General features: G+C 59.6%; 45 protein-coding genes and 1 tRNA gene (1 of these 46 running past the window's edge). 12 read left to right on the top strand and 34 right to left on the bottom strand.

Features of this window, described 5'->3' with window-relative positions; translation table 11 throughout:
* The 5 genes from ACCC96_RS22680 to ACCC96_RS22660 form a co-directional block, all read right to left on the bottom strand.
* On the bottom strand, window positions 1-434 hold the 5' portion of the coding sequence (locus ACCC96_RS22680) for an Lrp/AsnC family transcriptional regulator (protein WP_018925939.1). Its footprint begins 4 nt before the window's first position; 434 of the gene's 438 nt are visible here — the first part of the coding sequence; its start codon is at window positions 432-434; its stop codon lies off the left edge, out of view.
* A complete protein-coding gene (gene thrC / locus ACCC96_RS22675) occupies window positions 431-1,819 on the bottom strand; it encodes a threonine synthase (protein WP_413696961.1) in 1,389 nt (462 codons plus the stop codon). The genes ACCC96_RS22680 and thrC overlap by 4 nt, the downstream gene beginning before the upstream one ends.
* 18 nt (window positions 1,820-1,837) lie before the next feature.
* Window positions 1,838-2,728: a LysR substrate-binding domain-containing protein gene (locus tag ACCC96_RS22670; protein WP_413696960.1), complete on the bottom strand. Its 891-nt coding sequence runs from the start codon at window positions 2,726-2,728 to the stop codon at window positions 1,838-1,840.
* 51 nt (window positions 2,729-2,779) lie between these two features.
* Window positions 2,780-4,216 (bottom strand): amino acid permease, encoded by a 1,437-nt coding sequence (locus tag ACCC96_RS22665; RefSeq protein WP_413696959.1) that lies wholly within the window; start codon window positions 4,214-4,216, stop codon window positions 2,780-2,782.
* A gap of 136 nt (window positions 4,217-4,352) precedes the next feature.
* Window positions 4,353-5,621 (bottom strand): cystathionine gamma-synthase family protein, encoded by a 1,269-nt coding sequence (locus ACCC96_RS22660; RefSeq protein ID WP_413696958.1) that lies wholly within the window; start codon window positions 5,619-5,621, stop codon window positions 4,353-4,355.
* A 456-nt stretch (window positions 5,622-6,077) separates the two neighbouring features.
* Here ACCC96_RS22660 and wrbA point away from each other — a divergent pair, with 456 nt between their 5' ends.
* The 5 genes from wrbA (at window position 6,078) to ACCC96_RS22635 (ending at window position 15,556) form a co-directional block, all read left to right on the top strand.
* The gene (gene wrbA, locus ACCC96_RS22655; RefSeq protein ID WP_007938311.1) at window positions 6,078-6,680 is read left to right on the top strand and encodes an NAD(P)H:quinone oxidoreductase; all 603 of its coding nucleotides are present in this window, start codon (window positions 6,078-6,080) and stop codon (window positions 6,678-6,680) included.
* A gap of 119 nt (window positions 6,681-6,799) precedes the next feature.
* Entirely contained in the window at window positions 6,800-7,891 is a 1,092-nt protein-coding gene (locus ACCC96_RS22650) for a patatin-like phospholipase family protein (protein ID WP_413696957.1), read from the top strand.
* A 69-nt stretch (window positions 7,892-7,960) separates the two neighbouring features.
* A complete protein-coding gene (locus tag ACCC96_RS22645) occupies window positions 7,961-9,310 on the top strand; it encodes a hypothetical protein (RefSeq protein ID WP_413696956.1) in 1,350 nt (449 codons plus the stop codon).
* A 379-nt stretch (window positions 9,311-9,689) separates the two neighbouring features.
* The gene (locus ACCC96_RS22640) at window positions 9,690-14,504 is read left to right on the top strand and encodes a M10 family metallopeptidase C-terminal domain-containing protein (protein ID WP_413696955.1); all 4,815 of its coding nucleotides are present in this window, start codon (window positions 9,690-9,692) and stop codon (window positions 14,502-14,504) included.
* A gap of 401 nt (window positions 14,505-14,905) precedes the next feature.
* Window positions 14,906-15,556: an MliC family protein gene (locus tag ACCC96_RS22635; RefSeq protein ID WP_413696954.1), complete on the top strand. Its 651-nt coding sequence runs from the start codon at window positions 14,906-14,908 to the stop codon at window positions 15,554-15,556.
* A gap of 150 nt (window positions 15,557-15,706) precedes the next feature.
* Here ACCC96_RS22635 and ACCC96_RS22630 read toward each other — a convergent pair whose 3' ends face one another.
* The 4 genes from ACCC96_RS22630 to ACCC96_RS22615 all read right to left on the bottom strand — a co-directional run bounded on the left by ACCC96_RS22630 (window position 15,707) and on the right by ACCC96_RS22615 (window position 19,434).
* A complete protein-coding gene (locus tag ACCC96_RS22630; RefSeq protein WP_026345901.1) occupies window positions 15,707-16,048 on the bottom strand; it encodes a hypothetical protein in 342 nt (113 codons plus the stop codon).
* Window positions 16,049-16,133: 85 nt separating this feature from the next.
* Window positions 16,134-16,778 (bottom strand): ATPase, encoded by a 645-nt coding sequence (locus ACCC96_RS22625; RefSeq protein WP_413696953.1) that lies wholly within the window; start codon window positions 16,776-16,778, stop codon window positions 16,134-16,136.
* Between the two features lie 153 nt (window positions 16,779-16,931).
* The gene (locus tag ACCC96_RS22620; RefSeq protein WP_413696952.1) at window positions 16,932-18,434 is read right to left on the bottom strand and encodes a diguanylate cyclase; all 1,503 of its coding nucleotides are present in this window, start codon (window positions 18,432-18,434) and stop codon (window positions 16,932-16,934) included.
* Window positions 18,435-18,522: 88 nt separating this feature from the next.
* The gene (locus ACCC96_RS22615) at window positions 18,523-19,434 is read right to left on the bottom strand and encodes a LysR family transcriptional regulator (protein ID WP_138867557.1); all 912 of its coding nucleotides are present in this window, start codon (window positions 19,432-19,434) and stop codon (window positions 18,523-18,525) included.
* Between the two features lie 141 nt (window positions 19,435-19,575).
* Here ACCC96_RS22615 and ACCC96_RS22610 point away from each other — a divergent pair, with 141 nt between their 5' ends.
* The 3 genes from ACCC96_RS22610 (at window position 19,576) to ACCC96_RS22600 (ending at window position 21,389) form a co-directional block, all read left to right on the top strand.
* Entirely contained in the window at window positions 19,576-19,959 is a 384-nt protein-coding gene (locus ACCC96_RS22610; RefSeq protein ID WP_258674105.1) for a DoxX family protein, read from the top strand.
* A gap of 42 nt (window positions 19,960-20,001) precedes the next feature.
* Window positions 20,002-20,841, top strand: a complete 840-nt coding sequence (locus ACCC96_RS22605) for a pirin family protein (protein WP_413696951.1) — start codon at window positions 20,002-20,004, stop codon at window positions 20,839-20,841.
* A 116-nt stretch (window positions 20,842-20,957) separates the two neighbouring features.
* Window positions 20,958-21,389 carry a nuclear transport factor 2 family protein gene (locus ACCC96_RS22600; RefSeq protein ID WP_253423330.1) on the top strand — a complete coding sequence of 144 codons (432 nt, stop codon included), beginning with the start codon at window positions 20,958-20,960 and terminating at the stop codon, window positions 21,387-21,389.
* A gap of 386 nt (window positions 21,390-21,775) precedes the next feature.
* Here ACCC96_RS22600 and ACCC96_RS22595 read toward each other — a convergent pair whose 3' ends face one another.
* Genes ACCC96_RS22595 through ACCC96_RS22585 form a run of 3 tightly spaced genes read right to left on the bottom strand, consistent with a single transcriptional unit; the run spans window position 21,776 to window position 24,767 of the window.
* The gene (locus ACCC96_RS22595) at window positions 21,776-23,284 is read right to left on the bottom strand and encodes a tripartite tricarboxylate transporter permease (RefSeq protein WP_111453353.1); all 1,509 of its coding nucleotides are present in this window, start codon (window positions 23,282-23,284) and stop codon (window positions 21,776-21,778) included.
* A 24-nt stretch (window positions 23,285-23,308) separates the two neighbouring features.
* Window positions 23,309-23,800 carry a tripartite tricarboxylate transporter TctB family protein gene (locus ACCC96_RS22590; protein ID WP_413696950.1) on the bottom strand — a complete coding sequence of 164 codons (492 nt, stop codon included), beginning with the start codon at window positions 23,798-23,800 and terminating at the stop codon, window positions 23,309-23,311.
* A 1-nt stretch (window position 23,801) separates the two neighbouring features.
* Window positions 23,802-24,767, bottom strand: a complete 966-nt coding sequence (locus ACCC96_RS22585) for a tripartite tricarboxylate transporter substrate binding protein (RefSeq protein WP_019649846.1) — start codon at window positions 24,765-24,767, stop codon at window positions 23,802-23,804.
* Between the two features lie 224 nt (window positions 24,768-24,991).
* Here ACCC96_RS22585 and ACCC96_RS22580 point away from each other — a divergent pair, with 224 nt between their 5' ends.
* Together ACCC96_RS22580 and ACCC96_RS22575 are read left to right on the top strand one after the other, a co-directional pair.
* Window positions 24,992-25,645 (top strand): hydrolase, encoded by a 654-nt coding sequence (locus ACCC96_RS22580; RefSeq protein WP_019649847.1) that lies wholly within the window; start codon window positions 24,992-24,994, stop codon window positions 25,643-25,645.
* A 49-nt stretch (window positions 25,646-25,694) separates the two neighbouring features.
* On the top strand, window positions 25,695-27,047 hold the full coding sequence (locus ACCC96_RS22575; RefSeq protein ID WP_026345903.1) for an OprD family porin: 1,353 nt from the start codon (window positions 25,695-25,697) through the stop codon (window positions 27,045-27,047).
* An 18-nt stretch (window positions 27,048-27,065) separates the two neighbouring features.
* Here ACCC96_RS22575 and ACCC96_RS22570 read toward each other — a convergent pair.
* From ACCC96_RS22570 to fdnG, 7 genes are all read right to left on the bottom strand, one after another.
* Window positions 27,066-27,161 (bottom strand) — tRNA-Sec (locus ACCC96_RS22570).
* A gap of 6 nt (window positions 27,162-27,167) precedes the next feature.
* The gene (selB, locus tag ACCC96_RS22565) at window positions 27,168-29,087 is read right to left on the bottom strand and encodes a selenocysteine-specific translation elongation factor (protein ID WP_413696949.1); all 1,920 of its coding nucleotides are present in this window, start codon (window positions 29,085-29,087) and stop codon (window positions 27,168-27,170) included.
* Window positions 29,084-30,514: an L-seryl-tRNA(Sec) selenium transferase gene (selA, locus tag ACCC96_RS22560; protein ID WP_413696948.1), complete on the bottom strand. Its 1,431-nt coding sequence runs from the start codon at window positions 30,512-30,514 to the stop codon at window positions 29,084-29,086. Before selA ends, selB begins: the two co-directional genes overlap by 4 nt.
* A 60-nt stretch (window positions 30,515-30,574) precedes the next feature.
* The gene (fdhE, locus tag ACCC96_RS22555) at window positions 30,575-31,501 is read right to left on the bottom strand and encodes a formate dehydrogenase accessory protein FdhE (RefSeq protein WP_413696947.1); all 927 of its coding nucleotides are present in this window, start codon (window positions 31,499-31,501) and stop codon (window positions 30,575-30,577) included.
* A gap of 4 nt (window positions 31,502-31,505) precedes the next feature.
* Entirely contained in the window at window positions 31,506-32,159 is a 654-nt protein-coding gene (locus ACCC96_RS22550) for a formate dehydrogenase subunit gamma (protein ID WP_019649852.1), read from the bottom strand.
* Window positions 32,156-33,100: a formate dehydrogenase subunit beta gene (gene fdxH, locus ACCC96_RS22545; protein ID WP_413696946.1), complete on the bottom strand. Its 945-nt coding sequence runs from the start codon at window positions 33,098-33,100 to the stop codon at window positions 32,156-32,158. The genes ACCC96_RS22550 and fdxH overlap by 4 nt, the downstream gene beginning before the upstream one ends.
* Entirely contained in the window at window positions 33,101-36,166 is a 3,066-nt protein-coding gene (gene fdnG / locus ACCC96_RS22540) for a formate dehydrogenase-N subunit alpha (protein WP_413696945.1), read from the bottom strand.
* 235 nt (window positions 36,167-36,401) lie between these two features.
* Between fdnG and ACCC96_RS22535 the strand changes: the two genes are divergently transcribed.
* Window positions 36,402-37,550 carry a MalY/PatB family protein gene (locus tag ACCC96_RS22535; protein ID WP_413696944.1) on the top strand — a complete coding sequence of 383 codons (1,149 nt, stop codon included), beginning with the start codon at window positions 36,402-36,404 and terminating at the stop codon, window positions 37,548-37,550.
* 51 nt (window positions 37,551-37,601) lie between these two features.
* On the opposite strand, the gene ACCC96_RS22530 is transcribed toward ACCC96_RS22535, so the two are convergent.
* The 3 genes from ACCC96_RS22530 to ACCC96_RS22520 all read right to left on the bottom strand — a co-directional run bounded on the left by ACCC96_RS22530 (window position 37,602) and on the right by ACCC96_RS22520 (window position 42,582).
* Complete coding sequence (locus tag ACCC96_RS22530) at window positions 37,602-38,510, bottom strand: zeta toxin family protein (protein ID WP_413696943.1); 909 nt, start codon at window positions 38,508-38,510, stop codon at window positions 37,602-37,604.
* Between the two features lie 128 nt (window positions 38,511-38,638).
* Window positions 38,639-40,918 (bottom strand): ATP-dependent DNA helicase, encoded by a 2,280-nt coding sequence (locus ACCC96_RS22525; RefSeq protein ID WP_413696942.1) that lies wholly within the window; start codon window positions 40,916-40,918, stop codon window positions 38,639-38,641.
* Complete coding sequence (locus tag ACCC96_RS22520; protein WP_413696941.1) at window positions 40,915-42,582, bottom strand: VRR-NUC domain-containing protein; 1,668 nt, start codon at window positions 42,580-42,582, stop codon at window positions 40,915-40,917. Before ACCC96_RS22520 ends, ACCC96_RS22525 begins: the two co-directional genes overlap by 4 nt.
* 207 nt (window positions 42,583-42,789) lie before the next feature.
* Between ACCC96_RS22520 and ACCC96_RS22515 the strand changes: the two genes are divergently transcribed.
* On the top strand, window positions 42,790-43,014 hold the full coding sequence (locus ACCC96_RS22515) for a YgdI/YgdR family lipoprotein (protein ID WP_258674117.1): 225 nt from the start codon (window positions 42,790-42,792) through the stop codon (window positions 43,012-43,014).
* Between the two features lie 179 nt (window positions 43,015-43,193).
* Here the strand turns inward: ACCC96_RS22515 and ACCC96_RS22510 are convergent, their stop codons facing one another.
* From ACCC96_RS22510 to ACCC96_RS22455, 12 genes are all read right to left on the bottom strand, one after another.
* A complete protein-coding gene (locus ACCC96_RS22510) occupies window positions 43,194-44,273 on the bottom strand; it encodes a tartrate dehydrogenase (RefSeq protein ID WP_413696940.1) in 1,080 nt (359 codons plus the stop codon).
* A gap of 40 nt (window positions 44,274-44,313) precedes the next feature.
* Window positions 44,314-45,771, bottom strand: coding sequence for an NAD-dependent succinate-semialdehyde dehydrogenase (locus ACCC96_RS22505; RefSeq protein ID WP_413696939.1), 1,458 nt, complete (start codon window positions 45,769-45,771; stop codon window positions 44,314-44,316).
* A gap of 149 nt (window positions 45,772-45,920) precedes the next feature.
* Window positions 45,921-47,078, bottom strand: a complete 1,158-nt coding sequence (gene argE / locus ACCC96_RS22500; protein WP_019578987.1) for an acetylornithine deacetylase — start codon at window positions 47,076-47,078, stop codon at window positions 45,921-45,923.
* On the bottom strand, window positions 47,075-48,244 hold the full coding sequence (locus ACCC96_RS22495; RefSeq protein ID WP_204123543.1) for an NAD(P)/FAD-dependent oxidoreductase: 1,170 nt from the start codon (window positions 48,242-48,244) through the stop codon (window positions 47,075-47,077). The genes argE and ACCC96_RS22495 overlap by 4 nt, the downstream gene beginning before the upstream one ends.
* Window positions 48,241-49,632 carry an FAD-dependent oxidoreductase gene (locus ACCC96_RS22490; protein ID WP_413696938.1) on the bottom strand — a complete coding sequence of 464 codons (1,392 nt, stop codon included), beginning with the start codon at window positions 49,630-49,632 and terminating at the stop codon, window positions 48,241-48,243. Before ACCC96_RS22490 ends, ACCC96_RS22495 begins: the two co-directional genes overlap by 4 nt.
* Window positions 49,614-49,922 carry a (2Fe-2S)-binding protein gene (locus ACCC96_RS22485; RefSeq protein WP_018925981.1) on the bottom strand — a complete coding sequence of 103 codons (309 nt, stop codon included), beginning with the start codon at window positions 49,920-49,922 and terminating at the stop codon, window positions 49,614-49,616. The genes ACCC96_RS22490 and ACCC96_RS22485 overlap by 19 nt, the downstream gene beginning before the upstream one ends.
* On the bottom strand, window positions 49,919-51,760 hold the full coding sequence (locus ACCC96_RS22480) for an ABC transporter ATP-binding protein (protein ID WP_413696937.1): 1,842 nt from the start codon (window positions 51,758-51,760) through the stop codon (window positions 49,919-49,921). Before ACCC96_RS22480 ends, ACCC96_RS22485 begins: the two co-directional genes overlap by 4 nt.
* Window position 51,761: 1 nt before the next feature.
* Complete coding sequence (locus tag ACCC96_RS22475) at window positions 51,762-52,637, bottom strand: ABC transporter permease (RefSeq protein ID WP_018925983.1); 876 nt, start codon at window positions 52,635-52,637, stop codon at window positions 51,762-51,764.
* A complete protein-coding gene (locus tag ACCC96_RS22470) occupies window positions 52,634-53,590 on the bottom strand; it encodes an ABC transporter permease (RefSeq protein WP_258674124.1) in 957 nt (318 codons plus the stop codon). The genes ACCC96_RS22475 and ACCC96_RS22470 overlap by 4 nt, the downstream gene beginning before the upstream one ends.
* Window positions 53,591-53,637: 47 nt before the next feature.
* The gene (locus tag ACCC96_RS22465; RefSeq protein WP_111453369.1) at window positions 53,638-55,275 is read right to left on the bottom strand and encodes an ABC transporter substrate-binding protein; all 1,638 of its coding nucleotides are present in this window, start codon (window positions 55,273-55,275) and stop codon (window positions 53,638-53,640) included.
* Window positions 55,276-55,369: 94 nt separating this feature from the next.
* Complete coding sequence (locus ACCC96_RS22460; RefSeq protein WP_413696936.1) at window positions 55,370-56,644, bottom strand: NAD(P)/FAD-dependent oxidoreductase; 1,275 nt, start codon at window positions 56,642-56,644, stop codon at window positions 55,370-55,372.
* Window positions 56,645-56,686: 42 nt separating this feature from the next.
* Window positions 56,687-57,355, bottom strand: a complete 669-nt coding sequence (locus ACCC96_RS22455) for a haloacid dehalogenase type II (protein WP_019578995.1) — start codon at window positions 57,353-57,355, stop codon at window positions 56,687-56,689.
* Window positions 57,356-57,671: the final 316 nt, after the last annotated feature.

Raw genomic sequence — 57,671 nt, 5'->3', positions numbered from 1 at the left:
AACACCGCAGAAAGGACGAACGATGTCACGGTGTTTTCCACCCCTGGCATGGCCGCGATTTCCTTCCACACGAGATGGACACGTTCAGGTGTGGCAGCATTCACACGCAGCATTAAATCGAACTCACCACTGAGTACTTCACATTGCACCACTTCGGGAATGGAGCGCAGCGCAGTCAGGACTTCTTCGCCACGCATGCGGTCGTAGCGGTAGACAAAGATCACCGCGCTGATAAGTGACGTAGGCCGCCGCGACTCACCGAGCAGTACCGTATAGCCCTGGATCGCACCGTCGCGCTCAAGGCGCTCGATGCGTTGGCGCACTGCATTGCGTGACAAGTTGATCTTGGCGCCCAGTTCGATATGGGCTATTCGCGCATTGGCGGTAAGTTCGGCCAGTATGCGTTCGTCCAACGGATCCAGAATGCGCTTCATGCAGACCTCTGCTGCGCCAGACGAAGAGCCTGGCACAGACCGTCCAGATCGCCCTTGGCCAGGTACGGTGGTTGCGCGCGCACCTCGACAGTGCTCGGAACGCTTGCTTGCCAGACGCCCAGTTCGGCCAACAGCGCCGCTGACTTGGCCGGCGCAATTTGCCCGAAGGTAACCATCGGCGCGCCCAGGCTGCGTCGATGAAGCCTGCCGGCCAGTACACCGACAGCGGTGTGAGGATCGATGGCCGAGCCTGTCTCTCGGAACAGTTCGACTACTTCATCACGCACCTGGGATTCGTGTACGGCATAGGAATCGAAGAGTACTCGAGCACGTAGCCATTGCTGGTTGCCGATGCTCATTTCTCCGCAACTTTCAAAATGCTCCATCAGTGCTTTTGTTGAGCAGCCATCGTGTTCGTAAACCTCCCAGATAAACCGCTCCAGGTTGGAAAACAACGAGAAGTCCATCGCCGGCGACACGGTTCGATTAGTCATCCGGGTGGAGTAGCGATTGCAATGAAAAAACTGGTGCAGGGCATCATTGCTGTTGGTGGAAATGATCACCTGATTGATCGGTAATCCCATTTTCTGCGCAATGTAACCAGCGTAGATTTCGGCCGAGCTGGCAGCTGGAACGCTAAAGCCAACGGGACGCGAGCCACCGCCCAGTTGCAAGGCCGCATGGAAGTAAAAAACGATCTGGGCCAGGACGCCGATCCAATTGGTCGAGTTGAAACAGACCGGCAACACTCCGTCCAACGGCCACTCACGCAAGAGTCGGGAGACCAGCGTCTGGCAATCATCGAAATTACCGTCAACCGGAAACAGCTGAACCCGCTGCGGGTCGGCTGCCTGCAAAGCACTGAGTTGCTCAGGCGCAAGCCCGTCGCGCGGATACAGTATCGCCATGCGGGCGGCCGGACAGTTAGCAAAGGCTTCAAGCGCCGCGACGCCGGTATCACCGTTAGTTGCACCGACTACCAACGCTTCTTTACCGACCTCTTCCAGAAAATGCTCAACCAGGCGCGACTGCAATTGCGCGGCGAAATCCTTGGAAGAACCGGTCGGGCCATGAAACAGCTGGAGTATCCACTCGTTATGCCCGATCTGCTCAAGCGGCGTAATAGCGCGGTGTTTGAATTGTTGATAGCTGTCACTGAGCAAGGCACGCAGGGTGCTTTCGTCTATGGAGGAGCCAACAAAAGGCGAAATCACTCGCCAAACCAACTCATCAAACGGCAGCCACGACCAGCTGGCAATTTGTTTCTCGGTGAAGACAGGCAAACTGGCTGGGACATAGAGACCACCATTTTCGGCGAGCCCAGACAGAACCACACTGCGAAAATCAGCACGCATGTCGCCGCCGCGAGTGCTTACATAATCCATGGCAACTCCAAATCAGTTTTACAAAAGGCGATGGGCTTGAGCCACCAGCCAGGTAGAAAAATGTGCGGCATCAGGCGAGAGCACTTCGCTCTGTTCGTGCACCAGATAAAAGGATTCGCTTGCCTCGATTCGGTGATTGAATGGCGCAACCAATTGCCCGTTCTTAAGCAAATCCTCGACCACGGAAGACCGTGCCAGCGCAACGCCCTGCCCCAATTCGGCCATGCGGATCGTGGAAATCAGCGTGTCAAACTGAAGGCCACGGGAGTAGTCGACGTCGTCTGCACCAACTCGTTTTAACCAGTAGCCCCAACCTTCTTCGTACCCCAACACATGAAGCAGAGAATGGTTCATCAAGTCGCGAGGCTCATGTATGGGTGAACTGGCCATGAGCTTTGGAGAGCAAACAGGCTGAAGGATGTCCCAAGTCAATCGCTGAGCGTGCAAGCCCGACCACTCACCGCATCCCCAGCGAATCTCCAGGTCATCCTCGCCGTCCGGTTCTTTCACCCAAATATTGCTGATGTATCGAATATCAATCTGGGGATACTCCCGACAAAAATCTGCGAGTCGGGGGGCCAACCAATAGTGAAGAAAGGAAAGGCTGCCACGCACCTTCAAATGTCTTCGATTGCGCTGGCCGAAAATCTCGTTTGTGCCGACTGCAAGGCGACTGATCGCGTCTTGTACGACAGGCAGATACGACTGCCCTTCCTCGGTCAAGCCAAGTCCTCGAGGTAAGCGCTTGAACAGCGCCACACCGAGGTGACTTTCTAACTGACGGATCTGCTGACTCACAGCCCCTTGAGTCAAATGGAGTTCTTGCGCCGCGTGGGTAAAGTTTAAACAACGCGCCGATACTTCGAATGCCCTCAACCAGTTCAAGGGTGGTAGTGACTTTTGACTCATCGGCGCAACCTCATCAGGGCTTTATCTATGCTCGATCATTGCCTGAAAAACTCACGCGGTGCCAGAGGAATGAACTGCTGCGGCTAAGGCCAACCGCTCTGCTCTCTTGTTTCGAGTGATCCAGTAAACGAAGTAACACCACGCGATAAAGGGCAGGCCGAAGTAAAGCGCCACTCGCTGCTCAGGATCAAAAGCGATACCCACACAGGCCAGCAGACAACACAACAGTGCACCGATAGGCACCCATGGATAGCCGCGTACACGGAAATGCAGGTCTTCAACTCGTCCGCCATTAGCAACGTATTGACGACGGAACGCGATCTGGCTGGCAGCAATGCTCATCCACACGACCACGACCGCCAGACCGGAGATGGACACCAAGGCCAAGTAAACCGTATCAGGGGCAAACACACTGCTGAGCAGAGAAGCCACTGCACCCGCCATACTAAGCACGATGGCGTTCACCGGTGTGCCACGACTGGAGAGCCTGGCGTAGCGCTTAGGCATATGTCCTTGATCGCTCAATGTCCACAGCATGCGCGATGCTGCATACAGCCCCGAGTTAGCGGCTGAAATCAGTGCCGTGAGAATGACGAAGTTCATAATGTCGGCAGAGTATGGGATGCCAATCAGCTCAAACACCATCACGAACGGACTTTCTACGAGCCCCGCTTGCTCTCGTGGCAGTAACGTCGCAAGGACGAAAATGGTCCCCACGAAGAACAGCGCCAAACGTACCACTGTCGTGCGGATTGCCTTGGGCACGCTAGTTTGTGGATCTTGCGCTTCACCTGCCGCAATCCCGATCAGCTCAGTTCCGGAAAATGCGAATGAAACAGCCAGGAGGGTCATTGCAATGGGTAAAAACCCAGTAGGAAAAAGCCCCTCACGTGTGAAGTTGGAAAGTCCCGCACCCTGCAAACTCTGTACTTGAATAAGACCGAAAATTGCCGCTCCGCCGATCACAATGAATGTGATAACGGTCAGCACCTTAATCAGCGAAAGCCAAAATTCAGTCTCCGCAAACCACCGAACAGAAACAACGTTGCTTAAGAAAACGGCGATGGCAAACAGCGCACTCCAAATCCAGACCGGTGTATCAGGAAACCACCGAACCATCAGTATGCCCGCAGCAGTGAACTCTGAACCGATAGCTACTGCCCAAGTGAGCCAGTAAAGCCAGGCCACTGTATAGCCTGTGCCTGGGCCCAGGTATCGCGTTGCGTAACTACTGAAAGATCCGGTTTCTGGCATCTGTACAGCCAACTCACCGAGACAGACCATGACTAAATACACCATCACTGCCCCGATGATGTAAGCAATCACTGCACCGAGTGGCCCTGCCTGATTAACCGTGTAACCGGAGGTAAGGAATAACCCCGTACCGATCACACCGCCCAGTGCCAACATAACGATGTGGCGTGTTTGCATTTCCTTTTTGAAACGCGAGTTTGGGTCGGACTGATGATCTTCAATATGCGTGGACATAGTTTTATTCTCATGAAATGTTCGGACAAACGCCTTATAACTGGCTGTTGGGCAGTACAAATTTGTCGTCGCTGGATTTTATTATTTTCATTCTTCATGAAGGGCTTAAGATGAATCTCGAGCGTCCTGCCCGTATTCAGGTTTCTACCTCAATGAAACGTTGGGCACTATCAGCGTTAAAGCTCGTATCACCATGTTTACCTCGCACTAAAGCGAAAGCTTGTTTTAGGTCAGCCAATAAATCTGTTGAATCTTCAATACCTACGGATATTCGAACCAAACCTTCGGAGATTCCAAGTGCCTGACGTTCTTCCAAGGTATTTTCCACGTGACTGGTCGTCCGAGCCGGCCCATAGATGGTCTCGACAGCGCCCAAATTACCCGCCCGATGCGCATATCTGAGCAGCGGCAGCAAACGAGTCACCGTGTCCATGCCTCCTTTCAGCACGAAGCTGACGATGGCTCCGAATCCGTTCATTTGCGAACGAGCGATGTCATGACCAGGATGTTGAGGCAACCCCGGATAGTTCACCGATTCGACCAGCGGCTCGGTACAGAGGTACTCGGCCAAAAGCATCGCGCTCGCCTGTTGCTGGCGAAGACGCAGAGCCAGAGTCTTGATGCCTCGGATGATTAGATATGCCGAAAAAGGATCCAGCGAGGCACCATTGATTTCGCGGTAATGGCGAACTTTAGACATCAGATGCTCGGCGCCGCAAACCACGCCGCCGAGTACATCACCATGACCGGACAGGAATTTGGTCGCGCTGTGCACAACCACATCAACGCCCAAGGCGAGCGGATTCTGATTCAGTGGCGTCGCGAATGTATTGTCCGCAACAACCAAAGCGCCCACTCGCTTCGCCGCTGCCACAAGGCGCCGGATATCAACGATTTTCAGCGTTGGGTTCGTGGGTGTTTCCAGGTACAGGACGCTGCAGCCTTTAGCGATCTCCAGCTCAAGTGCCACAGTGTCGAGCGTATCGCAAAGGGTTACCTCCACACCCATACGTGGAAGGAACTCCTCAAAAATCTTGTTCGTACCACCGTAGCTGTCACGTGTAGATATCACACGCTGCCCATAGGACAGGAAGGTGTGTAGTACACCGCTGATAGCAGCCATTCCGGTACTGAAAGCTACAGCCGACTCTGCGTTTTCGAGCTCACAGAGTTTATCTTCCAAGACGCAGACAGTGGGATTGCTCATCCGGCTGTAAATGAAGCCTGGCTCTTTTCCCAATGCCACGTCATACCACTTATCGATATCGTCATAGCCATAGGCAGCACTGACCACGATGGGTGTCTGCGTGGAATTGTAGGGATGTTGAACCTGCTCTCCTCCCCATACGACTCGAGTCCCCATCCCAATGTCTGAAGCCTGGACGGCGCGTTTCTTATTTTCCATAAAGTTCTCTCGCATCAAGGGAAACACAGCCGTGTTCCAAGTGGGCTTGGGAGGACTATATGGAAAGCTCATGCTTGTGAAAAATCATGATATCCGGGAGTAAGGGGGGCTTTTTTTAATGGCTGGGTACCGGGTGCCCTGACCATCCATTCACATGGCGATGAGCATTGAGTGAAGTAAATTACCGATAACAGATACCCTCTTAGCTGCGCGCCCTTCCCCGCTACACGTGCTGCCATCTGCCATCAATCGAATAGCTTCCCTGACTGCCCGGCAGGCAGCATACGGAGCTGCTAGTGTTAATCCGCATGCCGTCAAAGTCCCTGCAGTCGGGTGGGTGTGAGCCGCCGTTTTGTTCGTGACCGAGTGCTACGCCTGCCGCTGCAGTTCGTTGGCAGTGGTGTAACCCAAGATCTTCCTAATCCATCGAATGGCGCTTAATCCAGGAGAAAAATCATGGCGAAGGTACTGGTTCTCTATTACTCAATGTACGGTCACCTCGAAACGATGGCTGGCGCAGTGGCCGAAGGCGCACGATCCGTACCCGGCGCAGACGTGACGCTCAAGCGTGTCGCTGAAACCATCCCGGCCGAACAGGCAGCAGCCATCGGCGTAAAACTTGACCAGAAGGCACCGGTGGCGACACCTGACGAGCTGGGCAATTACGATGCAATCATCTTTGGTACACCGACGCGCTTCGGCAATATGGCGGGACAGATGCGCACGTTTCTCGACCAGACCGGCGGACTGTGGATGAGCGGCGCGCTGGTCGGGAAAATCGGCAGTGTCTTTGCATCGACCGGCACCCAGCACGGTGGCCAGGAAACCACGATTACGTCGTTTCACAGCACACTCTTGCATCAAGGGATGGTCATCGTGGGTGTGCCTTACACCTGCGCCGGGCTGACCAACATGAGCGAGATCACCGGCGGTACGCCCTATGGCGCGACCACCCTGGCAGGCGCCGACGGTAAACGGCAACCGTCACAAAATGAACTGGATATCGCGCGTTTCCAGGGTAAACACGTTGCTGAGCTTGCAATAAAGATCGCGGGTTAACGCAAGCACCTAAATGGGCGCGTGTTGCAGGACAGGACGTAAGCGTTTTTGGATTCTGAGGAGCGACGTTCTAGCGAGGTCGCTCCTCTAGGAACTCTTCGAGTTGATGGGGAAAAAGGATGGACGAGTCACCTTTCATCGAGCCGCCTACGAAACGTTTTTCCTTAGCATTGTCTGGCGGTGGGGTCAGAGCAATGGTGTTCCATCTTGGTGTTTTGGACTTCCTTGCAAAGAAACAGATGCTAGAGGACATTACGCACATTTCTACCGTATCGGGTGGTAGCTTGCTTGTTGGCTTGATTATGCAGGAGGCAGGCTGGAAATGGCCTTCCTCCGCTGTGTTTTTGAGCAGTATTTATCCAAGTATTCGAGCGAAAATGTGCTCGCGCAGTTTGCTTTTCAGTGCTCTACGGCAACTACGTAGCCCTCTAAATTTTCGTTTCCTTCTTTCTCGTGCAAACCTGCTTTCGTTAGGTTTGCAGAATGAGTGGGGGGTCAACGCCAAACTTTCAGACATTCCTCCTTCACCCGAGTGGTCTATAAATGGTACGACTGCAGAGAATGGAAAGCGCTTTCGTTTTAAATACGACAGTATCGGGGATTTTTCGATTGGGTATGCAGATCCTGAGAATTTCCCGCTATCGGGTGCACTTGCTGTATCTGCAGCGTTTCCAGGGGGCATCGGCCCTTACTCATTAAAAACACGCAATTTTACTTGGTTGACGCGTCCTTGGAATGCGCCATTGTCCGCGAACAGGGTCACCACACCAGTGTTTCGAAAGTTGCGCTTGTACGATGGTGGCGTCTACGACAATTTAGGCCTTGAACCGCTTTTTGATGCTGGGAGAGGAATACCCAAACATGGCCAACAGGCAATACTTGTATCTGACGCGGGCGCGCCTTTGAGCATGGGGTTCACAGCAGGATCGCTTAGTCCATGGAGGCTTATGCGGATCGCAGACATCATGTCTGAACAGTCCCGAGCGTTGCGAGTACGAACATTCGTAGACTATCTTAAAAATGGCCCTGGCCGAGGGGCTTACCTAGGCATTGCGAGTCCTTTGATCAACCCGGCTTTTGATGCTGCAGCGCAGTTCTCTTGTCGTTTCCCTACAACGCTGCGCCGCCTAAAAGCGTCAGAGTTCGACCTTCTTGCTGGTCATGGATACGCACTTACAAAGAAGGTTGAACAAACGTACGGATTACTTTAGCCACCGCGCGATGCACGCATTTTCGAGCAGCACGGACCTACGCCCAGACTCAATAAGGTGAATTATAAAATGGCTATGGACAGAAGCAGAGACGATGTAGGTGGAAACGCGTTCTTCTCCAATGGGGTAGCACCTGAAGCTCCAAGTAAAGGACGACTGTACGCCGCTATTGAGGTCCCTGAGGCAAATGAAGAATCACGCCTGGAAAAGGATTTAGAGCCTATTTATTTTGAGTGCGTTGATGCGTCATGGCTACAAAATCTCAATCCGGATATGAGTTGGAAAGAGGTTTACCGAATCGCTCCATTGTCTGTACTCGAATTACACGACTATCCGCTTCCAGACTTCCCGGAACAGCTGCAGCCCGGTGATATTGCGTGGTTTGAGTTTGGGTATGCTCCCCCGAAAGTAGGCGACATCATCTCAACACTATATACGAGCCTTTTTTCCGAGGGGGTTTCGGTAGCTATACAATACCGGGAAGCATTACAACCGGGCTGGCCAGATAGCGGCCCCATGAGCAGTAAGGGATGGCCTAAGGAGGCTATGATTTCGCACGATTCGAAACTTGGACTTAAAGCCATTTCTGGTTTGCTTAAACAAGTCGAAACGTCAGGTGGAGTCGCTATCTATGACGTAGGACATGGTGCTTGCCAAGGCTTATTAGAAAACAACCATAGAATTCCCTCTTTGTATGTAGACTTCGGTGGTGGTGTGCTTGGAAATGCGAAAACATTTCCCAAAAACCATAATGGCTTTTGCTTCACTAAGAGCCCGGTAGTAATCCTTTCGCACTGGGACTGGGATCACTGGTCGTCAGCCTACAGATACCCCATTGCGCTCGATACCAAATGGATTGCACCTCCCGTACCGAAGAAACCAATCCAGCAAGCCTTTGCAGCAGATTTACTTGCTCGCAGTAATCTCCTGATTTGGGACAGGCACTTTCCCTCAGATCTTCGCGTGGGAGGAGTGGGTATTGAACGTTGTACCGGAAAGACCACTAACGACTCTGGGCTGGCCGTTACCGTTTATCCAGGCCCTCGCGGGCGAAAAAACTATCTGCTCCCTGGTGATGCGGGCTACCGCCACATACCGTCGGTGGCCCGAGGTGATGCATTTAGTGCCATATGCATCACACACCACGGCGGTAAGCTGCATTCCGTCTCCATCCCCAAAGCAAAGCAGCGTGGGTACACGGTTTGCTCTTTAGGCGCTGGAAATACATACAAACATCCGTATCTCCACACGCTTGAAAAACACATGCTAGGAGGTTGGCCTCTACCGCTGGTGACTGGATTCACAGGAAAGAGACCAAGCCATATATTCATGTCATGGGACTCCGCACCTGAGATTTTCGAAGGCTCTTGCCATGCCAGTGGGTGTAGTGTTGCTTACACTCGTCATCGTTCTCTTTGACAAACCACCGCCAAAATGACGATCGGTGGCTCAGACAACGATATGCGTCACTGTTGGTAGTTCATACACGTCCAGCTCAAGCTCAGACATCGCGCATACAACTCTGCTGCAATGCACCTGCGGGCTATCAATAGCACCTCGTAAAACACCGTACTGATGAAAACCCGCCCCCACAGAGCCATCGCTCGCTACCGAAGCGAGCGCCAACAAACTGTTACTTTTTTGAAACACCCCTCCAACCGCTAATCAGTTAGTCCGGTTTTTTGACACATCCCCGATATGTGGTCACACACTTTTGCTCTCCGCTGGGTCATAACCGTTGGCTGTCGATGGAATATTGGCATCTTCCGAGGTTCTTGCCTGATACGGAGATAAGCTCATGATTTTCAATGTACAAAATTTTGGCGCCAAAGGAGATGGCATCACTGACGACACAGCGGCGATACAACGTGCAATTGATGCGGCGGCCGCCGCAGGCGGGGGGCAGGTTTACGTGCCGACCGGAACCTATATCGTTTCGGGAGGAGTGGAACCTTCCGACGGTTGCCTGATGCTCAAGAGTAACGTCTACCTGTACGGCGACGGCATGGGCGCAACCACCGTCAAGGTGGCTGACGGCTCCGATACCAAGATCACCGGAGTCATCCGCTCCGCCTACGGCGAGGAAACCCACGACTTCGGCGTCAGCAAGCTCACCATCGACGGCAACCGTGACAGCACCACGGGCAAGATCGACGGTTGGTTCAACGGCTACATTCCCGGGCAAGCAGGCTACGACTCCAACGTCACCCTCGACAGCGTCGAGATCAAGGACTGCTCCGGCTACGGTTTCGACCCCCACGAGCAGACCATCAACATGGTCATCAAGAACAGCGTGTCCCACGGCAACGGCCTGGACGGTTTCGTAGCTGACTTCCTGAGCAACAGCACTTTCGAAAACAACGTCGCCTACGACAACGATCGGCACGGTTTCAACGTCGTGACCAGCACCCACGACTTCACGCTCACCAATAACGTTGCCTACAACAACGGCGGCAATGGCATCGTGGTGCAGCGCGGCAGCGAGAACATCCCCTCCCCCAGCAACATCACCATCACCGGTGGCGAGGTGTATGGCAACGGCGCCGAAGGGGTGCTGATCAAAATGTCCAGCGAAGTGACGGTCAGCGGCGTCGACATTCACGACAACACCAGCGCCGGGGTCCGTATCTACGGCAGCAACCACGTCGAGCTTATCGACAACACGCTCCACAGCAACTCCCTGGGCAACCCCGTACCGGAGATCATCATCCAGTCCTACAACGACACCCTGGGTGTGTCCGGCAAGTACTACAACGGCAGCGATAACATCATCCAGAGCAACATCATCACCGGCAGCAACCTGTCGACCTACGGCGTTGCGGAACGCAATGAAGACGGCACTGATCGCAACGCCATCATCGGCAACACCATCAGCCACACCAGCAACGGTGCGACGCTGGTCTATGGCGACGGCAGCTACGTCAGCGACACGGTGCCGATGATCACCGTGCAAGGCACAGCTGGCAACGACACCCTGCTGGGCAGCGCCGGCAGCGAGATTTTCTATGGCGGTGCCGGCAACGACACCATCAACGGCGGGGCCGGTGACGACATTCTGGTAGGCGGTGCAGGCATCGACAAACTCACCGGCGGTACCGGCGCCGATACGTTCCGTTTCACCACTCAGTCCGACAGCTACCGCAACGCAACCGCAAGCTTCGATGACACCATCACCGACTTCGATGTCACCCAGGACAAGATCGACCTCGCCGGCCTCGGTTTCACCGGCCTGGGCAATGGCCATGGCAGTACCTTGCAAGTCAGCTACAGCGCCAGCACTAACCGCACCTACATCAAGGACTACGATGCCGACGCCAGTGGCAATCGCTTCGAATTGATACTCTCGGGCAACCTCACCAGCACTCTGACCGCCAGCAATTTCATCTTCAATCGTGTGCTCACCGGCACCAGCGGCAACGACTCGCTGCTGGGCAGTGATTCGGCCGACACCCTGCTCGGCCTCGCGGGTAGCGACAGCCTCAATGGCGGCGCGGGCGACGACAAGCTCGACGGCGGTGCCGGTATGGATACCCTCACCGGTGGCGCCGGAGCGGACACCTTTGTGTTTTCCAATCGCCTGGACAGTTATCGCAATTACAACACCGGTGGTGCCAACCTTGCCGACCTGATCACCGATTTTGATATCGCCGCCGACAAGATCGACCTCTCGGCCATGGGGTTCACCGGCCTGGGGGATGGCAAGAACAACACCGTGTACGTGGTGCTCAACAGTACCGGGACCAAGACTTACATCAAGTCCCTTTCTGCCGACGCCGATGGCAACCGCTTCGAAGTGGCACTAAACGGTAACTACCTCGACAAGCTGACCAGCGCCAACTTCGTCTTCGCCACGTCGTCACCGACCAACCACGCGCCGGTTCTGGCCACGCCGCTGCTGGATCAGAACGCAACCGAAAACGCCCCGTTCAGCTACGTGGTGCCAGCCACCAGCTTCACCGATGCGGATAATGACAACCTCAGCTACACCGCCACCCTGGCCGATGGCAGCGCCCTGCCCGCGTGGCTGAGCTTCAATGCCACCAACCTGACCTTCACCGGCACGCCGACCAGCACCGCGTCCGGCAATTACGACGTGCTGGTCAAGGCCACAGACCCAGCCGGTGCTTCGGCCAGCGATAGCTTCGCCTTGGGAGTGGCCAACACTGTCACCGGCACCAACAATGCCGAAACCCTCAACGGCACGGCGGGTGCAGACCTGATCCTCGGCCTCGGTGGCAACGACACGATCAAGGCCGGCGCTGGCACCGACACCGTCGACGGCGGCGGCGGACGTGATTCGCTGTATGGTGGCGACGGCGCCGATACCTTCCGCTATACCAACCTGCTCGACAGCTACCGCGACTACGACACGGGCGGTGTCACGGCCACCGATACGATCTATGACTTCACCGCGGGCGTCGACAAGATCGATGTGTCGGGCCTGGGCTTTGTCGGCCTTGGCGATGGCCACAATGGCACGTTGTACATCACCCTCAACGCGGCCGGCGACAAGACCTACATCAAGTCCGCCGAAGCGGATGCCAATGGTAATCGCTTTGAAATCGCCCTCAGCGGCAACTACCTCAATACCCTGACCGCCAGTGACTTCGTGTTTGGCCAGCACGCCCAGCAGGACATCCTCTACCTGCCCACCCTCGGCCAATCCAATGCGCGCCTGCTGCGCATGACGGAGGACGACAATCAGTCCGGCACCTCGATGCTGGTCAACGACCTGGACCGCTACACCCCCTATGACGTGCGCAGCCAGTTCACCGATGCCGATGGCAACGGCATCGACATCGCGGTGGGCGGCAGCACGGTCACCGGCCTGTCGACGCTCAGCGCCGAGGAACTCAAGTTGTGCTGGTGGCTGACCGACACCAACCAACCCGGGGCTGCGCTGTTGCGCGCCGTGACGCTGCTGAGCGAACAGCGCTCCGAACTGCAATCGATCAATAACGTCACCATGGGCATCATTTGGGGCCAGGGTGAGGAAGCCGCTCAGGAGATCGCCCAAGCCACGGACAAAGCAGCGGCAGCAGCGGCCTACAAGGATGCGACCCTAAAGGTGTTTGACTACCTGCATGCCCAGTTCGGCAACTTCGACGTGTACATGATGGAAACCGGTCACTACGAGCAGGACGCGGCGCGCGCCCGTGGCTATTCGGAAGAGAAGATTGCCTCCATCGTCGAGGGGGCTGACTATGTCCACGCCGCCCAGGAAGCCATTGCCGCCGAGCGCGCCGACGTCAAGCTGGCGGTGGACTACAACGACCTCCCCTTGCGACACGAAGTCGATCCGCTGACGTATCCCGACGACGTCTGGCACCTGCATGAGGAATCGGCGGAAATCGTCGGCCAGCGCCTGGCCGACTACATCGCCAATGACCTTGGCTTCCAGGGCAACCCCAACGACAACAACAGCGTGCAGGACATTTTCGACAACAACCGGAAGATGATTTCCGGTACCGACCAGGCGGATACCCTGGTGGGCAGCTCGGGCAACGACACACTGGATGGCGCCTTGGGCGCCGACACCATGACCGGTGGCGATGGCAACGACATCTATGTGGTCGATAACGCGCTCGACCGCGTGATGGAAACCAACACCTCGACCTCGCAGATCGATACGGTGCAAGCCTCGGTCAGCTGGACCCTGGGCGCCAATCTCGAGAACCTGGTGCTCACCGGCGTGTCGGGCATCAACGGCACCGGCAATGAGCAGCACAACTTCATCACCGGCAATGCCGGCAATAATGTGCTCAATGGTGCCGCAGGGGCCGACAGCATGAGCGGCGGCGATGGCAACGACACCTACTATGTCGACAACGCCGACGACGCCGTGATCGAGACCAACAGCAATGCGGCGGCTGGAGGGATCGACAGCGTGCACAGCAGCCTGGCGGCCTATACCCTCGGCAACAACGTCGAGCATCTATATATCGATAGCCCTGGCGCCGCCAATGGCACGGGCAACGCGTTGGACAACACGCTGTTCGCCGGAGCCGGCAATAACGTGCTGGACGGACGCGAGGGCAATGACACGGTTTCTTTTGAACGCGCCGCGTCTGGCGTTACCGTCAGCCTCTCGACGTCAGCGCAACAAAACACTGTGGGCTCCGGGCTCGACACCGTGAAGCTCTTCGAAAACCTCACGGGAAGCGCCTACGCCGACACGCTGTCGGGTAACAGCGCCGCGAACGTTCTGAACGGTGGTGCGGGCAACGATACGTTGGTGGGCGGTTCGGGCGATGACCGGCTGATCGGCGGTGCCGGCACCGACAACCTCACCGGAGGCACTGGCGCGGATACCTACGTGTTTGATGCGCTGTCGGACATGGGCGCCGGCGCTCTGCGCGATGTGATCAACGGTTTCAAGAGCACCGAGGGCGATCATCTGGACTTCACCGGCCTGGACGCCAACCCGCTGACCACCGCTATCGACGCCTTCACCTTCATCGGCGCCAACGCCTTCGACCCTGCCGACGCCACCGGCCAACTGCGCTTTGCCGATGGCATTCTCTACGGCAGTGTCGATGCCGACGCCGCCCCCGAGTTCGAAATCGCACTGGTGGGCGTCACGGCGTTGCACGCCAGCGATTTCACAGCCTGAGTCAAGCCAGAAGGGGACTTGCGGTGCCCGAAAGATCACAAACCAACACAGACGATGTCGGGGGTATAGACGCATTTTGTGGCGAGGGAGCTTGCTCCCGTTCGGCTGCGAAGCAGTCGTGAGCCGATGGACTCGGTCTGCCTGATGCGGCGCATTCAACGGGTTTTGGGGCTGCTTCGCAGCCCAGCGGGAGCAAGCTCCCTCGCCACAGACGCGACTTGAAACTGAGAGATCGCCCTCCTCGGCAAACCCCTCCTGCAACCCAACCACCGCCAAGCGGTATGACAAGTTCTGAGCACTGACTTACACTGCGATACACCAATGCGAACGAATAACTATTCAACGCATCGATCAATCCCACGGCAATCCGGGCATCACGTAATGATCTGGGTGAAGCCAATATGAAAACGGTCACGGCCCTTTTCACCTGTCTAGTCGCTGCCAGCGCGTGCGCGGCGGTGAGCACCTGTGTCAATGCTGCACCAACCTTCAAGACCAGCTTCGACTGTGCCGAGGCAAAGGCGTCCGTCGAAAAGCTGATTTGTCGCGATCCGCAACTGGCGCAGATGGATATCGAACTGACGCGTCTTTATCGCCTGGCGCTCACGGACGAACATTCAGTGCCACGTCCAGACAAGATCATTATCGACCAGCAGTTTTGGGTCGATGCCCGCAATCAATGTGCCTCCGAGGCTGCGCCCAAGGCGTGCACGATCCGCAGTTATGCCGAGCGTGCGCACCAGCTGCGCCAAGGCTCGGCCATTGTGAGAACCAAGGACCCCTACAGACTCACCGAAGGCCCTGTGGCTTTTCGTTGTACAGGGCTTAACCCGCTGATTGCCGCGACCTTCTTTACCACGCAGCCTGGTGTCGTGTACTTGAAATGGGCGAACACCTCGATCGTCCTGAACCAGGAGCAGAGTGAGTCGGGAACCCGATACGCAGGCAAGGATTACTTGGGCAACTACAGCTTCTGGCAAGACGGCAACGTGGTGCTTTTCCAGAAGCCAGGCTCAGGGCCAATGAGTTGCAAGGCCGAGCCGGTCGGTTGATTTTTCTGGCGCTAGTACGGCTGCCCTCCTCCCCAATTCTGCCCCGCAAAATCTGCACGCAAAAAAAAGCCCCGAAACCACATAAGGTACGGGGCAAAAAATTGGTTGGTTGCGGCCAACCAAAGGAGCGTTCTTCAAAGCAGTTACGGGTTACAGGCATTCCTGCGCGGCACGTTCGAAACTCGAAGGCATGAAGTTCGATGCCAGCAAGTGACGCTCGTACAAAAACACCTTGCCGCCGTTCGGGGCTTTGTAGGCTTCCAGAACGTTGTCCGCGGCGACTTTGCTCGGCACCACGATCCGGTAGCTACGCTGGGTTTGCGAGACCGTCGGGTGCAGTGCGCTGCCCTGCAACTTCGGCACCACGCAATCGGCGTACTCGGCAGGCGTTTTTTTCGTCTGCAAGGTCAGCGTCGGGTCGTTCGGCGCGGAGGCGCAACCGGCCAGCAGCAAGGTAGCGACAGCCATGACAGGAACAAATAAAGGGCGCATCGGCGAAGTCCTGAAATAAAAGTCTGTTTCGTTGAGCAACGGTTCGGCGTCACGGTCGCCGTCGTTGCGGTTATGGTTTGGGTGTTCAGCCAGCGGTCACCAGAGCCTTGAGCGAGTTATCGAACTGCTTCAAGGCGCTGAGTTGCAGGTCGCGTTGCTGATCGATCTGGGCGGCAATCTCGGCTGCAGCTTTACGGTGTACCCAGACCGAAGGCATTTGTTTCTCGACGGCGCCTTCAGCCTTGCCGATGTATTGCAGGTTGGCGTCGTAGAACCGTGCGGCGAAACGCGCTTCGACCTGACTGTTGCGTTGGGTCAGCAGACGGTTATGGGTATCGAGCATCACCACCACATCCGGATGGGCCTGCAACAACGCATCGAGGTTGTCGTAGACGGTCACCGACAGGAACTGCTGCTGTAACGAACTCATCAGCCAGTCGATTGCCAACTCTGGGTCGGAGCTGTTGATGAACGCGTCGCGAATCCGCGCATCCAGCGCATCGCGCGCGCCGTTCACCGCCACATCGTGGTAACGCTCGAGGTATTGCAGGTTGTCCAGGGTGTTTTCGCTGTACAGCACACCGACGGTTTGCGAATGCTGCAACCCGGTACTGGCGCCGGCGATGGGCAGAAAATGGCACGATTGGGCGTCGTCTGCGTAGGCGGTTGCAGCAGTAGCAACCCCGCCCATCAACAGGGCGACAATTGCCAGTCGGGTCAATGTCTTCATCGCGCAAATTCCTTGAGCTGCGTCTTCGATGGAGGCGATTTTCCGCCTTTACCCGACCCAGCAGAACTTGCGTTTCTTGATTGTCACTATCACTTGAACCGATAGTTGCGCCGCGTGCCGATTATTTGCTCTTTCCTTCAAGTGCCTCCTCGGTCAAGCGACGCTCAACTGATTTCTCCCCTGCGACTTCGCCGCGTAAAGCGCGCGGTCTGCGCGACCGATCAGTGCCTTTTCATCAGGGTCGCTGCCGTCGGCGACATATGTCGCCAACCCCAGGCTGACGGTCACGATACCTAACGGGCTCGAAAAATGCGCAAGCTGCTCGGCCGCAATACCCGACAGGATCGCCTCGGCAACCTTGCGCGCTCCTGATTCGTCCGTATTGGGCATCACCACGGCGATTTCTTCCCCGCCATAGCGAGCCGCCATGTCACCCGGGCGACGTACACAGTGCTTGATCGCCTGACTGATGATCCGCAAACATTCATCTCCGGCGAGATGGCCGTAGTGATCGTTGTAGCGTTTGAAAAAGTCCACATCGATCAGGATCAGTGACAACGGGCTTGCGAGTCGCTTGGCGCGTTTGAGTTCGACATCCAGAAACTGATCGAAATGCCGGCGGTTGGCGAGGCCGGTGAGTTTGTCTACGCTGGCGAGAACTTCCAGTGTCTGGTTAAGCTCGATCAGTGCGGTTTGGGTCGCGAGCAATTTTTCCTCCGCCCGAATACGCCGGCTGATGTGGGAAATCAGCCTGCGCCCCAGTGCGACCAGGAGCCCCAACAACAGCAGCACCACAGCGACGGATTGCTTTGTCTGACTGAGCCACGCTTGCATTGCCTCGGCCTGCCCCACCGCAACCGTCGTGACGACAGGATATTGATCGTTTCTCTTGAACGCGTAGAGGCGATGGATGCCATCTACTTTCGACGCAAAATCCACGGTGCCCGATGAGGTGTTGCGCAAGTATTCGGAGAATATGGGTGCGTGAGACAGGTCACGGCCGATGTCTTCCACTTGAAAGGGATACCGCACCAGCAGGCGCCCTTCGGATGAGGTCAGGCTGATGGCGCCGAATTGCCCCACGTGGATGCTTCGATAAAGTTTGAGGAAGTGTTCGAGGCTGATGGTTGCGGCGATCACCCCGGCAAAACTTCCATCGGGGTGATCGATGCGTCGGCTGACCGAAATCACCCAGGTGCAAGTGACACGGCTGAGAATCGCCGGGCCGATATAGATACCGCGATCCGCGACGTCTCGGTGATGTTTGAAGAACGCCCGATCTGCGTTGTTGCTATTGGATGAGATCAGCATGTTGGTCGAGAATAGCCAGTCCCCTTGGGCGTCATATAGCACCACATTATTTAATTGCGGGAGCGCATCCATCTGCTGGGCAACCAACTTGCTCAGCCGTTCGAGTTGCTCCGGGCCGGTGCCGTCTTTCTCGATCCTTTCTGTCAGGCCCAGCAACAGCACTTCACTTTGCTTGAAGGTGCCCTCGGTGTAAGTGTTGAGCGCCTGAGTCAGGTTCAATGTATCGGTATTGATGTCGCTCAAGGTGTTCTGTCGGGCTGTCCATGTCTGCCAGGCCGTCAGCAGCACCACGGAGACACACACCAGAAAGATCAGAAAAGTGGCAAGTCGAAGATCGCGTTTCAAGGAAGTACCGGGCTGTTGAGTACACTGGCGTCAAAGGCTGTGCATTATAGAAGGCTTTTAGCCATCACTGCTGATGCATATGCATAGGTCAGCCTTGCGCCGGGAATGCCTCCACCCTCAGTTTCTCCATCACCAGTTCAATGAAGGCCGATACCGCCAACGGCAGATGCTGCCGGCTCGGGTAAAGCACGTGCAGGCCAAAGCCCGCACGCTGGAAGTGTGGCAACACGCGTACAAGTCGGCCCGCCTGAAGATCGAGCATGGCGAGCGTCGGCGGCAGCAGTGCGATGCCCAGGCCGGCCACCGTAGCCTTGCGCAGTGCCTGGGCCGTGTTACCGGAAAAACGGCTGGCGATTTGCACCTCTTCCTCCACGCCCTCTGGTCCGGTCAGACGCCAGGTGGTGAAGCCGCTGGGATGGGCGAAACTCACGCAGTCATGGTTCACCAGGTCCTGCAGCGTACCGGGCATACCGCGAGCAGCGATGTAAGCCGGACTCGCCACCAGGCCCTCGCTGCCTGCACTGAAGAGCTGGCGCCCGACGTAACCTGAGTCTTGCAGCGGACCGCCGCGAAACGCGATGTCGATACGCTCGGCGATCAAGTCGGCGCGGGCATCACTGAGCACGAAGTCAAGCCGCACCCGCGGATGCGCGGCGAGAAAATCAGCCACCCATTCCATGGGGAAGAAGTCGAAGAAATCCGCCGTCGCCGCGACGCGCACCAAGCCGCTGGGTTCCTGGCTGCCCGTCATCAACTCGTGCCCCGCCTCGATCAGTCCGTCCACCGCGCCCACGCAGCGCTCGTGAAAAGCCTGCCCGGCATGGGTCAGCGTCAACTTGCGCGTGGAGCGTTGCAGCAGTCGTGTGTCGAGTTGTGCCTCGAGCTGCTGGACACGCCGACTGACGGTGTTGGGCGGCATGCCCAGCCGCCGCGCCGCTTCGGCGAAGCTGCCGCTGCGGACCACTTGGACAAACAAGGCAATGTCATTCAAGTCGAGCATAAGGCGATAATTCCAGTAATAAATGGACGGGCGCAATCCAATTGTGCCATCTAATCAACCAATCCGGGCACGCTTATCCTTCTTGCATCGCGGCAGTTAGCCCTCTAACTGCGTAAACCACAGGCAAGGACATCGTTTCCCATGACTCAAACTTCATCCCTCTCCCCTATTCAAAATCGCATCCTTTGGGGTGTTCGCATCTTTCTGGCCTTGGCGTTCGCTGCGGCCGGCATCGCCAAGCTGGCCGGCGCTCCGCAGATGATTCAGGTATTCGATGCCGTCGGCCTTGGGCAATGGTTCCGCTACCTCACCGGTGCCATTGAAGTGGCTGGCGCTGTGTTGCTGCTGATCCCGGTCACGAGCTTTTTCGCCGGGCTGCTGCTGACGGCGACCATGACCGGCGCAGTGGTCACGCATCTCTTTGTGATTGGCGGCAATCCCGCCCCTGCCCTGGTGCTGCTGGCAATGTCTGCCTTCGTGGCCTGGCGTCGGAAGCCTGCGACCTTGCTCGGTGCAGCACGCTGATCGTTAGGAACGGCGACCGGCTCAAGACTTGAGGACAAACCTATGAACAGCATCATCGCAACACCAACGCGCGCCATCGTTCACCGCACATCCGGCAGCACTCACGGGCCGATCACGCGACTCATGAGCCCTGGCGACCTGGGCCAGTTGTTGAAGCCTTTTGTGTTTCTTGATCTCTTCGGCTTCAAGCCCCAAGGCGGGCAGAAAGGTTTCGGCATGCACCCGCATTCAGGGATCGCAACACTGACCTACATGATTGAGGGCGGCGTGAAGTACGAAGACACCACGGGCAAGACGGGCGTGTTGCCCACCGAAGGTGTGGAGTGGATGCGCGCCGGTAATGGCGTGTGGCACGACGCTAAGCCAATCGGTGACAGCTCAATATCGGGCTTCCAGCTCTGGGTCGCGCTACCCGTTTCGCACGAAAACACACCGGCGGAAAGTCTCTACCTGGCGCCGTCGCAGATCCCGCAAGCAGGCCCGGCGCGTGTGCTGCTCGGACGCTATGGCGCAGCGCAAAGCGCGATTGCAGCACCTTCGGACATGAACTACCTCGTCGTGCGCTTGAAAGACGGAGAACGCTGGCGCTACACACCTCCCACCGGCCACAACGTGGCGTGGCTGGCGGTCAATGCCGGTCGGCTGGACGTTGGTGGCCCGGTCAATACTGGCGAGCTGGCGGTGTTCGAGGAGTCAGACCAACCCATCGATTTCGTGGCGCACGGCGACACGTCTTTCGTGCTGGGCTCGGCGGTGAAGCACCCACATGATTTGGTGATGGGTCGTTACTCGGTGCACACCAGCAGAGCGGCGCTGGCGCAGGGCGAAGCTGAAATTCAGCGGATTGGCGCACGTCTGTTTCATGAGGGACGGCTGGCCTAGCACTCGCTAATGCCATATCTGCATCACTTGGTAAAAACCTGATATGTTGTACGATGACAGATGAGTTGGCGTAACTCATCTGTCATCCTCGCACCTATAACAACAAGGAATTACCCATGAAAAAAGTGAAGCTGATTATCGGTTTTTTATGCCTGTTCAGTGGCTACGTGGCGGCATCCCCCGCATCGAGCGAGAAGGATGTTGCCGCTGCGGTAGACCATCTGACTCAAGCGATGCTGACCAAAAACGTCCCACAACTGAATGCGCTCACCGCTGAAAACCTGACCTACGGGCATTCCAGCGGGAAAATCCAGGACAAGAAAGAATTTATCGCCGACATCGAAACCGGAAAAAGCGCTTTCAAAACGCTGGAGATGCAGAACCAGAAAATCACCGTCTCGGGTGATGTGGCGTTGGTCCGCCATCATTTTTCGGCGCAAGCCATCAAGGGCACCGAGATTGTTCCCACGGAAATCGAGAACTTTCAGATCTGGCAAAAGCAGCAAGGAAAATGGTTACTGGTAGGACGACAAGCGTTCCGGCTCTGACTGTCGCATAAGCCGGTTTTCGGCCAACGCGTGGCCACTCCTCAGTCCCTTGCGGCAAGAATTAAGTGGGGTGTCAGGCAGTTGCAATGCTGGATCGCGAGCAAGCCCGCTCTCACACTGGATTGCCTGTGAACACATTATTTGTGCACGTCAGCGATCACATATGGGAGCGGGCTTGCTCGTCCGTCGCTACACCGCTAGACAGCAGTCTTGAACCCCTCCTCCCGTTGCAACGCCCGAGCCTGTGCGCCACGTTCCTACGATTTGCCCGGGAGCGAATGCGGTATGTCAGGCAGACCGCGTCAGTCGGATACACGACTGCTTCGCAGCCGAACGCAGCCTTCGGCAGCTGCTACAGATCGCGCTGGGAGCCAGGTAATCAGCCGTCAATCATCCTCATGCAATTTGATCCCGCGTTTATGCAGCAGATACGGTACCAACAGCACCAACAACGTCACCGCCAGGACCGACGCCGCAATCGGTTGTGTCACAAATATCATCCAGTCGCCCTGGCTGATGGATAAGGCGTTACGCAGTTGTTTTTCCGCCATTGGCCCCAGCAGCATGCCGACGATCACCGGGGCGACGGGGAAGTCGAAACGCCGCATTAACACCCCGGCCCAGCCAATGCCCAGCATCAGGAACAAGTCGAAGGATGAGTGGCGCATGCCGTACACGCCAATGGTGGCGAACACCAGGATCCCGGCGTTCAGGTACGGCCGAGGGATTTGCAAGAGTTTGACCCACAGCCCCACCAGCGGCAGGTTCAGCACCAGCAGGATGACGTTGCCGATGTACAAAGAGGCCACCAGGGTCCAGACCAACTCGCCCGAGGTCTGGAACAGCAGCGGCCCCGGTTGCAGGTTGTAGTTCTGGAACGCCGCCAACAGAATCGCCGCCGTGGCGGAGGTCGGTATGCCCAGGGTCAGCAGCGGCACCAGTGAGCCGGTGGCGCTGGCGTTGTTCGCCGCCTCGGGACCTGCGACGCCTTCGATGGCGCCCACGCCTTTGCTGGCGGCGAATTCTTTCGGGTACTTGCTGAGTTTGCGTTCGGTCGAATAGGACAGGAACGTCGGGATTTCCGCGCCACCGGCCGGAATCGATCCGAAGGGAAAACCGATCAAGGTGCCCCGTAGCCACGCCGGGACCGAGCGTTTCCAGTCGGCGCGGGTCATCCACAACGAGGTCAAGCGGTGTCGGCTGGCCGTTTCTTCCTTTTGGTAAAGCACGCCGTACAAGGCCTCACCGACGGCAAACAACCCCACCGCGACCAGCACCACTTCGATGCCATCGACCAGTTCGGGAACCCCCAAGGTGTAGCGGGCAATGCCTGACGTCGAGTCGAGGCCGATCAAACCGATGGTCAGCCCGATGCCCAATGAAGCAAAGCCGCGCAGCATCGACGCGCCGAGCACTGCCGACACGGTGGTGAAGGCCAGCACCAGAATCGCGAAATACTCCGCCGGCCCGAATTTCAGCGCCAGCGTCGCCACGAGGGGCGCAAACAACGTCAGCAAAATCGTCGCAATGGTGCCGGCCACGAACGAACCGATGGCGGCCGTTGCCAGCGCCGGGCCTGCCCGTCCGTTGCGGGCCATGAGGTTGCCTTCCAGGGCCGTGACCATGGAGGACGATTCTCCCGGGGTGTTGAGCAGGATCGAGGTGGTGGAGCCGCCAAACTGAGCGCCGTAATAGATGCCGGCGAACATGATCAGTGCCCCGGTCGGGTCGACCTTGGCGGTAATCGGCAGCAGCAAGGCGACGGTCAGCGCCGGGCCGATCCCCGGCAATACTCCGATTGCAGTGCCCAGCAGACAACCGATAAAACCCCACATCAGATTGATCGGCGTCAGCGCGCCAGCGAAGCCGACTGCCAGATTCGAGAGAATATCCACCTTGTCGACCTCCTTCGGCCTGGATCAGATCCAGGCGTTGATCAAGGGCGGAAGGGAAACCCCTAGCCCGGCGGTGAAAAGCCAGTAGATCGGCAGTGCCAGAGCGATGCCGATGGCCAGGTCCCGCGCCGGGCTGCGGCTGCCGAAGCCTCGCGCCGAACAGGCAAACAGCAATGCAGCAGCCAAGACGAAGCCGATGTAGGAAATGAGCAACGCCACGCCCAGCAGCCCTGCCGTAACCCAGGTCGCCCCGGATTTGCCGCCGGGCTCGGCCCCGGAAGTCTCATGATCATCGGCGAGGTTGCGAAAACCACCGGTGAGCGCCTGATAGCCCATCAACAGACCGACGGCGCCCAGAAATGCCGCCACGGCATAGGGATAGACGTAGGCCGGCATGATGACGAACCCCATCTCGGCGGGAAACCGCGAGGCGCCGACCGCCAATACCGCACTGATCACGACAATACCGACGCCAATCGCCAGTTGGGCCGGCCTTACGCTCCAGCGCCCGGCCATCTCAAAGCAGCCCGACCTTGACCAGCATCGCGCGCAGGCGTCCGTGCTCCTCATCGACGAATTTGCCGAAATCATCCCCGGTCAGAATACTCGGCGACCACGCATTGGTTTTTACGTTTTCCTGCCAGACGGCGCTTTTGGTGGCGGTCAGCACGGCTTCCGTCAGTGCCTTGCGCTGTTCAGGCGTCAGCCCCGCGGCGCCGTAAACACCCCGCCAGTTGCCGATCGTCACGTCGTAGCCAGACTCTTTGAGCGTCGGTGCATCGATGCCTTCAACGCGGTTGGGCGCGCCGACGGCCAGTAAGCGGAACTGTTTCGACTGCACATATTTGGCCAGCTCAGCGTAGCCGCCGGTGATCACCGTGATGTGCCCCCCCAGCACCGCGGCAACGACTTCGCCGCCACCGGCGAAGGCAACGTAATTGACCTTGTTGACGGGAATGTCCATTTTGCTCGCCAGTTCGGCGATGCCGATGTGGTCGATCGAACCCTTGGAGCCACCGCCCCATTTGATGCTGGACGGGTTGGCTTTGAAGTCCTTGAGCAAATCCTCCAGGTTTTTGTACGGCGAGTCGTCGCGTACGGCGATCACGTTGTATTCGGTAAACAGCCGGGCGATCGGGGTTACGTCCTTCAAGGTGATTTGCGGTTTGTTCTGCTCGATGGACGCGACCATGATCGCGCCGACCACGATCAGCGCATCGGGGTCGCCCTTGGTGGCGTTGGCAAATTGCGCCAACCCCAGGGTCCCGCCGGCACCACCCTTGTTCTCGAAGGTGGCGGCTTTGGCCGTTTGGGCCTCGACCATGGCTTTGCCCAGGACTCGCGCGGTCTGGTCATAACCGCCACCCACGGAACCTGGGGCCATGAACTTGACGGTGTCCAGGGCAAAAACGGGTGATGCGAGTGCTGCGGCGGTAATGAAAGCGGCGAGGTTGCTGCTGAATCGACGGGCCAGTGCAAACATGAGACGTCTCCGGATAGCCGTTCTTGTTGTTTTCGATCAGGGAGAGCCCCTGTTCGGTGAGCATTCGTCTGGAAACAAGCGTAGGTCATAGATGTGTTTGTTGACGGCCTTTGTGCTGATGCGCCGTTAATCAAAGACAGCACATCGACTCAATATCCGCATCGAAATCTACGCAACCATAGGACTTGTGAACCCATCCACAATCCACTCGCAAGGACATCATCATGGCCATCGCAAAAGCAGCACCTGGCAAAACCCTGCTGAACCCAACCGACCACACCCTGATCATGATCGATCACCAGTCGCAAATGTCCTTTGCGACCAAGTCGATCGATGCCGTCACCTTGCGCAATAACGCTGCACTGGTGGCCAAAGCAGCCCGGGGCTTCAACGTGTCGACCATCCTCACCACCGTTGCCGAGAAAAGCTTCTCCGGCCCGATCTTCGACGAAATCAAATCGGTGTTCCCGGAACACAAAGTGATCGACCGTACCAGCATGAACACCTGGGAAGACGAGCGCATTGCCGTTGAAGTCAACGCCATCGGCAAACAGAAAATCGTCCTGGCCGGTCTGTGGACCTCCGTGTGCATCGTTGGCCCGGCACTGTCGGCCCTCGACCAAGGCTTCGAGGTGTACTTCATCGCCGATGCCTGTGGCGATGTCTCCATCGAAGCCCATGAAATGGCCGTGCAGCGCATGATCCAGCTCGGTGCCCGCCCAATGACTTCGCTGCAATACCTGCTTGAACTGCAGCGCGACTGGGCACGCACCGAGACTTACGACGAGACGGTGAAAACCTCCATCGCCAACGGTGGTGCCTATGGTCTGGGCCTGATCTACGCCAAGACCATGTTCCATGCCTCTGAAGGCCATTGAGAATAAATAGCGACTCTTCGGAGTCGCTGTTTCAGGCGGGAGATCAATCATGTTTTCTATACAAACCCTCCCGCGCATTTCCGGTCGCAAGGACGTACCCAGGGCGTCCTTCTGGCTCTGCGTGTTTTTTGCCGGAACAGCCCTGGCGGATGAGGCACCGGATTCCGCGCAAGGATTTCTCGAGGGCGGGAAGCTTGAGGTGCTCAGTCGAAATTTCTTCCTCAACAGCGACTACCGCTCACCCCAGCCTTCGGGCAAGAACTACAAACAAGAGTGGGCTCAAGGCTTTATCGGCTCATTTGAATCCGGATTCACCCCCGGCACGCTAGGTTTCGGCGTCGACAGCCACGCTTTTATGGGGCTGAAGCTCGACGGCGGCAAAGGGCATTCGGGAACCGGGTTACTGCCGCTGGACAGTGACGGTCGCAGCGAAGACAACTATTCCAGTGCCGGTGGCGCGCTGAAAATCAGGGCCTCCCGAACCACCCTGGCCTTCGGTGAAATGACCGTGGAAACCCCGGTGTTCGACACCTCCGACAAACGCCTGCAACCGGAATACGCCACGGGCTTTCTGTTGAACAGCAACGAAATCGACAACATGAAACTGGTGGCTGGTCATTTCACGGCGTTCAAGAATCAGGACAACACGACAAGCAAGGGCAACTTTTATGGCTACGGCGCCAACACCGAAGCCGGTGGCATCACGTTTCTGGGCACCGACCTGTTCACACACAGTCCTGTCGGCGGCGCGTTGTACGCCTCCGAGCTGAGCGACACCTGGCGCCAGTATTACGCCAACCTGCACCTGAAACAGTCCGCCGTGTTCCTCGACGCCAACCTGTACCGGACGCAGGACACCGGCAAGGCACTGGCCGGTGCCATCGACAACACCGCCTACAGCCTCTCGGGCAAATACACCCTTGATGCCCATGCCTTCACCCTGGCCTGGCAACGCATCAATGGCGATACACCGTTCGACTTCGTCGGTGGCGACTCGATTTACCTGGCCAACTCGATCAAGTACGCCGACTTCAACGGCGCCCACGAACGTTCCTGGCAGGCACGCTACGACCTCGACCTCGGCGCTTATGGCATCCCCGGCCTGAGTTTCATGACGCGTTATGTCAGGGGCAGCGACATCGACGGCACCCGTGCGCCCAAGGGTGGAGCCTACAACCCGTTCGACCCGACCATCGGCGAGTACGTGCCTCAACAGGGCGATGGTGGGCGGCATTGGGAGCGCGACATCGACCTGCGCTACGTCGTGCAGTCAGGCTCCGCCAAGGGGTTGTCACTGCAACTGTCCCATGTGTCTCATCGGGCCAACACCGCTCAGGCGGGCGATGACATCGACAGGGTTTACGTCGTCATCCAGTACCCGCTGACCTTCGGGCACCTGTGATCGAGGTCACCATAGAAATGGCGGAAGGCAGCCGGAGTCGAACCTGCCCGGGAACGGATGCCGTCCCCAACCGGGTTTGAAGCCCGGCCGCGCCACCGGGCGCGATTGCCTTCCTTGAACTCAGACTGCGGCTTGTTGGGCCAGTGCATTGTCGAGTCGGATATGGCGTCGATCGCCAAAGCGGCGGGTCAGGCCGAGCCGGTCGAAGTACTCAAGAATCTGAATACTGCGCTTGCGCCCCAGGCCCACGGCATCGCGAAACCCGGCAACCTGGATCACCGGGTTATCGCTGGCCAGTTGCACCAGCATAGCCGCCAATCGGCGCACCAGCGTTTCGGTGTAAAACAGGTCACGGACCACTTGGTGCAGCAGCCCCAACCGCGCCATCTTGCGCAGCAGCAGGCGCACGGCAGCCTCGTCATGGCCAGTCGCTTTAGCCAGATCGCGCACCCACGGCGGATCGAAACCAGCCTGTTCGAACAATGGCTGCAATTGTTGCCAGAGGGTTTCGTCGTCCTCGCTCAAGCGCACCTGGTGATCGGGTAAATGCAGCCACGGGCCGCTGGCCGCAATTGCACCACTGGCCAGTAATTCGTCGAGCAGGCTGATAAAGGTCGACCGTTCCAACACGCTGCCGGCGAAGCGACGCAGGCGATCCCGGTCCGGTCCCATCTGGTCCGGTTCGAGTTGATGAAAGCGTGCGAGGTGTTCCAGCAGCGGCGCTTTCAGCGTTTCCCAACGCACCGCGCTGAACAACAATGGCCCCTGCCGCGTATCGATGAGGCGCACGTCATCGGGCAATTCCCAAGTCTCGCGCGGTCGATTGAATTGACGCTCCAGTCGCTGCGGATCGAGCCCGGTGTCGCTGTTGGCCAACAGCGCCGGCAGTGCCGCTTCCAGGCTATTGGTGGTGGACAGCGCTTGTAGCTGCGCCAATCGCTCGGGGCTGCGACGATGTCGGGCCGGGGCGAACGGGTCCAGCACTTGGCCACCGCCAAGGGTGCGTTGGGCGCTTTGGTCACGCAGGATCAAGCGGTCGCCCTTCACTGCCAACACCGGCGCATTGACCAGCAATTGCGCGAACATCTGCCCGCCCGGTGCCAGGCTTGCGCCTTCCAGCAAGGCCACCCGCCCCGTCACGTCCTGAGTTCCAAGATGCACATGCACCGGTTGAAAGTGTTCGAAGCTTCGCGCTTCGCTGGCCAACACCCTCAACTGGACATCCAGCCGCTGGGTTGGCGCATGCAGCCATTCGGCCACCAGCCAGTGGCCACGGTGGATCTGCTCCAGGGCCAGACGCTCGGCACTCAGGTTCAGCGCGACGCGCTGCCCGGCCATTGCGTTGTCAGCGGCCTGGTTTTGCGCATGCAGGCCACGCACTCGCACGGGTTTGCCCAGTGGACTCAACATCAGCGTATCGCCCACCGCCACCTGGCCGGACAACGCGGTGCCGGTCACCACGATACCGGCGCCGGCCACGCTGAAGGCCCGATCAATCGCCAAACGAAAACCGCCGCCGGCGCTGCGTTGAACAACCTCATGCTGTGCATCCAGCAAGACTTGGCGCAGTGTCTCGACGCCCTCGCCGGTCACACTCGATAGCGCGATTTGCGGCGCGTCGGCATAAGGTCCGGGCGCCAGTAAGGCTTCGATCTGCTCACGAACAGCCTGCACCCGGGAAGGATCAACCCGGTCGCACTTGCTGATTGCAATCAGTGCCCGAGGGATGCCCAGCAACTCGACAATCGCCAAGTGTTCACGGGTTTGCGGCATGACGCCGTCATCGGCCGCTACCACCAACAACACCAGATCAATCCCTTGAGCGCCGGCCAACATGTTGTGGGTGAAGCGCTCATGGCCGGGCACGTCGATAAAACCGGTCAGGGCGGTGTCCGGTTCCAGCGCCGCATAGACATAGCCCAGGTCGATGGTCATGCCGCGTTCGCGTTCTTCGCGGCGACGATCACCGGCCTGCCCGGTCAGAGCCTGGAGCAAGGAAGTCTTGCCGTGATCGATATGCCCCGCCGTGCCGACAATCACCCGTCCCGGCCCTCCTCCTGCAATTGATCGAGCTGGGCTAACCAGGCCGCTTCGTCATCGAGTTGACGCAAGTCGAGCCACAAGGCGTCGTCGTCAATGCGGCCGAGCACCGGAATGGGCAGTTGCCGCAACGCTGCCTCCAGCCCTAGCAACCGTCGCCCACGCAGGCGTTTCGAAACGTTTGGCCGCAGGCATAACGCGGCGCTGGGCAACCGGGCCACGGGTTGGCTGCCACTGCCGATCATGCCCAGTGCCGGCACCGCGCTGACGCTCCAGCCATCGCCCAACACCTGCGCCAATGACGGTTGCAAGCGTTCGGCCTGGGCGAGGATGTCGGCTTGGGGCCGGGTCAATAGACGCAGACTTGGCAGGCGTTCGGCCAATCGATCGGGATCGCGGTACAGCGCCAATACGGCTTCGAGGGCGGCCAGGGTCAGTTTGTCGACCCGCAAGGCACGCTTGAGCGGATTCTTCTTGATCCTGGCGATCAGGTCTTTGCGGCCGACGATCAATCCGGCCTGAGGCCCGCCAAGCAATTTATCGCCGCTGAAGGTGACGATGTCCGCGCCGTCGAGCAACGCCTGGCGCACCGTCGGTTCGGCGGGTAAACCCCAGCGAGTCAGGTCCAGCAGGCTGCCGCTGCCGAGGTCTTCGAGCAAGGGTAGTCCGTGGCGGTGAGCCAGCTGCGCCAATTCCGCCGTCGGCACTCTCGCGGTGAAGCCTTCGATACTGTAATTGCTCGCGTGTACGCGCATCAGCAGTCCACTGCGCGGGCCGATGGCGGCCTCGTAATCGCGCGCATGGGTGCGGTTGGTGGTGCCCACCTCATGCAACCGCACCCCGGCGCGGGCCATGATGTCGGGAATGCGAAACGCACCGCCGATTTCGATCAGCTCACCTCGGGAGATGATCCCTTCCTTGCGTGCACCCAGGCTGTTGAGCGTCAGCAACACAGCGGCGGCATTGTTGTTGACCACCGTCACCGCTTCGGCGCCGGTCAGTTCGCGGATCAAGCCTTCAATCAAATCGTCCCGGTCGCCGCGCTTGCCGCTGTGCAGGTCGAATTCCAGATTGAGCGGATAGCGCGCAGCCAGTTGCACCGCTTCAATGGCTTCTTCCGGCAACAACGCGCGACCGAGGTTGGTGTGCAGCACCGTGCCGGTGAGGTTGAACACCCGGCGGATCTGGCTGCGATGCTGAATCGCCAGACGCTCACCTGCCCTCCCCGCTAATACATCGGGGGCGATTTCAATGGCGGCGAGTTCACCGTTGTGCACCGGCTCGCGCAAGTCATCGAGCAATTGCCGCAGGCCGGCCAGCAGTGCGTCGCGCCCGTAACGTTCGGCCAGCGTTTGGCAGGCGGGATGGCGCAACAAGCTGTCGATGGAAGGCAGCCGCAAGGCTGGGCTGGCGGACGTTGCGCGCATCAGAGGCTCCCGGAAGCGAATGACCGTCGCGTCTGAGTGTAGCCTCTGGGATCGATAAGCTCAGTCGCCTCCGGGTGCGAGCATCAAGTTGGGCGCTGGCCGCTGGTAACCTTCCTGCTCCAGACGCATGTCCAGCATCAGGCTGGACAGGTCCGCCGACAGGGCTTCGGCTTCGGCGTCGTTTTCCAGGTAGATCAGTTTCAGGTAGCTGTTGCAGCCGGGACAGACCTCCGCCCGCAGCGGTGCCTGATTGGCGGCGTGGCGATCATCCTCGAAGCTGACGTATTCAAGCCCCTTGCTCTGTTCGCAATACACGCATTTGACCCGCACCACATGCCATTCGCAGGCGCACAGCGAGCACACCAGATAACGCAAACCGTTGTATTTGCCGCGATGACGAATCACCCCGGCCATCGCCGGTGAACCGCAGGATGGGCATTGGCTGAGGCTGTCGCCGCGCGTCAGTTCAAGGTTGGGCGTGCTCAGCAGCCAATAACTCCAGGCCACTTGCAGCGCGGCGCCGAGAAACGGCACCAGTGCTGCCGGCAGCATTGAGTACTGGCCGCTGACCAAGGCAATCGCCCACGCCTTGAGCAGCCCAGGGTTCGCGCTGCGCAACGTCGCCACGGCGTTTTCTACTGCAGCGTGTGGCGAAGGCTGATAGCGCTGCAACAAGGCCTCGAGATAGGGCAGCCAAACGTTTTCGCGCACCAGGCTGTCGGCAGCGAACGGCGGCAAGCCATGTTCTACGCACAATCGCAGGCGTTCGGGGTTGGGCATGGTCGCCACGGGCGGATCGTCCATCAGCTGCTGCTGGACATGACACAACCCCGCGATCAAACGCAGATAGTCCGCCATGGGATGGCCGTCAGCCAAACGTTCCAGGCGCAACGCGCGCAGGGTGAACAGGTTGTTCGGCGGCAGGTACAAAAACGGCGGTGAACTCGCCGCCGCTTCTATTTGCCCAGGTTCGAGGATCGTGGCCAAGGGATCATCCTTTTTTGCTGATCGGTCGTTCTGGCGTTTCGTCACCGGTCACTTCGCGGTACCAGAGCCCATGGTGTTTTCTCGCCCAGGCGCGGCTGACACGGCCATGTACCATGGCGTCGACCGAGCCGCGAATCCAGATACCCGCGTAGACATGGACGATGATGCTCAACACCAGAATGAATCCCGCCAATGCATGCAGCAGCATCGCCCAGCGAATGCTGGTGATGCCGAAGTACGCACTGAACCAGGCGCGCCAGATCACCAACCCGCTGAACAGCAGCACTAGCATGCAGATCAGCAATACCCAGAACAGCAGCTTCTGCCCCGGGTTGTATTTGCCGATCGGCGGCACGCCCTCCTCCTCGTTACGGATCACATGCCCGACTCGCCTGAGCCACAGCCGGTCGTTGGTGATGAAGTAGTTCGCCCGCCAGAAACTGCACACCAGGCCGAGGAACAGCACAAACATCGTCAGGCCCAGGTACGGATGCAGAATGCGCGTCCACGGTCCGCCGCCAAACAGGTTGCTGAGCCAGAACAAGCCCGGATGAAACAAGGCCAGCCCCGACAGCGCGGCCATCAGAAACACAATCGCCACCAGCCAGTGGTTGGTGCGCTGGTTGACGGTGTAGCGCACGATCGGTTTGTCGTTCATGGCCTGTCCTCCCCGCCGGGTTTGCTTGGATCGAAGGTGTGTACCGACGGATCGAACTCATGCACGGCAGGGTCGACGGTGGTCGGATGTTCGTCCTCCTCGACCAGTTGTGGTCCGACGCGCACGTAGTGGAAGAACCCGGCCAACACCGCCGCGCCCATGGCCAGCAGCGCCAGGGGTTTGCTCAGGCCTTTCCACAGGTCCACCAGCGGACTGATCGCCGGGTGATCCGGCAAACCGGCATACAACTTGGGCGTATCGGCGTGGTGCAACACATACATGACGTGGGTGCCGCCGACGCCCGCGGGGTCATACAAACCGGCGTTGTCGAAGCCGCGGCTCTTGAGGTCGACGATGCGTTCGGCGGCGTGTTCCTTCATATCTTCCTTGCTGCCGAACACGATGGCGCCAGTCGGGCAGGTTTTCACGCAGGCCGGTTCCAGCCCCACCGCTACCCGGTCCGAACACAGCGTGCATTTATAGGCCTTGTGGTCCTTTTGCGAGATGCGCGGAATGTTGAATGGGCAACCGGTGATGCAATAGCCGCAGCCGATGCAGTGGTCCTGATCGAAGTCGACGATGCCGTTGGCGTGTTTGATGATCGCGCCGGGGCTCGGGCATGCCGCCAGGCAGCCGGGCTCGGCGCAGTGCATGCAGCCGTCCTTGCGGATCAGCCATTCGAGGTTGCCGGCGTCGGTTTCATGCTCGGTGAAGCGCATCAGGGTCCAGGTGTCTGCGCTGAGGTCGTGCGGGTTGTCGTAGGTGCCCAGGTTGTGACCGACGTCGTCACGTAGCTCGTTCCATTCCGAGCAGGCGACCTGGCAAGCCTTGCAGCCGATGCATTTGGTGGTGTCGATCAGCTTGGCCACTTCCCCTTGGGTACGCACCGAGGGCGGCACGGTGGTGGTGGCCGAACGGGCGATGATGTCTTGGCTGGCCATTTAGATTTTCTCCACGTTGACCAGGAATGACTTGGATTCCGGGGTCTGTGTGTTGCCATCGCCGAGGAACGGCACCAGGGTGTTGGTCAGGTAACCGTGGCGAGTGGCGCCGGTGAAGCCCCAGTGCAACGGGATACCGATCTGGTGCACCACTTGATTGTTGACCTGCAGCGGACGAATCCGCTTGGTCACCACCGCCACTGCTTCGATATGTCCGCGCTTGGAACTGACCCGCACCCGGTCGCCGGCGGCAATCCCCTTCTCCTTGGCCAGCGCCTCGCCGATTTCGACGAACTGCTCGGGCTGGGTCACGGCGTTGATCGGGCAATGCTTGGTCCAGAAGTGGAAATGTTCGGTCAGCCGGTAGCTGGTCGCTGCATAAGGGAAATCCTTGGCCTGGCCCAGGGTGTCCCAGACCGAATCGAAAATCCGCCCGGCCGGGTTGCTGGTCGCCTGTTTGTTGTTGGGGTGCATCGGGTTGATGCCGATGGGCGTCTCGAACGGTTCATAGTGTTCGGGGAATGGCCCTTCATTCATCTTGTCGAGGGCGAAGAACCGCGCCACGCCTTCGGGGTTCATGATGAACGGGTTCATCCCGGCTTCCGGCGGCACATCGACCTTGTAGTCGGGCACGTCGGTGCCGGTCCAGACCTTGCCGTTCCACCACACCAGCCGTTTTTTCGCATCCCACGGTTTGCCTTGGGGGTCGCAAGAGGCGCGGTTGTAGAGAATCCGTCGGTTCGCCGGCCAGGCCCAGGCCCAGCCGAGGTTCTGCTTCATGCCATAAGGATCACTGTTGTCACGACGGGCCATGTTGTTGCCCTGCTCGGTCCAACTGCCGCAGAAGATCCAGCAACCGGAGGCCGTGCTGCCATCGTCCTTGAGTTGGGCGAAACCGGACAGCTGCTGACCGGCCTTGACCACCGCGCCCGAAGCGTCGGTGACATCGGCGATGGCGTAGCCGTTGAATTCCCGGGCCAGTTCTTCCGGCGTCGGGTCATCGGGGATCTTGTACGGCCAGTCGAGCTTGAGGATCGGCTCGGCCCAGGCGCCACCATTGGCCTGATAGCGCTGACGCAGGCGCATGAACAGCTCGGCCATGATTTTCACGTCGGTGCGCGCCTGTCCCGGGCCGTCGGCCCCCTTCCAGTGCCATTGCAGCCAGCGGCCGCTGTTGACCAGCGAGCCGTTTTCTTCGGCGAAACAAGTGGTGGGCAGGCGGATGACTTCGGTCTGGATGTCGGCCGTTTGCACATCGTTGTAAGGCCCGACGCTGCGCCAGAACTCCGAGGTCTCGGTGGCCAGCGGGTCCATCACCACCAGCCACTTGAGTTTGGCCAGTGCCTTCATCACCCGGTTCTTGTCCGGCAAGGCGGCAATCGGGTTGAAGCCTTGGCACATGTAGCCGTTGACCTGGCCCTTGCCCATCATGTCGAACATTTTCAGGATGTCGTAGCCGGGAATATCCAGTTTCGGCAGCCAGTCGTAACCCCAGTGATTCTCGGCGGTGGCATTGGCGCCGTACCAGGCTTTCATCAGGCTGACGTGAAACTTGCCGTAGTTCTGCCAGTAGGACATCTGCCCGGGACGCAGCGGTTTGAGTGCGCGTTTGGCGATGTAGGCGTTGTAGTCCTGTTCGGCTTCGGACGGCAGGGTCAGGTAACCGGGCAACAGGTTAGACAGCAAGCCGAGGTCGGTCAGGCCCTGGATATTGGAGTGCCCGCGCAGGGCGTTGACGCCACCGCCGGGCATGCCGATGTTGCCCAGCAGCAGTTGCACCATCGCCGCGCTGCGGATCATCTGCGAGCCGATCGAGTGCTGGGTCCAGCCCAGGGCATAGAGAATCGTCATGGTCTTGCCCGGTTGCGAGCACGTGGCGATCTCTTCCCAGATTTTCTTCATCGCCTCGGTGGGCATGCCACAGACCTGACTGGCCAGCTCCAGGGTGTAGCGGCTGTAATGCTGCTTCATCAATTGATAGACGCAGTGTGGGTCCTGCAAGGTCGGGTCGACTTTGGCAAAGCCGTCCTCGCCGATCTCATACCCCCAGCCGGACTTGTCGGTGTAGCTGCGCTTGCTCGCGTCGTAACCGCTGAACACGCCGTCCTCGAAACCGTAGCCGGCCTTGACGATGAACGACACGTCCGTATAGGCCCGCACGTATTCGTGCTGGATCTTGTCTTCGGTCAACAGGTAATTGATCAGCCCGCCCATGAAGGCGATGTCGGTGCCGGTGCGGATCGGTGCGTAATAGTCCGCTACCGAGGCCGTACGGGTGAAACGCGGGTCGACCACAATCAGCCGCGCCTTGTTGTGGGCTTTGGCTTCGGTCACCCATTTGAAACCGCAAGGGTGTGCTTCTGCTGCGTTGCCGCCCATCACCAGAACCAGATTCGCGTTGGCGATATCGGTCCAGTGGTTGGTCATGGCACCACGGCCATACGTCGGGGCAAGACTTGCCACCGTCGGGCCATGTCAGACACGTGCCTGGTTATCGAACCCCAGCATGCCCAGACTGCGAATGACCTTGTGGGTGATGTAACCCGCTTCGTTGGACGAGGCCGAGGCCGCGAGGAAACCGGTGGTCAGCCAGCGGTTCACCGTTTGCCCCTGGGCGTTCTTCTCGATGAAGTTGGCATCACGGTCGGCCTTCATCAGGTCGGCGATACGGTCCAGCGCTTCATCCCAGGAGATCCGCGTCCACTCCTTGGTGCCGGGCTTGCGCACTTGAGGGTATTGCAGACGGCTGGGGCTGTGAATGAAGTCGAGCAGGCCTGCGCCTTTTGGGCAGAGGGTGCCGCGATTGACCGGGTGGTCGGCATCGCCTTCGATGTGAATGATGCTCTGGGCGACATTCTTCGCATTGTCGCCCTGGCTGTACATGATCAAGCCGCAGCCGACCGAGCAGTACGGGCAGGTGTTGCGGGTTTCATGGGTATGGGCGAGCTTGAAATGACGCACTTGTTCGGCGAAGGCTGGCGTCGGGGCCATGCCCAGCGCGCCAAGGGTGGATCCTGCAAGGCCGAGACCAGCGACCTTGAAGAACTGACGACGGTTGAGGTCCATCGTGCACTCCTGATCAGGTGGAAACCCGGTGCGTTGGCCGGGTTTTTCTGGACGATCACGGTGACGGCAACGGAACTACCGCCAATTAGAACTTTAGACAATGTTGTGCTTTGCGGTCTGAAAACCGACCGTCGGCGGCTTGCCGGTCATGCTCCGTTGCACAACTCGCCAGCGGTGAAGGTTGGCGCTTATCATGGCCGCCGGATTACCCCCTCTGCCTTTTATGAGACTGAGCATGACTTTCGATTTTGATCAGGTGTTCGACCGCCATGGCACCGGCAGTACCAAGTGGAGCCGCTACCCGGCCGACGTGTTGCCGATGTGGGTCGCCGACATGGACTTCGCCGCGCCGCCGGCGATCATTCAGGCCCTGCAAAAACGCCTGGAACACCCGATGCTCGGTTACAGCGTGGCTCAGGATGACTTGCGTGACGCCATCGTCGCCGACCTGTGGAACAAGTACGCCTGGCGTGTGCAGCCCCATGAACTGGTGTTCCTGCCGGGTATCGAATCAGGCTTCAACATGGCCCTGCATGCACTGGTTCAGCCGCAACAGAACGTGGTCGTGCAAACGCCGAACTATCCGCCGCTGCGCCATGCGCCGGGCCACTGGCAGCTGAACAAGGTCGAACTGGACTTCGACGCGCTGGCCGATGGCACGTACGCCACGCCTCTCGATGCCCTGCGCCAGGCCCTGCAAGGGGGCGGCGCGTTGCTGCTGAGCAACCCGCATAACCCGTTGGGCAAGGTTTTCCCCCGGGAAGAACTGCAAGCGGTCGCCGACATCTGCCTGGAACAGGACGCCTGGATCATCTCCGACGAGATCCATTCCGAACTGTGCTTCGACGGGCGCGTGCACATTCCAACCGCCTCGCTCAGCCCGCAGATCGCCAAGCGCACCATCACCCTGATGTCAGCGAGCAAGGCCTACAACATCGCTGGCCTGAAGACTGCGTTCATGATCATTCAAGACGCAGCGCTGCTCCATCGCGTCAACCATGCCCGCTGCGGCATGGTCGACAGCGTCAACCCGCTGGGCCTGGAAGCCACCCGCGTCGCCTACAGCGAAGGCCATCCATGGCTGACCGAACTCATGGCCTACCTGCAAAGCAATCGGGACTATCTGGTGGAAGCAGTTCGCACGCGGCTGCCGGGCGTGACCATGAACGTGCCCCAGGGCACTTATCTGGCGTGGCTCGATTGCACGGCACTGGGGCTGGACAACCCGCAGCAATTCTTCCTCGAACAGGCCAAAGTCGGACTGAGCGCCGGGCTGGATTTCGGCGATCACGCCCAGCAATTCGTGCGTCTGAACTTCGGCTGCCCACGGGCGTTGCTGGAAGAAGGGATTGCGCGGATGGAGCGTAGTTTGCGCAACCGCTGACTCGTGCGGTAACACGGATGAACTGTAGGAGCTGAGCTCCTACAGGGCGGATTATCGGTATACGTATTTGACGATGTAGGCGTACAGCTCGTTGTAGACGAAGTTCGGGACATAGCGGGCATGAGTCCGGGACTTATGCAACGCCACATGACACTCTTTGACCATTTCGTCTCGGTCGGTCATCGCGAAGACATGCTTGTCGATGATGCCGGAATAGACGCCGTGCGAAAAATGCGTGTTGAGTGTCGTCGAATCGATCGTTCCGTTGGCGGCCTTGGTGTAGGTGCTCTGAGCGCGCAAGACACGGTCTTTCAAACCACCAAACCCACGCTCGTACAAGATGATTTGCGAGCCGCTGATCGCCTTTGCGGCTGTCTCGAAGGCCGGGATGATCGCTTGTGCATATATCATGCTGGCCTCCAGCCTTGATGCCGGGAGAAATCTTTCCATTTCCTGATCTTCCAGGCTTTTCAGTGCTCTTTTGATGCTCGATACATGAGCGAACTCCTGATTGCAGGCGACGATGTGAGTTTCGAACTGGTAGCCGGCAGCCGTCGCCGTCGGTGGGAAAGCCGCGAAATCGATGCTGTCGAATGCACATTCCATGATGATGTTGTATTTGTTTTTAAACGCCTCGGTGAAGATCTTCGTGCTCACATCCCGGACAAAAGCCTCCGTATGTTCATAAGCGTGCAGGACACCGAGTTTGATCATTTCTGCGTATTGAGGGTGTTTTTTTCGGTATTCGGGCAAGTACAGCCGGACATAATTGGCATAGCGCTTGGTGGGCAAAAGGCTTTTTTCCAGCAAATAGGTTTTACCCGAGCCCTGTACCCCCGCGACAATCAGCATTTTGGGGAGTGTTTCGACGGTGATGCCACTGAATAATGTGGTGGTGATTTCAGTGAACGCTGCGGTGACTTGTTCTGGGGTGTAAGCGTAATTCGGTGCTACTGACATACCTTGATTTCCTTATCAAAGATTCGCTTGAAAGTGATTGCCTGCCCTTTGAATAAAGCGGTGTTTCGTTGTTTGTTCAAATGAGCGTGTCTTTCAAGATATGTCACTGTTTTACAAGGTAAAAACTCCTACAAGCCAGAAGGAAAATGCGTCAGCTCAACGGACCACCAACGCGGCAGTAATTGCTTGACCTTACTCTCGCCAAACCGGTCGTCGATCAGCATCACCACCCCTTGGTCCTCCCGTGTACGGATCACCCGCCCCGCCGCCTGCACCACTTTCTGCACACCGGGAAACAGGTAGGTGTAGTCATAACCGGCACCGAAAATCGCCGCCATGCGCTGTTTCAGCTGTTCGTTGACGGGATTGAGCTGCGCGAGCCCCAGGGTGGCGATGAAGGCGCCAATCAAGCGGGCGCCGGGCAAATCGATGCCTTCACCGAACGCGCCACCCAGCACCGCAAACCCGATGCCCTGCCCGTCGGCGGTGAATTGGTCGAGAAAGTCCTGACGCTGTGCTTCTCCCATGCCCCGGGACTGCGACCACAGCGTGATCTGCGGATACCGCTCGGCCAGCAACTGCGCCACTTGCTGCAAATAATCGAAACTGCTGAAAAACGCCAGGTAGTTGCCGGGCCGTTGGCTGAACTGTTTGGCGATCAGCTCGACGATGGGCGCAAGGGACGCCTGACGGTGGACGAACCGCGTGGATATCTGGCTGACGATGCGCACTTGCAGCTGATCGGCGTGAAATGGCGATTCCACATCGATCCATACCGTATTCGCCGGGGTGCCCAGCAAGTCGGCGTAGTAATGCCGAGGGCTCAGGGTCGCGGAAAACAGCACCGTGCTGCGCGCTGCAGTCAGGCGCGGGCGGATGAAACCGGCGGGTACCACATTGCGCAGGCACAGCTGCGACAGATTGCGCTTGCGCTCAAGGTCACGCTTGCTGATGTCGAATAGAAAATGCTCATCGAACAATTCAGCCACGCGGCCGAATTGCAGCATGTCGAAGTAAAAATTCTGCAACCCGCTGTCCAGGCCCTGAGGGTGATCATTCAGGTAGTCGCCGATGCTCGCACAGCATAACGACAACGCCTGAAGCAGTTTTTCCGGCGCTTTGTCGTACGCCTGATAGGGGCCGAGTTGCTGATCGTGCAAGGCATTCCATTCACGATTGACTCGCTGCAAGGATCTCTTCAGCGCCTCGGGGGCGGTTTTTCGTACGCCGCTCAAAGTCGCCTGGTCGAGGCTGGCGCTGTACATTTGCCGGCCGCGCTCCACCAGGTTGTGGGCCTCGTCCACCAGCACCGCGACGTTCCAGTTATTGGCCTGGGCCAGCCCGAACAACAACGCGCTGAAGTCGAAATAGTAGTTGTAGTCGGCGACCACCACGTCCGCCCAGCTGGCCATCTCCTGGCTCAAGTAATAAGGACAAACCTCGTGCTGCAGGGCAACCTCGCGCAAGGCACTCTGGTTCAACAGGCTCAATTGACTGGCGGCCTGACGCGCGTCCGGCAGACGATCATAAAAACCCTGCGCCAACGGGCAGGATTCGCCATGACAGGCCTTGTCCGGGTGCTCGCAAGCCTTGTCCCGGGCGATCATCTCGAGGACTCGCAACGGTTGCGTATCGGCGCTGTCGAGGATCACCTGAGCGGCGTCCAGCGCCAATTTGCGCCCCGGGGTTTTCGCCGTGAGGAAAAACACCTTGTCCAACTGCTGCGGCGCCAGGGCCTTGAGCATCGGGAACAGCGTGCCGATGGTCTTGCCGATACCGGTCGGTGCCTGGGCCATCAGGCAGCGGCCAGTGCTGACCGCCTTGAACACCGACTCGGCCAGATGCCGTTGGCCGGGGCGAAAATCGGCATGGGGGAAGCCCAGCTGTTGAGCCGCCAGATTGCGCCCTTCGCGATGGGCCATTTCCTGCTCGGCCCAGTGCAGGAACAATCCGCAGTGGTGCTCGAAGAACAGCTGCAAGTTGGCGGCGCTGAAGGTCTCGACCAGACGGGTTTCCTTCTCGCTGACGATGTCGAAGTACACCAGGGCCAGGTCGATCTGCGCCAAATCCAGTTTCTGACACATCAACCAGCCATAGACTTTCGCCTGCGCCCAGTGCAACTGCCGGTGGTTGGCCGGTTGCTTACTCAAGTCGCCACGGTAGGTTTTCACTTCTTCGAGGCAGTTTTGCCCCGGATCGTAGCCGTCCGCCCGGCCTTTCACGCTCAAGGTTCGATACTGGCCCTCAAGTGCGACCTCGTTCTGGTAACCCTCGCTGCGTCGTGACGCCACGGTGCGATGGCCGACAATGCCTTCCAGCGCGGTTGGCGACGGGGTGAAGCGCAGGTCGAGGTCGCCGACCTTGGCGGTGAATTCACACAACGCCCGCACCGCGATGCTGTAGCTCAAGCGCCCTGCTCCACCCATTGCACGTAGCAAACGGCAATCGGCATCTGGTGCTCATGACAGAACTCCAACCAACGTACCTGATTGTCTTGCAGGCGATCGCCGGGGCCTTTGACTTCAATCATTCGGTAGGTCTTGTGTTGCGGCCAAAACTGGATAAGGTCCGGCATGCCGGCGCGGTTGGCCTTGATGTCGAGCAGCAGTCGATTGAACCAGTGCTTGAGGTGTTCGGCGGGCAGACAGTCGAGCGCCTGCTCCAGCAGCTCCTCGCTCAGCGCGCCCCAGAATACGAACGGCGACTGCACGCCCCACTTGGCGTTGTAACGCTCGCGGATGGTCTGGGCGTAACGCCCATCATCGAGTTCGCCGAGGCAGGCCTGGAACAGCTCCGCGCGCCGCGCATGAAAGTCTTCGTTGTGCAGGTCCACCGGCCCGCGCTGGAACGGGTGAAAAAACGCGCCCGGCAACGGGGCGAAGATCGCCGGCCAGCACAGCAACCCGAACAGTGAGTTGATCAGGCTGTTCTCGACGTAATGCACCGGTGCCGACTCGTCCGCCAGATGCGCCTGAACGTAATACTCCACCGACAATGCCGGGTCGTGCCTGGGCAATTGCAGGTCCAGGCGCTGCATGGCCCGCGGGGCTGGCCGCTTGATCGGCGGCCCGCCCAGTTTGCGCCGCAGCCTGGGCAGCACACGCAATAAATGCTGATGTTCGGTGGCGCTTTCCGGGGTTTGCTCGGCTTGGCTCGCCAAATCCATGGCTAGTTGAAATTCACCACAGCGCTCCAGCACGCGAATTAGCCGCAAACGTGCGCCGGGATAGGCGCAATCGCGGTAGAGGCCCAGGGCGGTGGAAAAATCCGCGATACGCTCGCAGTGCTGAGCGATCTGGAACAGCAGCTTGGCCCGACGTCTTTGCAGCCAGGGATTGGCGAGTTCCAGCCTGTTGATCTGCTCGACAACCACCGCCACCTCTTCACCGGCCTCGAAATGCTGCTGACAGCTGTGCAGGAACAGGCAGGCGTCGACGTCTTCGCGACTGCGCAAGCCGCGGGACTCGGCGCAAAACTCGACTTTCTCGTAGGTGTAGATGCCGAGGTCAGCCAGAACGAATTCCGACCAGTCCTGGTAAAGATTGCCGAAGAACATCAGGCGCAACCGGTCGCACAGGCCCATGACGGTCAGGCTGAACAGTCGGTCATCCAGTGCCGGGCACCACTGGGCAAAACTTTGCGCTTCAGGAAACTGCTCGCTCAGGGCTGGCAGCCAATCGCTCTTTTTGCCTTTCGGTTGATCGATGGCGTCGCCAAAACACTGGAGAATCTCGGCCTTGAGCAGCAGCTCGAATACCTCCTCGACAGGCAGCGGCAACTGCTCGTCGATCCAGCCCAGGGCCAGGAGCGGTGCCGCGGCACTGGCGATGTCGCCGATTTCGACGTAACTCAGTTTGCCGGCCCTGAAATGCACGCCCTTGCGCATCACCAATCTGACCAACAAAGCCTGGGACTCGCGGGGCAGTCGATTGAAGTCGCGGATGAAGTCCTGCTCTTCGATGCTGAGTACATCGGCATAACGATGCTCAAGCCAATCAAGCACTTGCATGAAGTTGTTCAAGTAATAGAACGGGTCATCGAGCGGATTTACAATCACGGGCAATCGGGCCATGGCAAGCGAATACTGGTTATGCGTACAGATACCAGCTATGCCCCACCCGGTGCAAACGGAAAAGGATAAGTGGCGACGCTATCGGGCAATTTTCGGGTGACCATCGAACTTTCTGCCATTCCATCGCACCAACCGCGTTAGAAGCACAGTGAGGATTGATCTCGAATGAGGCGTTCGCATTGTTTTTATTGAGTGATGGAGGTGTGTATGAATATCAAGACTCTGGGTTTGCCCCTGGTGGTAGCGGCCCTTCTGGCCCTGACCGGTTGCTCGACGCCAACGGTCGTGACCCTGCAGAACGGCACCCAGTATTTGACCAAGGACATGCCGAACACCAAGGGCAAGGATGGCTTCTTCGAGTTCGAAGATATTTCCGGGGCGAAAGTGAAAGTCCGCGCCGATGACGTGGCCACGATTCGCAAGGAAGACTGATCCCTTGCGTTCGGCCGTAGCAGCTGTCGAGCCTGCGAGGCTGCGATCGGCGACGAAGTCGTCGTAAATCCTGTCCACGGTTTAGCTGAAACACCGCAGTGCCTGATTTCACGACTGCTGCGCAGCCGAACGCAGTCTCGCAGGCTCGACAGCTCTACACAAAGAGTGCGTCGCAGGCTTTAAAGCGCTTGCGCGATCGCCTTGCCGACCTCCTGAGTCGAGCCCTGCCCGCCCAGGTCCGGGGTGATTGGCCCTTCTGCAATCACCCGTTCGATCGCCTGCAGAATCCCGTCGTGCGCGGCGCGATAACGCTCATCGCCATTGCCCAGAAAATCCAGCATCAACGCACCGGACCAGATCATCGCGATCGGGTTGGCGATGTTGCGCCCATAGATGTCCGGGGCCGAGCCGTGCACCGGTTCGAACAGCGATGGAAAACGCCGCTCGGGATCGAGGTTGGCCGACGGTGCAATGCCAATGGTGCCAGTGCAAGCCGGGCCGAGGTCGGACAGAATGTCGCCGAACAGGTTCGACGCCACCACCACATCAAACCGGTCCGGTTGCAGTACAAAACGCGCGCACAGGATGTCGATGTGCTGTTTGTCCCAAGTGATGTCCGGGTACTGCGCGGCCATCAATGCCGTGCGTTCGTCCCAGTAAGGCATGCTGATGGAAATCCCGTTGGACTTGGTTGCCGCCGTCAGGCGTTTGCGCGGTCGGGTCTGGGCCAGGTCGAAGGCGAACTTGAGAATCCGGTCTACACCGCGTCGGGTGAACACCGACTCTTGCAGCACGAACTCATGTTCGGTGCCTTCGAACATCTTGCCGCCGACCGAGGAATACTCGCCTTCGGTGTTCTCGCGGATCACCACGAAATCGATGTCCCCCGGTTTGCGCCCGGCCAGCGGGCACGGCACGCCGGGAAACAGACGTACCGGGCGAATGTTCACGTATTGGTCGAAGTCGCGACGAAATTTCAGCAGTGAGCCCCACAAAGAAATGTGGTCCGGCACCTTGTCCGGCCAGCCGACGGCGCCAAAGTAGATCGCATCGAACCCCTTGAGCTGGTCGAACCAATCGTCGGGCATCATTTGCCCGTGTTCCAGGTAGTAATCGCAGTGAGCCCAGTCGAGCACTTCGATGCTCAGCTCCAACTGCCACTTCTTCGCGGCTTGCTCCAGTACCCGCAACCCTTCCGGCAGGACTTCCTTGCCGATGCCATCGCCGGCAATCGCGGCGATTCTGAATGGTTTACTCATCAATCATGCCTCGCAAAATGGCTGTGCAATCGTTGCCGGGTTACAGCCCACCGATATGGAAGGCTTTGACTTCTAGGTATTCATCCAGCCCGTACTTGCTGCCTTCACGGCCCAGCCCAGACTGCTTGATGCCGCCGAACGGCGCGACTTCCATGGAAATGAGCCCGGTGTTTAGGCCGACCATGCCGAACTCCAGCGCCTCGCCGAACCGCCAGGAACGGCGTAAATCCTGAGTGAAATAGTAGGCCCCCAGACCAAAAGGCGTGGCATTGGCCAAGGCCAGCGCTTCGGCCTCAGAGGTAAACCGCATCAACGGCGCCACCGGGCCGAAGGTTTCTTCGTTGGCCAGCAGCATGCCGGCGTGGGTGTCGCCAAGGACGGTCGGCTGAACGAACTGGTTGTCGCCTTCAGGAATGCCGCCGCAGAGCAAACGCGCGCCCAGGCTCAGGGCATCGTCGATGTGCCGGGCGACCTTGCTCACCGCCGCCGGGTTGATCAGCGGGCCGATGGTCACGTCGGCGTCCAGGCCATTGCCGACCTTGAGTTTGCCCACCTCCTCCACCAGTCGCTGGGCGAAACGTTCGTAGATGCCGTCCTGCACCAGAATGCGGTTGGCGCAGACGCAGGTCTGCCCGGCGTTGCGAAATTTGCTGAGCATGATCCCGGTTACCGCCTGCTCCAGGTCGGCGTCGTCGAACACAATGAACGGCGCGTTGCCGCCCAGTTCCAGGCTCAAGCGCTTGATGTGCTCAGCGCTCTGACGCATCAGCAGCCGACCGACCGCAGTGGAGCCGGTGAAGGAGATCTTGCGCACCGTCGGATTGCCGGTCAGTTCTTCGCCGATGCCGGCGGGCATGCCGGTCAGCACGTTGAACACCCCGGCCGGAATGCCGACGCGTTCGGCGAGTACCGCCAGGGCCAGGGCCGACAGCGGGGTCAAGTCCGAGGGTTTTACGATGATCGGGCACCCGGCGGCCAGGGCCGGCGCGCACTTGCGGGTAATCATCGCGTTGGGGAAATTCCATGGGGTGATCGCGGCACACACGCCGACCGGTTGCTTGAGGGTCAACAGGCGGCGGTCGCCGCTGGGGGCCGGCATGGTTTCGCCATAAACCCGGCGGGCCTCTTCGGCGAACCATTTGACGAACCCGGCACCGTAGCGGATTTCACCCTTGGCTTCGTTCAGCGGTTTGCCCTGCTCGCAGGTCATGATCAAGGCGAGGTCGTCGAGGTTGTCGATCATCGCCTGGTACCAGCGCTCCAACAGCGCCGCCCGTTCTGCCGCCGGGCGTGCGCGCCACGCCGGCCAAGCCCGCTCGGCAGCTTCGATGGCGCGTCGGGTTTCTGCGCCCAGCATGGCAGGCACCCGGGCAAGCAACTGGCCGGTGGCCGGGTCGATGACGTCCAGGGTCGCGGCGTTATCGGCGCCGATCCACTGCCCGTCCACATAAGCGAGTTCTGCCAGAAGGCTGGGGTCTTTCAAACGATTCTTGAGCATGGTCGAGTCCTGATCCGAGACATTTCCAGTCTAGGGAGGTGCCACGGACAAGGATGCTGAAAGCGTTTGATGGGCAGTGTTGGATGCTGAAATTCGCGGTGGGACGGCAGGCTCTACCGGCAAGCAGAAATCAAAAGATCTTGACGATCTCAAAGTTTCAGGGAGCCCAGCAATCCCTCCAGAAACCGCTCCCCAGCCTGCATCTGGCTGATCTCGATGAACTCGTCCGGCTTGTGCGCCTGTTCGATCGAGCCCGGGCCGCAGACCACTACCGGTACATCCAGACGCTGCTTGAACAACCCGCCCTCGGTGCCGAACGAGACTTTGGCGGTGCCGGTGTCCGGTGCGGCGAAGTTTTTCAGGAAGCGCACCGCTTCAACGCTCGGGTGGGTATCGAGGCCCGGATAGACGTTGAGGGTTTCGATCTCGATGTCTGCCACGCTGGACAACTTTTTCGCCTCGCGCACGATCACTTCTGCACGCTCGCGCATCTGCTCCAGGAACTGATCCAGATCGTCCGCCGGCAAGTTACGTACCTCGAAATCCAGGGTGCACAGGTTCGGCACGATGTTCAGCGCCTTGCCGCCGACAATCTGCCCGACGTGCACGGTGCTGTAAGGCACGTCGTAATCGGCATCCTGTGCGCCCTGCTCTTGCAGTTGCTGCTGGCTCTGACGCAGAGCCGCGATGAAATCGCAGGCCACGTGAATCGCATTGACCGAACGCGGTGCCAACGAGGAGTGCGCTTCCAGGCCACGGCAGTAAGTGCGGTAAGACCCCTTGCCCTTGTGCCCCAGCACGAACTGCATGTTGGTCGGCTCACCGATCAGGCACAAAAACGGCCGCACTGGCGCCAGGTGCAGCACGTCGAGTAAACGTCGTACACCGACGCAGCCGGTTTCTTCGTCATGGGACAAGGCGATTTGCAGCGGTCGGCTCAACGAATGGTCGGCGGCATCGAGCATGGCGTCGATGGCCAACGCGATAAACCCCTTCATGTCGCAACTGCCCCGGCCGTAAATCCGCCCGTCCTGCACCGTCGCCTCAAACGCCGGCAAGGTCCAGGCCTGACCTGCCGCCGGCACTACGTCGGTGTGGCCGGACAACAGAATGCCTGGTAACTCTTTAGGGCCGGTGCTGGCGAACAGGTTGGCCTTTTTACCCGTTTCGTCCTTGACGATCAGTGACTCGATGCCCTTGGTCAGCAGCAAGTCGCGTACGTACTCGATCAGGGCCATGTTCGACTCCGAGGACACGGTGTCGAAGGCCATCAGGCGTTTGAGAATATCCAGTACACGGGGTTTCATGAGGCCCTGCTCCTTTGCTCGGTTGTCCGTTGCTCGGCTGAAGGGGTGAACCGGCGGATCGAGAACGGCTCAATCGAAGTGCTGGTGCTGCCGGTGCTGATCAGTTCGGCCATCACGTCGCCGACGCCTGGGCCGAGCTGGAAGCCATGACCGCAGAAGCCGAACGCATAGTACAAACCGTCAACGTTGCCGCTGGGGCCCATCACCGGCAAGGAATCGGGCAAGTAGCCTTCAATGCCACTCCACACGCGGATGATGTTCAGGTTGCCGACGCCCGGCAGCAGGCGACGCATCTGATCCATCTGATTGAGAATGCTACGCGGCTCGACATAGGCGCGGCGGTTGAGCATGTCCGGTTTGCTGCGGTAGCCGCCACCGATGATGATGTTGCCGCGCGGGATCTGGCGGAAGTAGATCACTTCTTCGGGGATCTTGGTGTACACGCCGATCACCGTTGGCAAGGCGTACGGCACCGGTTCGGTCACGGCCATTTGTGGGCCGTTGGTATCCAGCGGCACCGGTTCGCCGAACTGCGCCGAGAGTTTCTGGCCCCAGGCGCCGGCGGTGATCAGCAAGCGCTCGGCGCCGAACTGGCGACCGTCGGTGGTGGTCACCGTGAACTCGCCGGCAGTTTTCTGCACCTCGGCGACTTCAGTCTGTTCCTCGATCCGCGCCCCGAGGCGGCGTGCCGCCCGGGCAAATGCCGGGGCTGCCAGACGCGGGTTGGCGTGGCCGTCGTGGGGCGCGTAAGAGCCGCCCTTCACGTCCGGCCCGAGGAACGGAAAGCGCTGGTGCAGTTCGGCGCCACGATAGATTTTCAAGTCCAGTTGCGCCGCCTCGGGCGCCGCCGCGTAGGCTTCCAGCTCCGGGATCTCATCCTCGCGGTAACACACGCGCATGTGCCCGCTGGCGATGAATTCGAGGTCGTCATCGATCAGCTCAGGCAAGCGTTTCCACAGCGCCCAAGAACGGTTGGCCAATTCCAGTTGACCGAGGAAGCGCCCCTGACGCCGGACGTTGCCGAAATTGACGCCGCTGGCGTACTGACCAATCTGGTCGCGCTCCAGCAGAATCACCGACTGCCCGCGCTGGCGCAGGAAAAACGCCGCCGCCGAGCCCATAAGGCCGCCGCCGACAATCACTACATCGGCTTTGTGTAGCGTCATGGCGACACCTCCTCGGTGAGCATCGAAAGGGGTTTGACCGGTGCCTGTCCACGCTGCCGGCCGACCTGTTGCACGCTGACGCCCGCCGCCGCGGCAATCACTTCGGCCCCGGCCTGGGAGCAATAACGCCCCTGGCAGCGGCCCATGCCGACCCGGCTGAAGGCCTTGGCCCGATTGACTTCACAGGCCCCCTTCTCGCTCACGGTACGGCGCAACTCGCCGGCGCTGATCATCTCGCAGCGACAGACGATGGCTGAGTCCGGCAAGGCTTTGGCTTGCGCCGCCGGCCAGGGAAATGCCTGGGCCAGGCCGAGGCGAAACTCATCCATCACCGCCAACGCATGGCGTTGTTCGTCGCGCAAACCGGCGTTCACCGGTTGCTGCAGATCTTCCAGCAACGCCATCGCCACCAAGCGCCCGGCATGTTCGGCGGCATCGGCACCGCGAATCTTTGAGCCGTCCCCGGCGGCATACACACCGTTGACCGAGGTGCGGCCCTCTTCATCGACGGCCAGCCACCACTGGCTGGAGGCCTCATCGAAGCGCATGCGACAACCGGCCAGATCGGCCAGTTGGGTTTCCGGGCGCAAGTGATAACCCAACGCCACAGCATCACAGTCCACCGTTAACGTCTCACCGCGCGCGGTACGCACCCGCACACCGCTGACGCCACTGGCCGCGTCGCCTTGCACCTGAAGCGGCGAAATCCCCAGATGCACCGGGATTTTCGCCCGATACAACTGCGCCAGTAACTTCATCCCGGTGAACAGCAATCCCGGACGCGCCATCAGCTTCGGCACTGCCGCGATGCGCTTGCTGAGGGGTGAAGTGTCGAGCACCGCCGCCACATTGGCGCCTGCTTTGACGTATTGGCTGGCGACCAGATACAGCAACGGCCCGCTGCCCATGAACACCACGCGGTGGCCGATGGAAACCGCCTGGGACTTGAGCGCGATTTGCGCCCCGCCAAGGCTGTAAGTACCCGCCAACTGCCAGCCTTCGATCGGCATCAAGCGGTCGGTGGCGCCGGTGCAGAGGATCAGCGCATCGTAATCCACCGTCGAGTGCTTGCCCTGGCTGACGCAGCACAATTGCCCCGGCGTCAGGTTCCACACCAGCGTGTCGGGGCGGTAGTCGATTTGCCCGCGCAATCGGTCGAAACTCTGGTGCAGATCCTTGGCCTTGGCCGCTTCGGTGCCATACAGGGTGGCGTAGTCCCGGGTAAAACCTTCGGGCTGGCGCCGGTAGATCTGCCCGCCATCCCGGCGATTCTCATCGATCAGGATCGGTTTCAAGCCAGCCGCCAGCAGCGTTTCGGCACAGCGAATGCCGGCCGGCCCGGCGCCGACAATAACCACTCGTTGAGCGCTCAGCCGTGCAGTGGCCATATTGCCTCCGGTTGTGTGGTGACGATGTCCAGCCCTTCGCGGACTTCATTGGAACAGGCGCGCAAACGCTCGCCACTGCGGGTCCAGACCCAACAATCCTGGCAGGCGCCCATCAGGCAGAAACCGGCGCGGCGGCCCGAGTCGAATTCCGATTGGCGCAGCGCCGAGCCCTGGGTCAGCAACGCGACCATTAATGTGTCGCCCTGCAACGCCTCAATGGGCGAACCGTCCACCGTCAGCTTGACGGTCGGCCGGCCCTGCTCGGCCAGCCTCACAAAACGCCCTTTCATGCATAAGCTCCCAGGCTCATGGTGGATAAACCATGCTGTGTTTTCAGCAACTCGGCACTGTCGTGATGACAAAGAATTTCGCTACCGCCGTCGATGATCCGCCGGTTCGGCGCGGTGTGATTGCACAGGCCGTCGACCCGCACCGGACAGCGACTGAGAAAGGTGCACAGCTCCGGCACATTGGCCTTGGCGCCAATCGGCGGCAGCGTGCCGCAGGTGGTGCCGCAGTTTTCCAGCCAGCCCTGACGCAGTTCCGGCACCGAATGGATCAACAGGTCGGTGTACGGATGGAACGGTGCCTGGGCAAACGCCTGCCGGCTGCCGGCCTGAACCTTGTGGCCGCTGTACATCACCACAATGTCGTCGCACAGCGCGCGTACCGTGGAAATGTCATGGCTGATGAACAGATACGACACCCCCAGTTGCTGACGCAGGTCGCGCAGCAGTTCGAGAATCGCCGCGCCGACCACGGTGTCCAGCGCCGAGGTCACCTCGTCGCAGAGGATCAGGTCCGGTTTGGCCGCCAGGGCACGGGCCAGGTTGACCCGCTGTTTTTGCCCGCCGGAGAGTTCATTCGGACGGCGTTCGGCCATGGCGCGCGGCAAGCGCACCAGGTCCAGCAGTTCGCCGATACGCTCGCGCAGCGCGGCGCCCTTGAGGCCAAAGTACATTTTCAGCGGTCGGCTCAGAATAGTGCTGACGCTGTGCATCGGGTTGAGCGCGGTGTCGGCATTCTGGAACACCATCTGAATCCGGCGGAACTGTTCATCGGTGCGCTCGGACAGGCTACCGCCCAGTGGCTGGCCATCGAAGGTCAGGCCGCCCAAGGCCGGCGTCAGCAACCCGGCCACCACCCGCGCCAGCGTCGACTTGCCGGAGCCCGACTCGCCGATCACGCCAATGGCCTGGCCCCGGCGCACAGTCAGGTCGATGTCTTCGAGCACGCGAATCGACGGCATGCCTTGCAGGTTCTTGTTGCCGTAACCGGCGGTCAGCCCCTGGATGGTCAGCAGCGGTGTTTCTTCAGCGATGCCGCAAGGTGGGCGAATCGTCGTGTCCGGGCGTGCCGCCAGCAGCAGGCTGCGGGTGTATTCGTGGGCCGGGGCCTTGAGCAGTGGCGCGGTGGCGCTCTGCTCGAAAATCTGTCCGCCGTTGAGTACCACAATCTGATCGGCCATTTGCGCTACGACCGCCAAATCATGAGACACATAAACCGCCGTCGCGCCTCGCTCGCGGACCACCCGTTTGAAAGCGCGCAGCACGTCGATCTGCGTCGTCACGTCGAGGGCGGTGGTCGGCTCGTCGAGCACCACCAGCAGCGGATCGCTGATCAGCGCCATGGCCGCCATCACCCGTTGCAACTGCCCGCCGGATACTTGGTGCGGGTAACGCTGGCCAATGTGATCGGGGTCCGGCAAGGCCAGATCGCGGAACAGTTCGATGGCTTTGGCTTCCAGCACGGCCCGGCTACCCAGGCCGTGAATCAATGCGCCCTCCACCACTTGATCGATCAGTTTTTTCGCCGGGTTGAACGCAGCGGCGGCGCTCTGGGCAATGTACGACACCCGATTGCCGCGCAGGCCTTGCAGTTCGCTTTCGCTCAACGCCAGCATGTCGTGTTCGCCGACTTGCACCACGCCAGACGCCAATCGACAACCGCGTCGGGCATAGCCGAGCAACGCCAGCGCTATGGTGGTCTTGCCGGAGCCGGACTCACCGATCAACGCCAGCACTTCACCTTTGGCCAGGGAGAAGCTCACGCCCTTGACGATCTCCACCTCGCCACGCTCGCCGCAAGCGACCACGCGCAGGTCTTCGACTCGAATCAAATCACTCATTTCAATGACCTCCCGTACGTCGACTACGCCGTGACGACAGTCGGTCGATGAACAGATTCACGCCGATGGTCAAGGTGCCGATGGCCAGCGCTGGAATCACGATGGCTGGCGCGCCCTGATTGAGGCCGCCGATGTTCTCGCGCACCAGCGAACCCAGGTCGGCATCCGGCGGTTGCACACCGAGGCCGAGGAAACTCATGCCGCTGAGCAGCAGCACGATGAAGCCGAAGCGCAGCCCCAGATCGGTCAGCACCGGGTTGAGCATGTTCGGCAGGATTTCCACGCAGGCGATGTACAACCGACGCTCGCCACGGGTGCGGGCCACTTGCACGTATTCCAGCGCTTCGATGTTCACCGCCATGCTGCGGGCGATGCGGAACGCGCCTGGGGTGAAACTCAAGACTGCGGTGCAAATCAGCAACAGCACCGAAGAACCGAACGCCGAGACCATGATCAACGCCAGCATCTTGCTCGGGATGGATATAAAGGCATCCATCAAACGGCTGATCACTTCGTCCAGCCATTTCGGCGACACCACCGACAGCAGCGCACATCCGGTCCCCAGCGTGCTGGCCAGCACCGCTGAAATCAGCGCCAGCCCCACGGTGAACCGCGCGCCGACGAGAATGCGGCTGAGCATGTCGCGGCCCAGGTAATCGGTGCCCAACGGGTAAGCCGCGCTGAGGCTGTCGAACACGTTATCGGAGACCACTTCACCCACCGGGTGCGGCGCCAGCCACGGACCGAAGATAGCCACCAGCAGCCAGATCACACACATCGCCGCCCCGACCAGGCCAAGCCACGACGGTCCATGGGCGACCTTGCCCAATGCCAGCTCGGGCCCGGCAGGCGCCGATTTCGCCATGAGATCGTTCATTGGTTTCTCAGCCTCGGATTGGAAAGAATCGCGCACAGGTCAGCAATCAGCACCAACCCCAGGTACGCCGTACAAAACAGCATGGTGCAGGCCTGAACCAGCGCCATGTCACGGTTGGTCACGGCATCGACCATCAGGCTGGCGATGCCGGGGTAGTTGAAGATCGTCTCGACGATCACCACCCCGCCCAGCAGGTACGACAGGCTCAGGGCGATGGCATTGGCAATCGGCCCGATGGCGTTGGGCAAGGCATGGCGCAACACGATCCGCACCGGGCTCACGCCCTTGAGCCGGGCCATTTCCACATAGGCGCTGTCGAGCTGATCGATCACTGCCGCCCGGGTCATGCGCGCCATTTGCGCGACAATCACGCAGCACAGGGTCATCACCGGCAAGGCGTAGGTACGCATGAATTGCCAAGGTGAGGTGATGTCGCTGGCATAGGACAGCGCCGACAGCCAGCCCAGGTTCACCGCAAAAATCAGCACCGCCAGGGTCGCCACCAGAAACTCCGGCACGGCGACCAGGGCCAGGGTGATGAAGCTGAGGAAACTGTCCATGCGCCCGCCCCGGCCCATGGCCGAGCCGATGCCGAGGATCAGCGCCACCGGCACCGACACCAGCGCCGTGACGGCCGCCAGCATCAGTGTGTTGGGCACCCGCCCGGCCATCAGCTCGCTGACCGGCAAGGCATTGGACACCGATTGCCCCATGTCGCCGCTCAGCAGATTGATCAACCAATGCAGGTAACGCACCACACCGGGTTGATCCAGCCCCAGTTTCAGACGCAAGGCCGCCACCTGTTCCGGCGTGGCGAATTGCCCGAGCGCCTGTTGCGCCGCGTCCCCCGGCAGTACCGCCGTGATCGCAAACACGACCATGGACACGATCAACAAGGTCACGATCGCCGCGCCCAGGCGTCGGCCGATCAACCACAGTGTGTTGCTATTCATCGCCCTACCCTCATGCAATAGCCCCGCTTACGCCCGTGTGCGGCCGATCAGGCATCGAGCCAGACCTGTTCGGCGAACATGTAGCCCATGAAACCGCCGAGGGGGTTGCTGCCGTAGCCCTTGATGCGCTGGTCGACGCCGTCGATGTTGCTGATGAACACCGGCACGCCGATGCCACTGTGTTCATGCACCAGTGCCTGCATATCGGCGTACATCTTGCTGCGCTTGGCGTCGTCGGTTTCACCGCGGGCGAGCATCAGCAACTGGTCGAACTGATCGTTCTTCCAGCCCGACTCGTTCCATGGCGCGCTGGACTGGAAGAACTGCGAGAACATAACGTCGGCGTTTGGCCGAGGGTTGATGTTGCCGAAGCTCAGCGGGTGCTTCATCCAGTGGTTGGACCAGTAGCCGTCGCTGGGCAGGCGGTTGACGTCGAGCTTGAGCCCGGCCTGTTTCGCCGATTGCTGCAACAGCACGGCGATGTCCACCGAACCGGTTGCGGCAGGCGATGCCACCAGCGGCATGCTGATGCTTTCCATGCCGGCCTTCTTCAGCAGGAATTTGGCTTTTTCCGGGTCGTAGGCCCGCTGCGGCAGGTCGGCGTTGTAGTAGCGCGAGCCCGGGGAAATCGGATGGTCGTTACCAACGACGGCAAAGCCACGGAACACCGCGGATTTCACTTGTTCACGGTCCAGCAAATACTTCATTGCCTGAGTGAATTCGGCGCTTTTACCCGGCATCTGGTCCTGACGGATGATCAGGTCGGTGTAGTTGCCCGACGGCGCATCGACGACCCGGTGTTTGGCGCTGGCCTTGATCCGTGTGGTCGAGCGTGGGTTGACCTCGTTGATCATGTGCACGTCGCCCGACAGCAGCGCGTTGACGCGTGACGGTTCGTCGGCAATCGCGATGAATTCGATCTCGTCGAGGTACGGCAGGCCTGGTTTCCAGTAGCCGGTGTTGCGCGCGGCAATTGAGCGCACGCCCGGTTTGAATTCCTTGACCGTGAACGGCCCGGTGCCGATGCCCTGGTTGAAGTCGGTGGTGCCTTCGGGAACGATCAACAAGTGCGACACGGCGAGGATCGACGGCAGCTCGGCGTTCGGCGCGCTCAGGCGGATCTGCACTTCGTGGGTGCCGGTGGCCTTGATCTCTTCGAACTGCGCCATCAGCGGCATGACCTTGGAACCGGTCAGCGGGTCTTTGTGGCGCGACAGCGAGAACACCACGTCGGCGGCGCTCAGGGTCTTGCCGTTGTGAAAGGTCACGTCCTTGCGCAGGGTGATGATCCACAGCGTCGCATCGGTGTTATCGATGCGCTCGGCCAGTTCCAGTTGCGGCACCAGGTGGCTGTCGAAACGGGTCAGGCCGTTGTAGAACATGAAGTGACGCACGTAGTCGGTAGACAGCGCGCCCTTGGCCGGGTCCAGGGTGTCGGCGGTGGAACTGGACATGCCGGCGACGCGAATCCGCCCGCCCGGCTTGCCTTTACCCGGGGTTGCCGCTTCTTCGGCGAACAGTTTGCCGGCAGCACCGAACAGGCTACCGGCACCCGCTGCGGCAACACCCGCCACGCCGAGCATCTGCAAGGCGTGGCGGCGTGACATGCCACGGTTGAGGCCTTCGAATACCCGCAGGCTGTCCTGGCCGGAAATCAGTTTCGAGTCGATCTTGTTGTCAGTCATATCAGTTGTACCTGTCGAAAATCAGAAGATTCGAGTGCTCCGGTTGACCGGAACGTCCTGGAAACGCAAACGACGGTGACGCCACAACATCAACTCAATGCAAATAGTCCTGGAGGCGGTAGTAAGCGCCCACGAACGGCAAGAACCACGGCTTGCCGAAATGCCCGGGAATCGCTGGCCAGTCGAGTTCGCGCCAGGGATTGGCCTCGACTTTGCCGGCCATCACCTCGGCCATCACCTGGCCCATGTGCACCGACATCTGCACGCCATGACCGCTGTAGCCCATGGAGTGATAAACCCCGCCATGCTGACCGGCGCGAGGCAATCGATCGGACGTCATGTCGACCAGCCCGCCCCAGCAGTAGTCGATTTTCACCTTGGCCAACTGCGGGAACATCTGCACCATCGCCGCTTGCAGCACCTTGCCGCTCTTGGCGTCGGACACGCTGTCGGACATGGCAAACCGCGCACGGCCGCCGAACAGCAAGCGGTTGTCCGGGGTCAGGCGAAAGTAGTTACCGATCATGCGACTGGTGACATAGGCACGCCGACCGGGCAGCAACTGATCGATGAGGAACTGCGGCAGCACCTCAGTGGCGATCACAAAACTGCCGACCGGCACGATCCGCCGCCGATACCAGCCCAGGCCACCGTGCTGACAAGCGCCGGTCGCCAGCAATACTTGCCCGGCGTGCAAAGAACCCTTGGCGGTGTTGACCCGATAACCGCCGGCCTGGGCCTTCCAGTCCGTCACCGGTGTACCTTGATAGATCAGCGCGCCATGACGAGCAGCGGCCTCGGCCAGACCGACGCCGAAGCGCCCGACGTGCATCTGCACGCCGTTGCGCTGCAGCAAGCCTCCATGGAACTGGGCCGAACTCACTTCGGCGCGGGTCTGTTCGGCGTTAAGCAACTCGACCTCGGCATCGACTTCCTTGCGAATCAATTCGCAAGTGCGCGCCAGGCCTTCGTAGTGCAGCGGTTTGGCCGCCAGTTTGAGCTTGCCGTTGCGCTTGAGATCGCAAGCGATCTGCTCCTGCTCCACCAGGGACACAACGCTCTGCACCGCGCTTTCATAGGCCTGGTAATAGGCCCGCGCCTTGTCGGCACCGAGGCTGGCACTCAGCCCGGCATAGTCCTGGGCAACGCCGGTGTTGCACTGGCCGCCGTTGCGCCCGGAGGCTTCGCCGATCACTCTCCCGGCTTCCAGCACCACCACACTGGCGCCCTTCAAGGCCAGCGCGCGAGCCGCCGCCAAGCCGGTGAAACCGCCACCGACGATGGCCACGTCGACCTGCCCGGGCAATGCGCCGAGCTGAGCACCGGTGAAGGCCGGTGCGGTGTCGAGCCAGTAGGATTCACTGCCCATGTCTAACCCCTTATTGCGTGAAGAGCGCCGTTACCGTTCAACTCAGAGACCGACCAGCGCCGCCAGTCCACCGATGTCGGTGATCTGCTGGTAGCCGTAGAACGCATTGCCCGGAACCTCGTGACCACGGGCGACGAAGGCCTTGTTCTTGATCTTCATGTCGTGGGCCGGCATCAGGTCGTAACGGAAACTGGAAGACACATGCAAGATGTCTTCCGGGCCGCAGTTGAGGTTGTCGAGCATGTACTCGAACGCCGCCAGGCGCGGCTTGTAGGCCTGGGCCTGTTCGGCGGTGAAGACCTTGTGAAACGGTGCGCCGAGCTTGTCGACGTTGGACATGATCTGGCTGTTGCTGGCGTTGGAGAAAATCACCAGGGGGATCTTGTCGGCGATTTTCGACAGACCGGCCGGCACGTCCGGGTGCGGGCCCCAGGTCGGCACGGCGTCGTAATACAGCTGGCCTTCGCCACGGTATTCGACACCCCAACGCTTGCAGACCCGTGCCAGGGAGGTCTTGAGAATCTCATCATAAGGCCGCCAGTCACCCATGACCTGATCCAGGCGATAGGCGGAAAAATCCTTGACGAACTGATCCATCTGCTCGGGCACCACGCGGTCGGCGAACAGTTCGCGAGTCATCGTGCCCATGTGGAAATTGGTCAGCGTACCGTAGCAGTCGAACGTAATGAATTTGGGGCGTAGAAAGCTCATTGAGTGCGGTCCTGAAGTTCGTTGAGGTCATGGCGCGACAGGTATTCGCTGCGTTTCGGGAGCGGCGATGCAACGCTGCAGCACACCGTCATTACAACACCGTGAAATCAGCAGATGGCGTTAAAAGCGACCTCTGCTTGATACAAACCACCGTTTTAGCCTGCCCCCTCAGCAGACTTTGCGGCTCGCTCCAGCCTTGGGCAAACCCCGTATTTATGCGCTCTTATGGACCTTCATGACTATGCGAGGCTGACGAACGCCCCCATTCACGGCAGAACCTGCGCCGGGCTGAACGAAAACGGGCGCTTCCCTGAGG

The organism is Pseudomonas sp. Pseusp11, from assembly GCF_047304405.1.
GTDB lineage: Bacteria > Pseudomonadota > Gammaproteobacteria > Pseudomonadales > Pseudomonadaceae > Aquipseudomonas.
This window is presented reverse-complemented; position numbering and strand designations above follow the sequence as displayed.

What these genes read in the sequence shown, in the direction of transcription:
- thrC (WP_413696961.1), bottom strand. Translation starts at nt 1,819, where the DNA reads ATGGATTATGTAAGCACTCGCGGCGGCGACATGCGTGCTGATTTTCGC.
- ACCC96_RS22670 (WP_413696960.1), bottom strand. Translation starts at nt 2,728, where the DNA reads ATGAGTCAAAAGTCACTACCACCCTTGAACTGGTTGAGGGCATTCGAA.
- ACCC96_RS22665 (WP_413696959.1), bottom strand. Translation starts at nt 4,216, where the DNA reads ATGTCCACGCATATTGAAGATCATCAGTCCGACCCAAACTCGCGTTTC.
- ACCC96_RS22660 (WP_413696958.1), bottom strand. Translation starts at nt 5,621, where the DNA reads ATGGAAAATAAGAAACGCGCCGTCCAGGCTTCAGACATTGGGATGGGG.
- wrbA (WP_007938311.1), top strand. Translation starts at nt 6,078, where the DNA reads ATGGCGAAGGTACTGGTTCTCTATTACTCAATGTACGGTCACCTCGAA.
- ACCC96_RS22650 (WP_413696957.1), top strand. Translation starts at nt 6,800, where the DNA reads ATGGACGAGTCACCTTTCATCGAGCCGCCTACGAAACGTTTTTCCTTA.
- ACCC96_RS22645 (WP_413696956.1), top strand. Translation starts at nt 7,961, where the DNA reads ATGGCTATGGACAGAAGCAGAGACGATGTAGGTGGAAACGCGTTCTTC.
- ACCC96_RS22640 (WP_413696955.1), top strand. Translation starts at nt 9,690, where the DNA reads ATGATTTTCAATGTACAAAATTTTGGCGCCAAAGGAGATGGCATCACT.
- ACCC96_RS22635 (WP_413696954.1), top strand. Translation starts at nt 14,906, where the DNA reads ATGAAAACGGTCACGGCCCTTTTCACCTGTCTAGTCGCTGCCAGCGCG.
- ACCC96_RS22630 (WP_026345901.1), bottom strand. Translation starts at nt 16,048, where the DNA reads ATGCGCCCTTTATTTGTTCCTGTCATGGCTGTCGCTACCTTGCTGCTG.
- ACCC96_RS22625 (WP_413696953.1), bottom strand. Translation starts at nt 16,778, where the DNA reads ATGAAGACATTGACCCGACTGGCAATTGTCGCCCTGTTGATGGGCGGG.
- ACCC96_RS22615 (WP_138867557.1), bottom strand. Translation starts at nt 19,434, where the DNA reads ATGCTCGACTTGAATGACATTGCCTTGTTTGTCCAAGTGGTCCGCAGC.
- ACCC96_RS22610 (WP_258674105.1), top strand. Translation starts at nt 19,576, where the DNA reads ATGACTCAAACTTCATCCCTCTCCCCTATTCAAAATCGCATCCTTTGG.
- ACCC96_RS22605 (WP_413696951.1), top strand. Translation starts at nt 20,002, where the DNA reads ATGAACAGCATCATCGCAACACCAACGCGCGCCATCGTTCACCGCACA.
- ACCC96_RS22600 (WP_253423330.1), top strand. Translation starts at nt 20,958, where the DNA reads ATGAAAAAAGTGAAGCTGATTATCGGTTTTTTATGCCTGTTCAGTGGC.
- ACCC96_RS22590 (WP_413696950.1), bottom strand. Translation starts at nt 23,800, where the DNA reads ATGGCCGGGCGCTGGAGCGTAAGGCCGGCCCAACTGGCGATTGGCGTC.
- ACCC96_RS22585 (WP_019649846.1), bottom strand. Translation starts at nt 24,767, where the DNA reads ATGTTTGCACTGGCCCGTCGATTCAGCAGCAACCTCGCCGCTTTCATT.
- ACCC96_RS22580 (WP_019649847.1), top strand. Translation starts at nt 24,992, where the DNA reads ATGGCCATCGCAAAAGCAGCACCTGGCAAAACCCTGCTGAACCCAACC.
- ACCC96_RS22575 (WP_026345903.1), top strand. Translation starts at nt 25,695, where the DNA reads ATGTTTTCTATACAAACCCTCCCGCGCATTTCCGGTCGCAAGGACGTA.
- selA (WP_413696948.1), bottom strand. Translation starts at nt 30,514, where the DNA reads ATGCGCGCAACGTCCGCCAGCCCAGCCTTGCGGCTGCCTTCCATCGAC.
- ACCC96_RS22550 (WP_019649852.1), bottom strand. Translation starts at nt 32,159, where the DNA reads ATGAACGACAAACCGATCGTGCGCTACACCGTCAACCAGCGCACCAAC.
- fdxH (WP_413696946.1), bottom strand. Translation starts at nt 33,100, where the DNA reads ATGGCCAGCCAAGACATCATCGCCCGTTCGGCCACCACCACCGTGCCG.
- ACCC96_RS22535 (WP_413696944.1), top strand. Translation starts at nt 36,402, where the DNA reads ATGACTTTCGATTTTGATCAGGTGTTCGACCGCCATGGCACCGGCAGT.
- ACCC96_RS22530 (WP_413696943.1), bottom strand. Translation starts at nt 38,510, where the DNA reads ATGTCAGTAGCACCGAATTACGCTTACACCCCAGAACAAGTCACCGCA.
- ACCC96_RS22520 (WP_413696941.1), bottom strand. Translation starts at nt 42,582, where the DNA reads ATGGCCCGATTGCCCGTGATTGTAAATCCGCTCGATGACCCGTTCTAT.
- ACCC96_RS22515 (WP_258674117.1), top strand. Translation starts at nt 42,790, where the DNA reads ATGAATATCAAGACTCTGGGTTTGCCCCTGGTGGTAGCGGCCCTTCTG.
- ACCC96_RS22510 (WP_413696940.1), bottom strand. Translation starts at nt 44,273, where the DNA reads ATGAGTAAACCATTCAGAATCGCCGCGATTGCCGGCGATGGCATCGGC.
- ACCC96_RS22505 (WP_413696939.1), bottom strand. Translation starts at nt 45,771, where the DNA reads ATGCTCAAGAATCGTTTGAAAGACCCCAGCCTTCTGGCAGAACTCGCT.
- argE (WP_019578987.1), bottom strand. Translation starts at nt 47,078, where the DNA reads ATGAAACCCCGTGTACTGGATATTCTCAAACGCCTGATGGCCTTCGAC.
- ACCC96_RS22495 (WP_204123543.1), bottom strand. Translation starts at nt 48,244, where the DNA reads ATGACGCTACACAAAGCCGATGTAGTGATTGTCGGCGGCGGCCTTATG.
- ACCC96_RS22490 (WP_413696938.1), bottom strand. Translation starts at nt 49,632, where the DNA reads ATGGCCACTGCACGGCTGAGCGCTCAACGAGTGGTTATTGTCGGCGCC.
- ACCC96_RS22485 (WP_018925981.1), bottom strand. Translation starts at nt 49,922, where the DNA reads ATGAAAGGGCGTTTTGTGAGGCTGGCCGAGCAGGGCCGGCCGACCGTC.
- ACCC96_RS22480 (WP_413696937.1), bottom strand. Translation starts at nt 51,760, where the DNA reads ATGAGTGATTTGATTCGAGTCGAAGACCTGCGCGTGGTCGCTTGCGGC.
- ACCC96_RS22475 (WP_018925983.1), bottom strand. Translation starts at nt 52,637, where the DNA reads ATGAACGATCTCATGGCGAAATCGGCGCCTGCCGGGCCCGAGCTGGCA.
- ACCC96_RS22470 (WP_258674124.1), bottom strand. Translation starts at nt 53,590, where the DNA reads ATGAATAGCAACACACTGTGGTTGATCGGCCGACGCCTGGGCGCGGCG.
- ACCC96_RS22465 (WP_111453369.1), bottom strand. Translation starts at nt 55,275, where the DNA reads ATGACTGACAACAAGATCGACTCGAAACTGATTTCCGGCCAGGACAGC.
- ACCC96_RS22460 (WP_413696936.1), bottom strand. Translation starts at nt 56,644, where the DNA reads ATGGGCAGTGAATCCTACTGGCTCGACACCGCACCGGCCTTCACCGGT.
- ACCC96_RS22455 (WP_019578995.1), bottom strand. Translation starts at nt 57,355, where the DNA reads ATGAGCTTTCTACGCCCCAAATTCATTACGTTCGACTGCTACGGTACG.